Origin of the sequence: Fusibacter paucivorans (assembly GCF_018390735.1) — a bacterium.
Taxonomy (GTDB): domain Bacteria; phylum Bacillota; class Clostridia; order Peptostreptococcales; family Acidaminobacteraceae; genus Fusibacter; species Fusibacter paucivorans.
The window spans coordinates 1-57,671 of the sequence record NZ_JAHBCL010000018.1; the positions used below are offsets into that span (position 1 = coordinate 1).

Genomic DNA, 57,671 nt, shown 5'->3' on the forward strand with positions numbered 1-57,671 from the left:
CGTACCGGGCATTGGTGCCGATACGCCTTCTTCGCCTGCTGACGGCGCTGCTGCTGGTGCCGCTTTTGGTGCTGGCGCTGCTTTTGCTGCCGGTGCCGCTTTTGGCGCTGGTGCTGCTTTTGCTGCCGGCGCCGCCGCTCTTGGCGCGCTTTGTACTGATCCCATTTCCTCTACTTCTACTTCATAGCTTACGCCATTGACCGTTATATTATACTTTTTCATGTGATTCTTTCCTCCATTATTCCCTTATAAACGTGAATTCATAATGTCACTGCGTCCCTTTTGTCCCCAAACCGGTGTACCGTCACCCGTTCTGCGAATACTCGTTACCACAATGTTGTGCATTGACGTCTGCATGCTCGCCGCAATCGCCGCACTGATGACGGCGATGAGTTCACCCGGATCTTCTTCGGCTGTTTCAACAACTGCCGGCGCAGGAGTTGAAGCGGCTGCTTTTGGTGCAGGCATGACGGCTGGCTGTGACTTTTTCTCAATGCTTTGAACAACCTTTGAGAGTAGGGCTGTCATCGCCCAGATGAGCACAAGGGCTGTAAAGGTTATACCCATCCCAAGGAGAATGACGTACATGGTCGCAGCTAGGCGCTCGCCGAGTGTCATCTGAACAAAGGTGTCCGCATGCTTAAAGTTTTCCAGTAATTGCATTTCTTCACCTCAATTTCTTTTACAGCGGTATGTTGCCGTGTTTCTTCGCTGGTCTCGCTTCCCTTTTCGATGCTAACATGTCAAAGGCGTCCGCCAGTCTCGGTCTCGTTGCCGCAGGTTCGATGACATCGTCTACGAAGCCGCGTTCTGCCGCTTTGTATGGTGTTGCAAATTCATCTGTGTATGCTTTAATGACGCGCTCACGCGTCGCTTTTGGATCATCGGATTCTTTGATTTCATTTCTAAAGATAATATTTGCTGCGCCCTGCGGTCCCATAACGGCGATTTCTGCCGTCGGCCACGCGAGAACGAGATCTGCACCAAGGTCTTTTGAACACATCGCAAGGTATGATCCACCATAAGCCTTACGAACGATCAATGACACTTTAGGAACAGTCGCCTCAGAATATGCATAGAGCATTTTCGCACCATGACGAATAATCCCGCCGTACTCTTGCTGGGTACCAGGTAGGAAGCCAGGGACGTCGATAATATTTAATAATGGAATATTGAAAGCATCACAAGTTCTGATAAAACGTGCTGACTTATCGGATGCGTTAACATCTAAACAGCCTGCCAATACTTTTGGCTGATTGGCGATAATACCAACTGTTTGACCATCAATACGCGCAAATGCCGTGATAATATTCTTTGCAAAATACGGCTGATATTCCATATAATCGCCATTGTCTACAATGGTTTTGATAATGTCAAACATATCATATGGTTTGTTTGCATTGTCTGGCATAATGTCATTCAATGCTTCTGCCAGTTCATTAACATCATGATCACAGTCATAAACCGGTGCTGTTTCCATGTTGTTTGACGGCAGGAAACTCAAAAGTCTTCTGATTTCAGCAATACATGCCTCATCATTGTTCCCAATAAACTGTGCTACGCCGCTTACCGTATTGTGGGTCATAGCGCCACCAAGTGCTTCTGCCGATACTTCTTCGCCGGTTACGGTTTTAATGACTTGTGGACCTGTAATAAACATTTGTGATGTTTGATCCACCATGAAGATAAAATCTGTCAGTGCTGGTGAATACACCGCACCACCGGCACATGGTCCCATAATTGCAGTAATTTGAGGGATTACACCCGATGCTAATGTATTTTTATAAAATATCTTTCCATAGCCTGAAAGTGCATCCACGGCTTCTTGAATTCTAGCACCGCCTGAATCGTTTAATCCAACGACAGGTGCGCCAACCTTGAGGGCATTATCCAGTACCTTGCATATTTTCGCTGCATGCATTTCGCCAAGCGATCCACCGACGACTGTAAAGTCCTGCGAGTAGGCATAGACGATACGACCGTCCACTTTACCATAACCTGTTACAACACCCTCTGCCGGCGCATCAACTTTTTCCATGCCGAAATTTGTACATCTGTGCTTTACATAGGCATCCAGTTCGACAAAGGTTCCCTCATCAAACAATAAATCCAATCTCTCGCGCGCTGTGAGTTTCCCGTTTGCGTGTTGTTTTGCAATTCGTTTTTCTCCGCCGCCTGAGATGATGGTAGCTCTGCGTTCTTTTAAGTCTTCCAACTTATTAACAGCCATTCTCAAACCTCCAAAATCTACCAGTTATTTTCTTTCACTTAATTCGACCAAAACTCTGTGGGAGCTCTTAGGATGTACAAATGCAATTGATGCACCGCCCGCACCATATCTTGGCTTTTCATCAATCATCGCCATGCCTTTTGATTTCATGTAGGCAATTGCTTCTTCAATATTCTCTACTCTAAATGCGATGTGTTGGACGCCTTCACCATTTTTTTCGATGAATTTTGCGATTGGTCCATCTTCAGCCGTTGACTCAAGCAGTTCAACTTCTGTGTCGCCTACAGGCAAAAAAGCTACTTTTACTTTTTGCTCTTCAACGACTTCAGAGCCTTGACATTCAAGGCCCAGTACATCCTGATAAAATTTGATGGTCTCATCAAGGTTTTTCACAGCGATCCCAATATGATCTACTTTTAATGCTTTCATGTTTGCCTCCACATTACAATAATTTTAACAATTGAAATCCGTATCGTAAACACAAGAAACCAATTGTTTTTGTGGGTTTGCTTATTATAATAAGGAGAATTTGTGGGGTAGTTAAATTATTTAAGCAATTTAACTTTTTCGGATTATAATATGTCATCTGCCGCAGTCACATGCATACCGTTCTCCACTATTATCATAAACAAAAATCCCATTGATTAAAATACTTACCTTTTGTATACTGAGTTACTTTGTATTCATACGCAACTTCTGTACATTTTTACAAGTTCATTTTTCCGACTACATCGTCGACAACTGAGAATGGGTCAATCTCTCTCTTTGCAATACGCTCAGCAGCATGTTCGAGCCGTTCCTCACGCTTTGACTGATCGAGTATTGTCCGTTCAATCCTCTCTTTGATTAATTCGACAACTTCATTTTTAGCATTTTGTGCTCTTCGCTTAATAAAGTTATCACTCGACTTCATAAAATCACGGTGTTCATGCAACGCCTTAATCAGCTCATCTACACCTTGATTTTCAGATGCAACAACCATTTTAACCGGTGGTCGCCATAAGGCATCTTTATTATAATCAAGCATCATATCGATTTCTCTCGCTGTCCGTTTGGCACCATCGCGATCTGATTTATTGACGGCAAAAACATCGCCGATTTCCATGACGCCAGCCTTAATCGCCTGAATATCATCGCCAAGCCCTGGCACCATAACCATTAATGTCGTATCACAGTTCTTAACGATATCAACTTCTGATTGACCAACACCAACAGTCTCAACAAAGATGTAATCGAGGCCATAGATATCGAGTACCTTGATTGCTGATGCAGTTGCTTCCGAAATACCGCCAAGATGTCCCCTAGCACCCATACTTCGTATAAAAACACCGGGATCCGTACTGAGTTCGTTCATTCTTACGCGGTCACCTAAGATTGCCCCTCCAGTAAAAGGAGATGTCGGGTCAACGGCAATAATGCCTACCGTCTTGCCCTCTTTTCTAAGTGCTTTCGTCAGCTTATCCGTCAAAGTACTTTTCCCCGCGCCCGGAGGGCCGGTAATACCTATGACATAGGCATTACCACTTTTGGGGTACAGTCTTTTGAGAATAGCCAAAGCTTCCTGATCTTTATTTTCAAGTAGGCTGATAAGTCTAGCCGCAGCGCGTTTATCGCCAGCCAACAGCCTTTTTTCGATATCCATAGCTTCTCCTATTTTTAACGCGTTGTATGTTCAACATCTATTTCTATCTGTTAACAAGTTATTGTGCCACATTCGCCTTGATAAAATCAATTGTCGTTTGCGTTGGCGTTCCCGGTGTAAAGATTTCTTTAACACCTTTTTCTTTTAAGAACGGAATATCATCTGTCGGAATAACACCGCCGCCAATCACGAGAATATCACTTGCGTTTTCTGCTTCAAGCAGTTCAACAACTTTAGGAAGCAGTGTATTATGTGCACCTGATAAAATACTGAGCGCAACACAGTCAACGTCTTCTTGAATTGCCGCGCTGACAATTTGTTCAGGTGTTTGTCTTAAACCAGTATAAATAACTTCCATGCCTGCATCTCTAAGTGCTCTTGCGATTACTTTCGCACCTCTATCATGGCCATCCAAGCCAGGTTTTGCTACCAATACTCTAATGAGCTTATCCATTGTCATCCTCCTAAAACACGTTTATCTTATAAATTTACTGATTGTTGGTATTCACCAAATACTTCTCTCATCACACCACAAATTTCGCCTAATGTCGCATAGGTTCTAACGGCTTCCAAAATAAGCGGCATAACATTTTCAGTGCCTTCACATGCTGCTTTGAGTTTTGTAAGTGCCGCATCAACCGCAACATTGTCACGCTCTGCACGCAATTTTGCCAGTTTGGCTTTTTGCATTTCACCGACTGAAGGGTCAACTCTTAATAAGCCTTTTGGCGCTTCTTCTTCGATTTGGTATTTGTTCATACCGACGACAATGATTTCACTGCTTTCAACTTTCTTTTGATAGTTGTAAGAAGCATCCATTATTTCTTGTTGGATATAGCCCATATCAATGGCTTTAGGTGCGCCGCCGATTTCATCAATTTTCTTGATGTATGCCATTGCTTCTGCTTCAATTTCAGATGTCTTCGCCTCAATATAGAAAGATCCCGCCAGTGGATCAACCACTTCTGTGACACCACTTTCATTTGCGACGATTTGTTGCGTTCTCAACGCTATTCTAACAGAGTCTTCTGTTGGCAACGCCAATGCTTCATCTTTTGAATTTGTATGCAAGCTTTGTGTTCCGCCAAGAACTGCTGCTAACGTTTGAATAGCAACTCTGACGATATTGTTGTCCGGTTGCTGAGCCGTCAGCGTTGAACCGCCTGTTTGCGTATGGAACTTAAGTGCCATTGATTTAGGGTTTTTCGCGCCGAAACGCTCTTTCATGATTTTAGCCCATAATCTTCTGGCAGCTCTATATTTTGCAACTTCTTCAAGCAAATCATTATGCGCATTGAAGAAGAAGGAAAGTCTCGGTGCAAAAGTATCAACGTCGAGGCCTGCTTTAATGGCAGCTTCAACATAAGCAATACCGTCTGCAATGGTAAACCCAACTTCTTGTGCCGCTGTTGAACCAGCTTCACGAATATGATAACCGGAGATCGAAATAGTATTCCAAAGCGGTACATCTTTTGAACAGTATTCAAAAATATCTGTAATCAGTCTCATGGAAGGTTCCGTTGGGAATATATAAGTACCACGAGCAATGTACTCTTTCAAAATATCATTTTGAATGGTTCCGCGTAATTTTTCTGATGAAACGCCTTGTTTTTCTGCGACGGCAATATACATTGCCAATAAGACAGACGCTGGCGCATTAATGGTCATTGACGTGCTGACTTTATCCAGTGGAATACCGTCAAAGAGTAATTCCATATCAGCCAATGAGTCAATCGCAACACCAACTTTACCGACTTCACCTTCTGAAAGCGAGTGGTCAGAGTCATAACCGATTTGCGTCGGTAAGTCAAATGCAACTGATAAACCGCTTGATCCCTGTTCTACAAGATATTTGTAGCGTTTATTCGATTCTTCCGCAGTTGCAAATCCTGCATACATTCTCATCGTCCAGAACTTGCCTCTGTACATGGTGTTTTGAACACCTCTGGTGTACGGATATTGACCAGGCAAACCTAAATCTTCCATGTAATCCATGTCTTCAATGTCGACAGGCGTATAGTAACGTTTTACAGGTGCCCCTGAACCTGTTGTGAATTCTGCCTTTCTCTCAGGTCTTTTTTGCAACATTTCTTGCGTTTTAGCATTTTCTTTATCTACTGCTTCTTTTAAAATCGAAATTTGCTCTTTGCTAAACATCTTTTAAAATCCTCCTTTTTCATGACCGTATATGGATTCGACCAATCTTAGAATACCATAAATCATGTCAAATGCCATAGTTTATACTAAAGTATAATTGTATACTTTTGTAACGTTATGCTTGTTTTTCTACCTTCGGCTTCATCGTTCCCGTTGCAAGAAATCTTGCATGCCATGATAATGCTTCGTCGAGCAAATGAGGTTCATGCTTGAACGGTGTTTGCTCTGCACGCTCTAAATAATCTAAGAGCATCGGTCGATAATCAGGATGTGCACAGTTTTCGATAATCGCTCTAGCACGTTCCCTCGGCGACAGCCCTCTCAAATCTGCCAGTCCGATTTCAGAAACGACTACTTGAACGTCGTGTTCCGTGTGATCACAGTGTGAAACCTTTGGTACAATCGAAGAAATATCACCATTTTTTGCCGTTGAAACTGTTGTAAATATTGAAATATAGGCATTTCTAGTAAAATCCCCAGATCCGCCAAGGCCGTTCATCATCCTTGAACCCATGATGTTGGTTGAATTAACATGACCGTAGATATCAATTTCAATGGCTGTATTAAGCGCCAACACGCCGAGCCTTCTCGCCACTTCAGGATGATTGCTGATTTCCATCGGCCTCAAGACACAGTGCTTAACATACTTTTCCATATTTTCGTTAAGGCGAACCAAGCCCTCTTCCGAAGGTGTAAACGATGTCCCAGAGGCAACGGTTACTTTTCCGGCATCAATTAAATCAAACATAGAATCTTGAATAACTTCAGTATAGCATGTCAGATCCTCAAATTTTGAATCGACAAGGCCTGCGAGTACGGCATTGGCAACAGAGCCAACGCCGGATTGCAGCGGCAGCAGATTTTCTGGCAGCCTTCCCGCTTCAACTTCAGCCTCGAAAAACTTTATAATGTGCTCTGATATTTTTTTTGAATCTTCATCGACAGCACCTAACGGCCTTACTTTATCGGTAATATCCGTTTCGACAATCGCAACAATTTTGTCTGAACCGCACACGATATATGGCGTTCCAATGCGATCACCTGAATGCACAATTGGGATAGGCTCCCTAAACGGCGGTTTCTTTGTCATATAAATGTCGTGAACGCCTTCGAGGGCAAGAGACTGTGAAGTATTGATTTCAACGATCACTTTCTCGGCATTTGCAACGGCCTGAGGCGATACGCCCACAGAAGTTGATGGAATAATATGCCCCTCTTCTGTGATGGCAATCGCTTCAATAATTGCAACGTCTATTTTGCCAAAAAAACCATAATCAATAAACTGTGGTACATGGCTTAAATGCATGTCGGCATATTGTATGTCACCTTTATTAATCGCCTTGCGCATACTGTTGTTTGTTTGGTACGGAAATCTTCTTTTGACGATCCCGGTTTCGGCTAATATGCCGTCGAGTTCAGACCCAACAGAAGCACCTGTAATCAGTGTGATTTCAATCTTTTCACCATTTTTTACGCGCTCCGCTAAAGCTAACGGCACCGCTTTTGGATAGCCAGATGGTGTAAAGCCACTCGTTGCTACCGTATCACCATCTTTGATAAATAGTGCCGCCTCTTCAGCTGTTGCAATTTTCGCCTCAAGCGCCGGACAGCGCAAGCGTTCTTTTTCCATGTTTATTGCCTCCTATTTATATCAGTAAACAAAAAAAGCCAAATAACAATCTTTTAATTAAAAGATTGGCTATTTGGCTGTGCGTTTTATCATGGAATGGCACAGAGGACTTCTGTACCGTTAATAAAACAAAGTTAAATACCCTCTAACTTTTTGATTAGGTTGTTAATGCATTTATAAAATGCAATCATTCTTCAGTGTACTCGTCACCATTTTCGCAGATCTGTTTATACTTTTCGGCACACGTTTTTACGGCAGAAATAATTGCCTTTCTCGCACTCCCAAAGTAATACTTTCTAAATTTCTTTTCGATATAGTCGATATCACCCAATGAGCAGCCGATAAGAATAGATCTCACAAAATCCTTAGCAATTTGGGTCGCTAATGAGCAATCGGAATCGATAATAACGCCGGAATTCTTTTCGACAATTACCCCAACGGCAATAACTGAGTATAATTCTTTCGCAGTGATACCTTGTGGTAATTTCGCATAGCCGGTGATGAGTATTTCATTTGATTCCATTGTAACCCTCCTGTAATTCGTACCTTCTGTCATATTATACCACAGTGGACACTAATTACATAGGGAGTGAGTGCAGGATAATCGTAAATATTACCATGCCTAATAGTGCAAACGGATAAGTTGCACCATAGCCCGCCGCCGGATCGTCTGAACCGACCGCTTCAACGGCTGCACCTAGTCCAGGTGTCGAAGTCATGCCGCCACAAATCGCGCCTGAAAGCATAATCCAATTGATCTTGAAAACATACCTGCCAATCATATAACCAACCATCATCGCCACAACGCCGACAACCAACGCAACAAGTCCTAAGAATGCCCCTGGACCCGCCAACGCATCAACTACGGCAAAGCCATAACGAAGACCGACAATGGCAAGGAAAAACGCAAGCGAGACTTCGCGAATAACACCTAATATCTTGCTGTTCATTCTAAAGCTGATAAAGCCAATTTTGCCAATATAGCCCATAACGAGCGATCCAATGAGCGCACCACCTGTTGCACCCAAACTGAAGTTGCCAAGGCCAATAAAACTTAAGTCAATGGTTATGAGACCAATTGTATAACCGAAGAAGCATGCAAAGACAAATCCGATCATATCAAAACTGACTTCAGGAATTTCCTTCGCTGTTTTACCTGCTTTGGCATCAGCCATTTCTCGTTTGAAGTCTGCTTTTTCTTTTTCGATATCAATTCTGAATATTTTAGGAAAGAAATTCATGGCGATAATGACGATGAGAACGCCGAAAGGATAGCCAATTGCGTGACCAACCCCTATACCAGCTTCTGCATTTTTTATAAACTGTGCTTTTTGATCATCTGTCAGCGAAGTTGTCGCAGCAGGATCTAAATCTTCTCCAAGAATGGCAAAAAACTTTGTCTTTTCTTCTACTGTCATTGTGTCAAACTTGGAAATTTCATTGGTTGCATGTTTACGAGCCGTTTCAATTGCCGCCGCTAGCCCTGGCGAACTTGTAAGCGCTCCCGTATAAACACCTGAAATTTCATAAGGATTTGAATCTTTCGAGAAAAAAGTCATACCATAGGTTGCAGAAGCACCCATCAATGTTACGACAAATCCCATAATAATGAACTTAGCACCATATTTTTTTAATACGACATCAATATCTTTTGCTGCGAGCAACCCTACTGCAACGACAAACAGTACCAAGAACAGTGTAAAAAAGCCTTTGTCTACAACGCCCGCTTTTACGAGACTCGAAGCATACTTATACGCTTTGTCGTCTTCTCCGATTCCCTTGGCGAGATTCATCATGAACCAACCAATTGGCAAACCTGTAAAAAGAGCGCCCGAAGTTCCAAAATTAAATTTACCAAATTTAATTTTTCCAAACATTAGACCCGATGCAACTGTGATGAACATTAGAATAAACGGATCCATCAACCACTTCATGTAGTCAAAACTCATAATTTTACCCCTCTCAACTTCTGATTTTTAAGCTAACTTCATCCTTTTCCCTACACAAAAAAACAAGGGGTATGCAGAGGGCAGACAAAATAACATTTAGACAATAAAAAAAGGCATAGCGAATAATGGCTATGCCGTCCTTTCAATACGTGTCGATGATGGAAGTCACCGAATATTGTCATGGCTAGTTTGTTAACTTAATAACATTATATCACGATGCCAATAATTTTAAAGTCATTTTTTATTTTTTTAGGATGATATTAATCCATTTTTTTCCTTGGTGATCTTTACGTGCATCTTCCGTCAGCCACATTTTTTCGAGTTTTAATGCAGTCTGGCTATTCGCTTGCTCATTGAGCAGAGAAAGTATTTTAGCCTCAGTAAAGTCATTAAAGAAACGCCCTTTGCGCATAACACCAGTTTCACCATATTTAAACGATAGATACACATAGCCTTCACTCTTAAGTGCACGATGGCAGATCGCCAATGCTTTTAGAATATCATCATCTGTAAAATGCAAAAATACGGCACTCGCCCAGATTGCGTCAAATTCGTCTTTGTACTGAACTTCCTGAAAATCAACCAGCAAAACTTCATTGTTTAAAAAACTTTCACCGCGCGCTACAATTTCCTCTGCATAGTCAATGGATACGACTTCATAGCCCCTTTTATAAAAATGTAGGCTATCTCTGCCGGAACCAAATCCAACATCGAGGAGTTTAATCCCCGGTTTAAGGTATGATTCAAACACCTCGTAAATGGGTTTGAGGTCTACCTGCAGCGTCTTTTCAATAAATTCATGCGCGTGCTCGTTGTAATATTGTTTGTTCAACATTATAAGCACCTCCATTTATTTAGTCGCGTACTGCTCTCTTTCTGTTTCATATAGGTTTTTGCCTTCGCTGTCAATGACAACGATAACGGGAAAATCAATTACTTCAAGTTTTCGAACCGCTTCCGGTCCGAGTTCTTCATAGGCGACGATTTCACTCGATTTTACTGAATTTGCAATCAATGCACCTGCACCGCCTATGGCCGCAAAGTAAATGGCGCCAAATTTTTTCATGCCGTCAATAACCGTCTGATTTCGCTCACCTTTGCCAATCATTCCCCTTAGCCCTTTTTTGAGGAGCGGTACTGTTAAATCATCCATGCGATAACTCGTTGTCGGTCCACAGGAGCCAATGACTTCACCCGGCTTTGCCGGTGTTGGCCCCACATAATAAATCACCTGGCCTTCAACGTCAAATGGCAGCGCTTCATCATTTTCGAGTGCTTTGATCATCCGCAAATGCGCAGCATCTCTTCCAGTGTAAACCGTTCCCGAAATCAGCACCTGATCACCGGCTTTCAATGCTTTAACCGTTTCCTGTGTCATTGGCGTATTAATCCTTTTTTTCTGCATGCGCCTACCTCCTAAAGAATGACTTCCATGTGCCTTGACGCATGACAGTTGATGTTAACCGCTACTGGCAGTCCAGCAATATGCGTCGGAAATACTTCAACATTTACGCCTAACGCCGTGGTTTTGCCACCTAATCCTTGAGGACCAATACCAAGCTGATTGATTTGTTCTAGAAGTGTTTTTTCCAATGCTTTTATATGCGGCAGCGTGCTCTCGTCGTCAACTGATCTCAGCAGCGCCTGTTTTGCAAGCAATGCTGCTTTTTCAATTGTACCGCCGACACCAACTCCTACAACGATAGGTGGACACGGATTCGGGCCTGCCAGTGATACGGTTTCAAGGACAAACGCTTCAACCCCTTTGATTCCATCAGAAGGCTTCAGCATTTTAGTCTTTGACATATTCTCACTGCCAAATCCTTTTAGAGCGACTTTCAGTTTCACTTGATCGCCGGGAACGATATCAAAATAGACAATCCCAGGTGTGTTGTCTTTTGTGTTCACACGGTTAAGCGGATCTGCGACAACCGATTTTCTTAAATAACCTTCCTCGTAACCTTCGCGTATCCCTTGGTCAATTGCCATTTTAACATCTCCACCGACGAGGTGGACATCTTGTCCAACTTCGGCGAAGACGACAACCATACCGGTATCTTGGCAAATCGGCACTTGCTTTTCACCTGCTATGCGAGCATTTTCAAGTAAATCGACTAAGATCGATTTACCAATTGGAGACGTTTCTGTTTCAAGGCTCTTATGAAAAGCCGCTTGAATATCTGCACCAATATTGTAATTTGCATCTATACACATGTGTTTGATGCTTTCTTTTATCACCGACACGTCTATGGTTCGCATGTTGCCTCCTAAGCCTTTTGTTTTTGATTCACTTTTTCCAAGAATTTTTGAGACTCAATAATATACCGACCATGCGTACCCTCGCCGATAACACCTGTTTCATCATATGCCGATACGTTGAATAGCAGTTTTTTGCCATCTATTTCAATGAGTTCAGCTTTTGCCGTAACTTTCATGCCAATTGGCGTCGCTGCCATATGTTTTACATTGACAAAAGTACCCACGGTTCCAAATGCTTCTTCCAGCCCATTCTGTGCACAATTTAACGCTGCATTTTCCATGAGTCCTATCATCATTGGCGTTGAAAAAACCTCAATGGCACCACTGCCGAATGCCGCTGCCGAATGCTCATAGGCAACAATTAGTTCAGATTCATAAATGTCTCCGACTTTCAGTGTCATTATCATACCTATCACCTCCTTATTATTACCATGATACCATTAGAAACACATAAAGTGAATGTAAAACATTGATTTCAAAATCAGAAAGAGCTGATCCATAAACGACAGCGTCCCTGCCGTTGGTGCACACTTATTTCAGCCCTTATCTTCATACCCTCTGAAAAAGTAGTGAAAGCTGTAATTTCTTCCCTTTTTAAAAATTTGTAAAAAAATAGCAGGCTTCTGCCTGCTATTTGATTGCGCCCATTTTATATTACGTTATTTTTTCAAATCTTCAGAATCAGATGTGCTTTTAGCTTCTGTTTCGTTTTGGTCTTCTGTTTTTGTTGCAGCTTCGGCCGAACGCTGAGCATTCATCGTTTCCTCTTCAGCAGGAATAGTTGCATCGAAACGATTTTCTTTTTCCGCTGGCGCTGTACCGTCTTCATGTTTTTCGTTATACTTTTCAAACGCCGCACGTTCAATTTCTTCAAGCTCTTTTGCACGTTTGCGCTCTTCTTCAATCTTTTGATTTTCAGAAGAAATTTTTGTTTCAAGTGCTTCCAAGCCATCACTAAACGCCAGTTTGAACTCTTCACCGCTAATGGTTTCATATTTGAGCAACGCCTGTGCAATGACATGAAGTTTTTCAACATTTTCTTCCAGCAACGAGTAGGCATTGTCGTATGCTTTATCAACAATGTTTCTAACTTCTCTGTCGATTTCAGCCGCAACGTGCTCTGAGTAGTTTTTCATGGATGTAAAGTCACGACCCAAGAAAACTTCATCTTCTGTATCATAACTCATGGATCCTAAGTTTTCACTCATAGCATATTTGGTCACCATGGCACGCGCAACTTTTGTAACCCTGCTGAGGTCATTTTGAGCACCTGTACTAATATCACCCAAAATGAGGCTTTCAGCCACACGGCCACCGAGCAGAATAATGAGTTCTCGCTCCATGCCCTTTTTCGTTGCATAGCTTCTGTCTTCCTCGGGCAGCTGCATCGTGAAACCGCCTGTGCGCCCTCTTGGAATAATGGTCACTTGATGCACGGGATCGGCTTCCGGTAAAACCTGTGCCAAAATCGCATGACCGGCTTCATGATAAGCTGTAAGCTTGCGTTCTTTTTCACTAACCATTCGGCTTTTCTTTTCGACACCGGCAATAACTTTCGTAATCGCTTCTTTAATCGTGTTCATTCGAATAATCTTATCGCTAATTCTAGCGGATAGCAGTGCCGCTTCATTCATCACATTTTCAAGATCCGCCGGTGTGAAACCAGGCGTGCTTTGCGCCAGAACCGGAAAATTAACGTCCTCGGCAAGCGGCTTGTTGCGCGCATGCACTTTTAGTATTTCTTCACGTTCGCGAACATCCGGTACCCCAACCATTACCTGCCTGTCAAAACGGCCAGGTCTCAATAATGCAGGGTCTAATATGTCCGGTCGATTGGTTGCAGCAATAATGATAATCCCTTGATTATCGCCAAAACCATCCATTTCCACGAGCAATTGGTTCAGCGTTTGTTCACGTTCATCATGACCACCGCCTAATCCGGCTCCACGCTTACGACCAACTGCATCAATTTCGTCTATAAAGACGATACATGGCGAATTTTTCTTTGCTTCTTCAAACAAATCCCTGACACGAGATGCACCAACACCGACGAACATTTCAACGAAGTCAGAACCTGAAATCGTGTAGAACGGTACACCCGCTTCTCCGGCACACGCTCTCGAAAGATAGGTTTTACCAGTCCCTGGAGGGCCCACCATCAAGATTCCTTTAGGAATACGCGCACCCAGCGACAAATATTTTCTTGGGTGCTTTAGGAAATCAACGATTTCCTGCATTTCTTCCTTTTCCTCTTTTAAGCCTGCGACGTCAGCAAACGTAATTTTCTTTCCACTGTCTTTGACCATTTTCGCACGGCTCTTCCCAAAGGACATAACCCTTGAACCGCCGCCCTGCGAATTTTGCATAAAGACAAACCAAAAGACGACAATGAGCAATACCATAATAATGGTCGGTAAGATTTCGATCAGGAACGGCGTATTAGCAGGTGCAATCCCTACGACGCTGAGTTCCGGATGTGCTTCTTTATAATCGATCAGCATCTCACCGGTTTTGGATGCCAACATGCTCGGAATATAGGTTTCAAAGACGGAACTGTCCGCCAGCGTCCCCGATATCTTATTGCCGTCTATACGAATTTGTTGAATTTCTTCATTATCGAGCTTAAGCGTGAATTCGTCATAAGAGAGTTCAACAACTTTTTGCGTATTAATCCCCGACATCATTACAATGATCAATATTCCAACGAAAATTGCAATATATACCGAGGCGCCTTTTAACCCTTTCTTCATAGCATCCTCCTTATACATCATATTATTTTAGCATAATTAAGGGTATCTAACAATATATTCAAATTCTAATAATCATGAGTTTCTCGGTGTTTTTCGTCACTTTAACACGATCACTCATTCGATATTCCGGAATCCAAATAATCTTTTCCGCGTCACAGACGAGCCACAATTTATCTCGCCTGTATTGTGGGACTTTAAGATCAATCAGAAAATCCTTTAATTTTTTCGTTCCGCTCATGCCTAGCGGTGAAAAACGATCGCCGGGTTTTCGATGTCTTACTTCTAAGTTACCCACAATGCAGTCTGCATCAACGATAATTTCGCAATCTTTTCGATTATACTGCGCATCGGCAGTCATCGTTAAAAGCTCCGTTTCAATGCACGGCACGATTTCATCTTTGTTGGCATCAAACATTGAACGCATTAAAATCTCAATAGTTTCAGCATTTCGAATCATCAGCCACTGATCGTCGATATCAATGCGTTTGCCTGCTTCTTTTAATTCAATCATTGCATCAATGCGCATTGCCGGCAAATTTCTGACATCCCCTCTGACATCTGCAATCATCTGTCTGAGCAAATGTCGCTTTTCAGCTGTTTCAAGCGCTTCAAAATGTGTGAGCGCAATCCCAATGCCACCATTGAATTTTTTGACATATCGCTCACTCAATTGCCGTGTGTGATTTTGCCAAAATCTTTTTTCTTCTTTAAATAACTGCGTTGTTCGATAGATCTTTTGCTCGATGTTCGGATCAAATGTCGTTTTGATATAGGGAATCAACTTTTGCCGAACACCGTTGCGATAATAAATATCCTGCTGATTGGTTTCGTCATATCGAGGATCTATACCATTGGCGGCACAATACGCCTCAATATTTTGTCTGGAAACATCAAGGAGCGGCCTGATAATATACGGCTCACGCCGATAAGCAATCGCTGCAAGTCCATCAATACCTGCCCCTCTGAACAAATTAATAAAAAAAGTTTCAACAACGTCATTCATATGATGTGCCACGGCAATGCTATCAGCGCCGACCGCCGACCGCACGGCTTCAAGATGATGATAACGCACATTGCGTCCCGCCTCTTCAATGGATGTACCGCTCTGCTCAGCAATGCGCCTGATATCTTCTTTGAAAAAATGGCAAGGCACATCATACGCTTCACAAAAACGCTTTACATAGGCCAAATCACCATCGGCGGCATCTCCTCTTAGACCATGGTGGACATGAAGCGCTTCAATTGACAAATGCCATGTCGATCGCAGCCGAAGTAGGAGATGTAGGAGCGCCATTGAATCCGGCCCGCCGGATACGCCAATGACAATGTGATCGCCCGGCTTAATGAGCTGATGTTTTTCAATCGTGGTTTTTACCTGCTCAATCAAACATATGCTCCAATCTATATCCCTGAAATAGTGAGGCCGCTAATTCGAACTGATGGCGAACCCGTGTAACCGCTTCCAAGAATGGTGAATGCCAAGTCATCACCAACAGCATCCATGCCGTTAAGCAATTCAAAAAAATTGCCTGAGACCGTAATTTGGCTCGTTGGCTTGCCAATGCGTCCTGTTTCAATTACATAGCCGTAACATTGAAGTGAAAAATCACCCGAAATCGTGTTAATCCCAGCATGAAGCCCCTGAAGACTCACGATATAAATGCCCTTCTCAATAGGCTGCAAAAGCTCATTAAAAGATTGGCTGCCAGGTTCGATATAAACGTTAAATGGTGCAATTCCAATGGTTCCCTTGTATGATCCCTTGGCTGCATTCCCCGTTGTCACAACATCATCCTTATTGGCACTCTTTAAATTATGCAAAAATGTCCTCAAGGTTCCCTGCTCAATTAATGCCTTTTTATACGTCGCAACGCCTTCTGCATCAAATGCGGTTGACCCAAGTCCCTTTGGCAAATGCGGGTCATCATATACCGTTACCGTTTCTGATGCAATCTTTGTTTCAAGTTTACCTTTGAGTTTTGAGAGGTTCTTTTGTACGCGATCTGCGCTGAACAAATCCGTAAATGCACTGAAAAACTGTGCAAAGACATCATTTTTAACAACCACGGGACACTGCATCGATTTAATCGGTTTTGCGCCAAGCATGGTTAGCGCTTCTTCTACTGCCATTTTGATAATTTTTTCTGCCGACAGCTTTTCAAAGTCGTCTGCAATGTCGTATCCCATGCCGGTTCGCGTATCGCCATCTGCTTCAACGACAACCATGGCATAGGCTAGACAATAATTAGATTTTTCATTTATATCTAATCCCTTTGAGTTAACAATGGCACGCGAAGCAATCACATCACTCAAATTATTGCTCGAGAGCCGTTTAACCCTTGGATCATAAGCAAGTATTGCTTTTTCAAGATCCAGCATAAACTGAATTTTATCTCTTACATCACGCTTTTCAGCTTCCGGATTATACGTATCAATCGTTTCATAGTGTTCGCTTCCCTTGAAAATAAAAACCTCATCATCAGCTTCAATAATCTCAGCATTGCCAATGGCTTCTAAAACCATTGCATCGGCTTCGATATCACTTGCGTTTTCTGTATACGTATAGCCCATTTTACCGTCGATAATCGCTCTGTAGGAGAGTCCGCCTTCTTCTGAAAGACTATATTTTTCAATCTCACCGTTAAAAACCGAAATACTGACGTTTCTTGCGGTTTGGTAGTAAACTTCCTGGTCGGTAACACCATGCCGCTCACCGGCATTAAATATGTCGGTTATCTTTTCATGATTGAACATCATGCATCCTCCCTTCCACCGATGGTGATATCCGCAACTTTAATGGCTGGCTGACCGAGGCCGGCGGGGATTGATCCACTGACAGAACCGCACATGCCTTCACTGGCACCGAAATTCGTTCCAACTTGTTCGATCTTTTGTAGAATTTCAAGCCCAGTGCCAATAAGCGTCGCGCCTTTTACAGGTTTCGTAATGCGACCATCTTCTATGAGATAGCCTTCTTGTACTGAAAAATTGAATTCTCCGGTTGCGGGATTAACAGAACCGCCACCTAAATTTTTCGCATATAAACCGTAAGGCACTGAAGCAATCATATCTTCAAACCGATCAGTTCCGTTTAAAATATACGTGTTGGTCATCCTAGAGGTTGGGGCATATTGGTAAGATTGTCGCCTGGAAGAACCCGTTATCGGCATGTTCATTCGACGTGCATTCAGTTTATCAATCATATAACCTTTAAGCACACCATTTTCGATCAAGAGATTGCGTTTTGTCGGTGTGCCTTCATCGTCAAAGCTCGCCGAACCCCATTCACCTATAATGGTGCCGTCATCCACTGCACTCACACATGATGAAGCGATCGTTTCACCCAACTTGCCGGCAAAGACACTATTTCCCTTTGCAACCGCAGTCGCTTCAAGGCCGTGTCCGCAAGCTTCATGAAAAATAACACCGCCAAACCGATTGTCAATAACGACGGGAAAGCGCCCGCTTGGTGCACCAGATGCATCCAGCATGACGAGTGCCATTCTAGAAGCTTCTTTCCCAAGACCTTCCACGTCCACTTCGTCATAAAGTTCAAACCCTTTGCCGGCGCCTTTGCCTGCCCTGCCTGATTCGAGCTTGTTCTCCGTTTCGGCAACCGCACTGACAACGTAACGCGTCTTTGTACGGTCGTCTTCCGCCCAAACACCTTCTGTATTGGCAATCAAAACGCGTTGACGATAATCCATATAGTTGACAACCACCTGTTTAATCAACTCACTCTGACGCTGAGCTGCTAAAGAACCTCTACGCATAAGTGCTACTTTGTCACTTTTTGAAACATTCTCAGGTCTGATCAGAACAGGGTGTACCACTTCCGGCTTTCGCATAACGAGGTCAAAGCGCATGCCGGTCGGCACCTCATTGAGCGCAGCCGCTGCATCTCTTGCCGCTTTAACAAGCACATCTCGTGATGCATTATTCGTATAAGTGTAAACACTGTTTAAACCTTTAAAAATTCGAATACCAATGCCGAAATCTCTGCCCGAAAGCGCCTTTTCAACTTTGTTTTGTATCATTTCAATGGATGTATTCATGCGATCTTCAACAAATAATTCCGCAAAGTCGCCGCCAGTTGACAGCGCAGCATAAAGTACATCACTTACAATTCTTTTATCTATCATTGCTACCTCCTGTGGGTAGTAACCCCAAGTCGAGTTTAACGAAAATATGTCGCTTAATTAAGACGATTATGTGAACATTTCATTAACGTCGCATTACTTCTATTCTAACGAATCTACACCAAATGCTCAAGCATTCAAAAATAAAAATACATGGAATCGGGCGATTGTTAATCCCGCCAAATAATAAAGAGCACAGTCCCTACCAATACTGTACTCTTTTCATTGCTAATTTCTGCATTTGCAGAAGCATTCTTCCCAGCTTTTCGGTTAGCTTTGGGATTATCTTCAATAGCGTTTACTGTGGCGTCTCGGATGAGCACTGCTGAAAACTGACAAATTTATCCGCCAGATTAGCGATTTCATCCTTCGACAAGCCTAAATTTTGCTGGTAATTCATGCGATAGAGACTGTTGATCCCATTGGAAATACCATGACCCATCACTTTTAAATCTGATGCTGCCATCTGCGTAATACGCATGAGTTCCGGCATAAAGGCGTCGAACACCCGCGCCTGTGCTTCTTCAATCAAATGTCGATGTTTAGCGGAGCCGAGCACCTTCATTTGAAGTTCATAGTTAACACCCAGCGCTTCATTCATCACTTTGCAAATCTCCCCAACTTCAAAAGATGTAATTTTTTCAGGTGCCTCGCGGAGTGCTGTTAAAATATTTTCTGCTATTTCATACTCCAATTCTGTGATCATATCATCCAAAGTATGATAGTGAAGGTAAAATGTTTTGCGATTGATTTTTGCCAGTTCACATAATGCTTTAACCGTAATTTTATCATAATCTTTTTTCGCCATTAACGTTCGAAATGCCGCTCGTATGGCACTATGTGTTTTTTGAAATCTCAAATCATTTTTCATGTCAACCTCAGTGACGTCCTCTCATTCATGATACAATTCTTATCGGCATCACGCCTTAGAGACACCACAGATTTGCAATTGTGTCCCGTTATGCCTCACTAAAGACCATCTGGTAATTGAACCGTTACCCAAATTATACTATATTCAGCTTATTAAACAATACACGTATTTGATAATGATGATGTCTACACCGTTATGAAGGAGGCTGTAAAAATGACAACAGTAAAAACACAGTACGGCACCGTTCAAGGATTTCAAGAAGATGGACTTGTCAAATGGTTTGGGATTCCTTTTGCAAAACCTCCCATTGATGAACTTCGTTTTCGTAGAGCACAGCCATGTGAAAAATGGCAAGATACCAAGTTATGCCATAAGTTTGGTAATAAACCCTTTCAGTTTTATCCTTTTGAAGTTGGTGAAATTCCCGAAGCTTATAGGATTATTCCCGAAAGTGAAGATTGTTTAACCCTTAATATATGGCGCCCCGATCATGAACAAAAAAAGCTTCCCGTGATCGTATGGATCTATGGAGGCGCCTTCACTGTTGGCGAAAGCAGCGATGCGACTTATGACGGCAGTTCTTTCGCTGCCAATGACGTCATGTATGTCTCATTCAACTACCGCCTAGGACCACTTGGCTTTTATGACTTTTCACAATACGATGCTGAAAATTTTGATTCCAACTGCGGCCTATCTGATCAGATCATGGCGCTCAAGTGGATAAAGGCAAATATTGAAGCGTTTGGCGGCGATCCTGATAACATCACCATTTTTGGATCCAGCGCTGGTGGTGCCAGTGTTTGCCATCTTGTCGCAGCACCTGAGACTAAAGGCCTTTTCCAAAAAGCAATTGCGCAAAGCGCTGTCCCTGACTTCGGTCTCTCCAAAACTTCGCGTAAGCATAATGCGGACTTATTGCTGGAACAGTTAGAGCTCACGCCAGACACGATTGGCAATCTGCTTGATATGGACCTTACAGCAATTATCAAAGCCAATACCTTTGTTCACATCAATGGTTTTAGAAAATATCCCGGTATGTATCAACCTGGACCCGTTTTAGATGATTTGCTGCCAGAAGCGCCAGCAGATATTATCGCAAAAGGCAAGGCAAGCGATATAAAACTCATCATCGGCACCAATCGTGATGAAGGTAATTTATTTGTTTCACAAAAAAGTGTTTTCCCATACACTTGGGAAATGGTAGAAGCAATGTTCAAAGCCACTCACCGCGAAGCAGATCTTCCAAGACTTGTTGATCTCTATGCAAAAACAGAAAGTCCTGAAGAAAGACTTAACCAGTTTAACCGAGACCGTGCTTTTTCGATTCCATCGATCAAAATCGCCGACGCGCAAAGTCAATTCAACGACGTCTGGATGTATCGGTTTGATTATGCTCCGGCTGCATTAGCAAAATCAGGGCTAAATGCAACACATGGCTGTGAAGGTCCCATCGCACTCAATACCCTGAAATCTGTCGGCACATTGAGTATGATGTGGCATGGCACTCCAGAGGATGAAACACAGCAACTAATTCAGGAAATGCATACCGCATGGATCAACTTTGCGAAATACGGCGATCCAAACGGCAGTCTTCCAATAAAATGGGAAAAATACAATCAAGACAATCGCAAGACGCTTATTTTTGATTCAGAAACACATCTTGAAGCCGATCCAGAAAAAGAACATTTTGAGGTATGGTGCAATATCAAACTATACGACTAATCATCATTTCGTCAGACGTTTTCATCCAGTCGATCAATAGCTTCGATTATAACTGCATGCTTCACTTTATTTAAGACAACATTCTTAAAACCTTCATGTAATAGACGGGGATGTCTCGCACACTGCGAGGCATTCTTGTTTTTCAATGCCTTTGCTTGGACTTATTGTTACGCCCTGATCGTCATGACTGACGCCGAATGCACCTTACAAACCCTTAAATCAGTCATTAAACCTTAGATCTATACAAATCACTTAATCCAATGGGCACCCTCAGTCTTTTATCCCTGTTTTATACGTTAATGTTGACAATATGAGCAGATGCAATGTCAATGATCTCTATATGTATAAAAGACATGCCCTCCACATGGGAAGCATGTCTTTTTCTGGAGCCGGTAATGGGACTCGAACCCGCGACCTACTGATTACGATTCAGTTGCTCTACCAATTGAGCTATACCGGCACATACCGTGCATTAATACTATAGCAAGCACACTATCAAATGTCAAGAACCTTATGATAAAGGTATCCTTCTAAATTATCAAAATCACTTGAAGTCATGCCATCATAACTAAAATGGCTGAGAATTGACTGTAAAATAATCCCCCCGGCAATGATAATGTCTGCGCGATTCGGATCAAGTCCCGGGATCTTTCGACGTGTATCTAAATCAACTGTTTGCAGTTTCCGATTCATCATTTCTATCTGTGCTATACCGACCTTAAAGCCATGAATTCGCTCACGGTCATAAGTTTTAAGGGCAAGTGCCATTGCAGCAAACGTGGAGGCCGTCCCGCCAATGCCAACAGCAATCCGACTCTTCCGATGCTCGAAGGTCGACTTAAGCGGTATTAATTGTTTCGTCATATACGCTTCAAGGCCTTCTTTATCGGGTGTATCGCCTGCAAAGAACATATCCGTCATCCGTACCGCGCCGATATTTAAACTGATTTTTTCGGCGATTCCCTGCGCATTGCCAAGAATGAATTCGGTCGAACCGCCGCCAATATCAATGACGAGCAGTTCATCAATTTCACGTGTCACACCTTTCAAAACACCTAGATAACCAATTTCTGCCTCAACTTCACCTGAAAGCACTTCGATATCAATCGCAGTTGCTGCTTTTACCCGCTCGAGAAATAACGCTCGGTTACTTGCATCTCTAACAGCACTGGTCGCCATCGCAATCATTTGATTGACGCCCTGTGATTCAGCAACGGCTTTAAATGAAGCAATTGCTTCAATTGATGCCGCCATACGATCTTCAGCCAAAGCACCAGACGCATTGACGCCTTTGCCTAGGCGCGTTGTCTTTAATTGCTTCTCAGCATGGACAATTTGCCCTGTTATCACTTCACAGATTAACATTCGTATAGAATTCGATCCAATATCCAAAACAGCGTATTTCATCATGCCTCACTCATCCAAACCGTTAATAATATATATAATCTCATTGGCCTTAACCATTTTAAGCTTTTCCCTTGCAAGCTTTTCAATCGCTTCAGGCGTTTGAGCATACTCAAGCTCTAAGTTGAGCTTTTTCATATCCTTTTCAAGCGATTCTATTTCAGCGCGAAGTTCTGCCTGTGTCGCTTCATATGTCTGAAGCTTAATTTCCGACGTATATAAATTGTACACAAAATACCCCGAAAAAATGCACATCATCATTAAAATCAATATATTTCTTCGTATGAATGAACCTTTCTTGCGTTTCATATGCCTTCCGCTCCGTACCTAAGTTATTCAGCTTCTAAACGCTCTTCGGAAATGATCTTAAAGAGCATTTTGGCCATCTCCTTTGTGACATGTTCCTCTAATGCCAAAACTTCTATGGTCGTCTTGCGATTGCCAAATGTCATTTCTATTATATCACCGATTTTAACTTCTGTTCCTGGTTTTGCGATTTTTTTATTGACGGCAATGCGCCCTTGATCACACGCCTCTTTAGCAATGGTTCGCCTTTTAATAAGGCGCGCATTTTTAAGATATTTATCGATACGCATACTGGAACCCTCCATCTAACACTTTCTACTGATAATAAAACGGCGATCCGATTTACATCAGTCGCCCTAATCCTTTTTCAATGACTCTAAGCAGTTGCTCACTCATTCAGGTGCAACTTTTTATCCTTAAAATTAAGAAAAAGCAGCGTCGCTGCCTTTTCTTTATGATTACTTATTGACCATTTCCTTTAATGCTTTACCAGCTTTGAAAACTGGCGCTTTTGAAGCCGGAATGTCGATTGTTTCTTTAGGATTTCTAGGGTTTCTACCAGTTCTCGCTTTTCTTTCTCTAACATCAAAAGTACCGAAACCGACTAATTGAACTTTGCCGCTCTTTGCAAGTTCGTCTTCAACACTTTTCATGAAAGCATTTAAAGCTAATTCCGCATCTTTTTTGGTTAATCCTGATTTCTCAGCCATGCTTGCCACTAATTCAGCTTTATTCACGATAAAACCTCCTCTGAATATTATATAGTTGTTTTAACTATTACTAGTATACGTTGAAATTTCAACTTTTACAAGAGTTTTTCCCAAATAATTCACGAATTTTCCCATTTTTTTGCTTCCTGCCAAAATTGCTCCATCAATTCTAAATTATCATAAGAAAGTGGCTGATTTTCAACCTTCATGGCATCTTCAACAAAATTGAAGCGACGGATAAACTTTTCGTTGGCTTCATTTAGTGCAAGTTCAGTATCGATCTTCAATAATCTTCCAACATTGGCAACAATCATCATAAGATCTCCAATTTCTTCCATTTGATGACGGTGGTCACCCTCCAATATTGCATTTTCGAGTTCAGCAACCTCTTCTTTCACTTTTTCAAATGCTTTCATGGCGTCCTGCCAATCAAATCCTACAGCCGATGCCAACTTTTGTATTTTTTGCGACCGCATTAGTGACGGCATACTGAATGATACATTCGACATGGCATGTGTTTGCGTTGTCGCTTGCTTTTCCTTATTCTTAATAGCCTGCCAGTTCACCAAAACAGCTTCAGAAGTTTCGGCCGTCTCATTGCCAAAGACGTGCGGATGACGCCTGATCATCTTATCGCAAACAGCCTTCACAACATCTTCAAAACGATAATAGCCTTCCTCTTCCGCAATCGTCGTATGGAAGACGATTTGAAGCAAGACATCGCCTAGTTCATCCACAACCGCTTGATCATCCTCGTGTTCAACAGCGTGTTTCACTTCATAGGCTTCTTCAATGAGATACTTTGTCAGACTTTCGTGCGTCTGCTCGCGATCCCACGGACAGCCGTCTTCACTGCGCAATTCACGCATAACGCGAATCAGCCTTGCAATGTGATTGACCTCTCCGATGACTCCCGGTATGTACAAGCTCGTCAAGTGCGTATAGAGCGAATCGTCCCGATCCATTGCGTAAAGCGGCATTCGCTCAATTCGTTCTTGTCCCGGGACGCCGGCTGCACAGACAACGACAATTTCATGTTCATCCTCGTAGTAGTCTGCGAGTTTAATCTTTACTTCCGATGCTACTTTCTGGTCAAAGATTTGCAGTACAATCAAGTCTTGCCCAATGTAGAGCGTTTCCGGTGCAAATGTCAAAGCATCTTGAATTTGAAGTCCTTTCACCGGGTCGAGTTCAAGTGCCGTTATCATTGCATCAAGAAAGCTTGTACCGTGAATCACTTCGTAAACAATTGATTGTCGGCAGCAATAATCAATGAGCATTGAGACCGTTTTTTCTGCAACGTGAGCATTGCCCGGCACAGCGTATGTTATGGACTCCGTCTTCAGTTTTTCCGCTATTATCTTTACAATTTTCTCATATGTTTCTTCAAAGGTTGCCGCCGTTTCATAACAGTCATCAAAGCTTTCGAAAACCATTCCCTGTGATTGTAAATATGGTACCGTTGGATGTTCTGATGTTCTTAAATATACTTTCTCGCCCGTTGTCAAAGCCGCAATCGCAGCCATTGTTAAATGTGTTTCACCACCCGGCCCCATGCCTACAATTGTCAATTTGCCCATTTTCATCACCTTCCAATTATCTGTCGGCTGCACATCGCTGCAACCGTAAGTATTTATATTAAATATGATCACACTCTACTATACCATACTTGCCACCGCATAAAACACGCGTCTTTTAATAAAATAATCGCAACCTATCATAATCGCAAAATTCATCTGCACAATCTTTCTTAATATGAGGCACTTGAATCATTACGTCATATATTAAAAAGAGGTCAACACAAGGTTGACCTCCACTGTTATTGCAGCATTATTTTGAACTACTGTCAGTTGAAGCATCATCTGAAGCATCTTCATCCGGTGTCGTTTCATCAGAAGCACCCTCCGCTGGGGTTTCCGTTTCTGATTTAACTTTATCCATAAACGTTTCAATGGTTGCAGATGCTTTTAACTCATCCATTTTATTGGCATAATAATCATCAAATAGATCTGATTTGATCTGATCTTTATAGGTGTTGACAACATCTTCACCCTCACCATCAGCGATCATGCTGTTAACAGTCTTAATATCGTCAACTTTGATAATATGATAACCATAGTCAGATTGAACCGGATCGCTCACTTCACCAATCGGCAGGTTAAATGCAACATCTTCAAATTCCGGCACCATGACGCCGCGTGCAAAATAACCCAAGCTGCCGCCCTCGCTTGCAGAACCGGGATCTGTGGAATATTCCTTCGCCAAGTCGCCAAACTCTTCACCAGTTTTAAGTTTTTCTTCAACGAGCTGTGCCGTTAAATCGTCATCAACGAGGATATGGCTTGCAGAAACCTGTACGGCATAATTTTCATACATCGCATCTAAATTATCGGAATCAGCATCAATGCTTTCGTTAATTAGCCTGGAGAATTCTGCTCTGACAAGGCCGCCCTCCACTTGATCTTTTAAGAATGTATCATCGACGCCAATCGATTCATAAAGCGCCTTTGTATCAGCATCTTCTGACAGCGACGCATTGAGGTCTTCAAGATTTTTTGTCACTTCCTCCTGATCAACGGTAAAACCGGTTGATAGGACATAAGCTTTCAACAGCGAATCTTGAACCAGCATCTCAACAATATCTTCTTTTAAAATATCGCCAAATTTTACACCGTCAAATTCGCGGTCAAGGACATCATCACCATAATTTTGTTTATAGGCATTTTCATACATTTTATAGAAAATGTTATACGTGTCAAGCGTGATCACGGTGTCATTGACAACAGCCACCGCATTCTCAGTATCAATTGCCGGACTGTCGTTATCCGTGGAACCACTGGAACATCCTGCCAAAAGCATCGCTACAACCAGCATTACTACTAATAATCTCTTCATCATTGCCATGTTATTATCTCCTTAATTAAATTAATACCCAGAATGCAAACGGCGTTAAACGCCTTCTCTTATCCGCATCGTTGACGCGTATGCCGCACCATCTCACAATTGCTCTGGTACAACACTCTTTCTCTATGATACACATACTAACTTAAATAGTCACTATAAAAACTATATATGCTTTCAATAAATTTTTCAAGCATTGTTAATTGTTCTTCTTTATTTCTTAATCTGTTTGTAATTTTGATTTTGATGCTAAGGGGTACGCCGGCAAAGACACTGGCGACGTCTCCCTTTTCAGCCATGACCTTCGCGAGAAACAATGGACTCACCACGGCATCTTTATGATATTTCAAGACAAAGTGTCGTTCTGCTTCTGAAACTTCATCAATTTGCATCTCTTCACACAAATACTTGATAAAGGCAATACGCATCAAATTCACAATTGATGTCGGCACCGTTCCAAATCGGTCTTCGATCTCTTCGTACAAGCCATCACATGCCTGGCGCGAATCCAGTGCGGCAATTTTCTTATAGATTTCAATTTTAACCTGATGATTACTGATATAGGCTTCAGGAATGTAGGCATTGGCTGCAATATCCACTTTTGCTTCACGGCGTTCCGAAACGATTTCGCCTTTTTTACGCAACATGCTCTCTTCCAGCAATTTCACATACAAATCGTAGCCGATTGCTTCCATATGACCGTGCTGCTGTGTACCAAGTACATTCCCAGACCCCCTGATTTCCAAATCTCTCATGGCAATTTTAAACCCGGCACCCAATTCTGTAAATTCTTTAATGGCCCTTAATCGTTTTTCTGCAATTTCGCTAAGCACCTTATTGGCCTGATAAAAAATATAGCAGTATGCCAGACGATTGCTTCGTCCAACGCGCCCTCTAAGCTGGTAGAGCTGGGAGAGTCCATATTTATCACCGTCATTAATGATAATCGTATTGACGTTTGCAATGTCAAGACCGGTTTCAATAATGGTCGTTGATACCAACACATTGAATTCATTGTTCATAAAATCCAGCATAATGCGTTCAAGCCGATGTTCATTCATCTGACCGTGTGCAAATTGAACTTTCGCATCTGGGACCAGTTCTGATATCTGTGCCGCCACCTGATCAATATCTGCAATGCGGTTATGGACAAAATACACTTGTCCACCGCGTTCGAGCTCCCGAATAATCGCTTCTCGCATCAAATAAGCATCATATTCGACGACATAGGTCTGAATCGGGTAACGATCCTCCGGCGGATCTTCGATGACACTCATGTCGCGAATGCCGATCATAGACATATGAAGCGTACGGGGAATTGGTGTCGCCGAGAGTGACAGCACATCTATCTGTTCTTTCAGCATCTTGATTTTCTCCTTGTGCTTCACGCCAAACCGCTGCTCTTCATCAATAATCAAGAGCCCCAAATCTTTAAAGATGACGTCACTAGACAGTAGTCGATGCGTCCCGATAATGACATCAACCACACCGGAGCGAATATCCTCAATAATCTTATCCTGCTCTTTTTTTGATCGGAAGCGCGAAAGCATCTCAATTTTAGCGGGGTATTTTGAAAAACGCTCCACTGTATTGTTGTAATGCTGCTGCGCCAAGATTGTCGTCGGTACGAGAATGGCAACCTGTTTTGAATTTAAAACGCCCTTAAAAGCAGCGCGAAGCGCAACCTCCGTCTTGCCGTAGCCGACATCGCCGCAGAGCAAGCGCTCCATCGGATTTCCCTTCTCCATGTCGCTTTTAATCTCTTCAATACATTTAAGTTGATCTCGCGTCTCCTGATAAGGGAACATGCTTTCGAATTCGCGCTGCCACTCGTTATCTGGATCAAAGGCATATCCTTTGCGGCTCTTTCTCGCCGCATAGAGCTCAATCAGTTCATCCGTCATGTCTTCAATGGCTTTTTTGGCGCGGTTCTTTGTTTTTTTCCACTCATTGCCGCCAAGTCGATTGAGTTTTAGTTTCTCGCGGTCCGTCCCCATATATTTTTGGACGAGACCAGCACTTTCAACCGGTATATAGAGAAAGTCATCCCCAGCATATTTGATTTTCAGAAAATCTTTTTTCGATTGATCAATCTTTAATTGTTCAACACCTAAATATTGACCAATCCCATGACTTTCATGCACAATGTAATCGCCGACAGAGAGTTCGGAAAAAGCTTTGATCACCTTGGCATTCGATAGTTTCTTGCGTTTGATACGCTTGCCTTCACCAAAAATTTCATGCTCTGTCATTAGTATGGCTTTAAAAGTATCGATCATAAAGCCCTGTCCTGCAACGCCTACCATTGCAATAGCCTGACCGCTCATAATATTGGCCTGTGATGTATCTGTATCGACGATCACGTCAAAATCACGCATTTGATCGACAAAACGCCTCAGGCGCTCATCGTCATTAAAGACAATGCCTATATGGTAACCCTTTAATTTCCAATTTCTGAGGTCCATTGCGAGCTGATCAAATTTTCCAAAGTACTTGGTTAGTTCTCTGGACGACAGTTTAATAATTTGTTCCGGTGCAAAATATTCCAACGTCTTAATTAGGTGCTCGGAAATGAGCAGTTGCTCACGCTTTAAACGGATCATTATTTCTGCGTACTCATAAACGCGGCCATACTGTTCCGCTACAACTTCGCCGCGTTCAAGATAATCGCTGAACTGACGGCTGTAAGCGTCAATGTATTGTTTAAGTCTCAGCAGGTTTTGATTATTCCCGACGAGAATCACAATCGGTGTATTCAGATAGTCCAGCAAGCTGTCCGATTTTTCATAAAATAAAGAATAATAGCGGTCAATCCCCTCGACATAGGTGCGCTCTTGGATTTGTTCCAGCATCGCCTCGAGCTTTTCACGCCGATTGCGCTTTTGATTTTTCATCAGTGCACGCAATGTAAGAATGGCACGCTCAATACGCATGTCGTCTAAAATCAGTTCCGTACACGGATATATTCGAATCGCTTTAAACTTCTCAACAGAAGTTTGCGTTTCAATGTCAAAAGTCCGAATCGAATCCACTTCATCACCAAAGAGTTCAATGCGGTACGGCAACTCGGCCAATGTCGAATAAATATCGACAATCCCGCCTCTAATGCTGTACTGTCCCTTGCTTTCAACAATCTCAACTCTCTCATACCCATAGGCAAAGAGCTTGGCGCGAAGCGCTTCCAACGGCAGCGGATTATCCATATCAATATCAATATGCTGACGTTTGAGCACTTCTTTTGGCGGATATTTGTACGCGAGGTTGTTGACAGAAGCACAAACAACTTTCGGCGCCTCGTCAATCATGCCAAGCAGCGTTTCAATGCGTTCATGCGCAATATCATGAGAATGAGCCAATGTATCAAACCACACCATTTCACGCGTCATCAGCAAACGTGAATCGGCAATGTGTTCCTGAGCAGCACGCGCCTTTTGTTCATCTTCAAAAAGCAGCAGTACATCTCTTTCAAGATTCTTTGAAAGGCGCTGTGCAATCCACTGCATCACAAAAATATCCGTTCCATGCACGAGGATCGGATTTATTTTTTCGTCTATACTCTTTTCAATTTCAATATACTCTCTGGAATGTTCAAAGAGATTGATCAGCTGCTGCATAATTGCCTTCCTTATATTATCCGTTAAACTGATTCATGGCTCCGTCGACATTGCCGTCAACGATCAGTGCGATGGCTTTGCCTGCACGCTCGAGTGTCAATGCCATTTCAGCCCGCTCGTCCTTACTAAAACGATTGAGTACGAAATCTCTTAAATCGCCTCTTTCGGGACTGCCAATACCAATACGTATTCTCGGGAATCCATCGGTTTGCAATAGATATATAATATTGCGCATACCATTATGCGTGCCGGCACTGCCTTTTTTACGAATTCTTAGTTTGCCGAATGCCGTATCGATATCATCATAAAGAACAATGAGCTTTGTTTCATCCACTTTATAAAAATGCATCACCTCACGCACCGATTCACCGCTGAGATTCATAAAGGTCTGCGGTTTAACCAAAACAACCTTCTCGCTGCCAATAAAACCTTCGCCGATAAGCGCTTTGAATTTTATTTTATCTACTTTTATACCGTGTGCTTCCGCTAGCTGATCTAATAGTTCAAACCCGACGTTATGTCTGGTGCCTGCGTACTTTTTCCCCGGATTTCCTAAACCAACAATAATGTACATGCATTTCTCCTTTTTAAGCAACATTCATTATATCATAAAAAAAGTGTTTTCTCATTAAAAAGCAAAACAGCACGTTTTAAGCCTCACCTCAAAACGTACTGTTCATCATTTTTACATGACGGTCTAATCAAAGAGTTTGCTGACAGAATCATTATTGAAGATTCTTCGAATCGATTCTGCAAATATTGGCGCTACAGACAAGGTTGTAATATTATCCAGCGATCGCATCTCATCAGAGAGATCAATGGTGTCAAGTACCACGAGTTCTTTGATGATCGATTCCTTAATGCGCGTCAATGCCGGTCCCGAAAAGACACCATGCGTACAACATGCGTACACATCTTTTGCACCAAGTTCTCTCAGCGCTTTCGCCGCATTGACAATCGTACCTGCCGTATCAATCATATCGTCAATAAGAATAACATTCTTACCGTTAATATCACCAATAATATTCATGATTTCAGAGACATTGGCCATGGGTCTGCGCTTATCTACGATCGCAATAGGCGCACCCAGTTTGTAGGAAAAATCTCTTGTACGCGTCACACTGCCAAGATCTGGCGACACGACGACGAGATCTTCAATATTAAGGCTCTTAAAATATTCTGCCAGAATCGGAACCCCAATCAGGTGATCAAGGGGAATATCAAAGTAACCTTGGATTTGTGAGGCGTGTAGATCCATTGTCAATACACGGTCGGCGCCAGCAGCTGTAATAAGATTGGCAACCAGTTTCGCCGATATTGGATCTCTTGCCTTTGCCTTTCTGTCTTGACGCGCATAGCCATAGTACGGCACGACTGCCGTAATGCGTCCAGCGGATGCACGTTTCAACGCATCGATGGTGATCAAGAGCTCCATTAGGTAGTCATTGACATGTGGTATTGAAAAAGACTGAACGACAAAGACGTCGACACCTCTCACGGTTTCATTGATGTTGACGGAAATTTCGCCGTCGCTAAAAGTCTTAACCACGCTGTCTCCCAAAGGAATGCCCAGCTCACCGCATATCGCTTTCGCGAGATCATGGTTCGCATTGCCCGAAAAGACCTTTATCCTTTTCCCCTTTGTATGCATTACTGCCTCCTACATTATTTTTGATATTTCGAAGACCAATTGGCCTTGTTTTCCTGTCTCGCACGCGCAATTGCCAAATTCTTCGGCGGCACGTCTTTTGTAATCGTCGATCCTGCTGCAATATAGGCGCCATCGCCAATGGTTACAGGCGAAATCAAATTACTATTACACCCAATAAACGAATCATCACCTACAGTAGAGATATGTTTTTTGCTACCATCATAATTGACAAAGACAACGCCGCATCCGATATTGACGCGTTTGCCCACAACGCTGTCTCCCACATAAGTCAGATGAGATATTTTCGTATCATCACCGATGGTACTGTTTTTGACTTCAACAAAATCACCAATTTTAACAGCTTTGCCAACGACAGACTTCGGTCTCAAGTAAGCGTATGGCCCAATATTAGAAGCATCACCAACTGATGATTCAATCAGCGTCGAATGTTTGACGGAGACCCCATCGCCAATCTTCGTATCAGCAATATCCGCATCAGGCCCAATAATACAGTCTTCGCCGATTGTCGTTTTACCTTTTAGTATCGTTCCCGGATAGATGGTTGTATCCATGCCGATGGTAACGGACTTACCAATCGTTGTCGCCTCAGGGTTAATAATCGTAACACCATTCATTTGATGCTTTTTGATAATCACACGCTGCAAATAGCCTTCGGCCTGTGCCAGCTGCATGCGATCATTTACACCCATCAGCGAATCCGGCTGATCAGAAACATAGGCACCAATCGCCATGCCTTTTCCAGAAAGGTATTCAAAAACATCGGTCAAATAGTATTCACCTTGTGCATTTTCATTTCTGAGCGCCTCAAGGCCTTCACTTAGCGCCGATGCTTTAAACAGGCAAATGCCTGAATTTATTTCAGTTATCAGCAATTCCGATGCATTTGCCTCTTTTTGTTCAACAATGCGATAGAAATCACCTGCGTTATTGCGAACGATACGGCCATATCCAGTAGGATTAGGCAGTACAGTAGAAATCAAGGAAGCGGCAAAATGATTGGCGCTGTGATAAGCGACAAAAGCATTGAGCGTTTCAATATCAATCAGCGGTGTATCACCATAGAGTACGAGAACATCACCACTGCCAAAATAGGATGCGGCCATTTTAACAGCATGACCTGTACCCAATTGTTCTGCCTGAACAACTTGCTTCACGTGCTTCTGATCAAGCAGCGGCATTAGCTGTTCACGTTCATGTCCAATGATGCAAACTGTCTCTTTGCTATTGAGTTGTTGTGCCAAATCAATGACGTGCTCAAGCATTGGCGTTCCACATACGGTGTGCAGCACTTTATGCTTTTTTGACTTCATGCGCTTGCCATGGCCTGCCGCCAAGATGAGCGTTACCAATTCATTCATCCGCTTCTCCTTATCATTTGTTTTACCACCGACGATTATATCACTTTTCACAAAAAAAACAAACCAAATTTGATGTTTTTGACTGGTATATTGTATAAAATATTCATTGCAAAACAATTATTCGTGATCTCATTATCATTTGCTGATCATCTCATTTGCGTTGCATTTCATTCATTGAAAAAGGCTGTTCTCAAAAAGAGATCAGCCCCAGGATTAATTACCCTTGATACCATTGTTTCACGCCTTATCGTCAACGGCAGAAACTGCGTTCACTTAACCTTCGAAGTATTCGTCTTCATCAACACCGGACGCCTTTGCCTTTTCGTACTCAGCAAAGATAATATCCTGAATCATCGTTCTCGTCTCTTGATTAATTGGATGTGCGATGTCCCGATAGTCTGATTCCCCAACCTTCCGACTCGGCATGGCGACAAATAATCCGTTTTGACCTTCGATTACCTTTATATCGTGTACCACAAAGGCATCATCAAACGTCAAAGAAACAACGGCTTTCATTTTCCCCTCTTCCCTCAGCTTGCGAATTCTTACATCCGTAATATTCATCATGATTTCCCCCCTACTTATGCTGTGTATTATTTAATATTCGCTGTTTCTATTAAAAATCCTTCTTTTTTCCCAAATTATTTTAAGAATTTTCAGCTTATTACAGATTTTCGTAATTAGGATGGACAATGATCTCCCCTTGATCGTCAATGTCCTCATATTTTATCAACGACAGATACGCGTCCACAAGCTTTTTCGACGGCGTTACCGTCTCCAGCAGTACGCAGACGCCGGCAACGCGGCAATCAAGTTCCTTGACGAGCTGCATCATCCCCTTGGCTGTACCCCCAGCCTTCATGAAGTCGTCAACAATCAGTACGTTGGAATCCTTTTTAATCGCGTTTTTAGAAATATACATTGTCGATAAATTGCCTGTGGAACCTGAAATATAGTTAATGCTTATTTTGGATCCCTCTGTGACTTTGTTCTCGTGTCTAACGATAACAAGCGGCACATTCAGTCCTCTCGCCGTCATCATGGCAATGGGAATCCCCTTCGTCTCTACCGTCAAGACATAATCGATGTAATTATGGTCATCGGAAAACTTTTCTGCAAAAATATCGCCGATGCCTTTTGTATAAGCAGGATTATACAATATATCCGCCATGTACAGATAATTTCCCGGCATAATGCGTTCAGGCTTTTTTATGTCATTGCATATCTGCTCAATTAAATTGATTTTGTCCTCTTTTCCCATCATTGGGACAAACTTGGCGCCCCCTGCAGCGCCTGCAATCGTAACAACCTTCCCTAGAGAAAGTTCCTCCATAATTTTCTTCACAATAACAAGGTCTTCACTAATAGTCGATTTTGCTGAATTGAACATATTCGTGAAGTAGTTTAATGTAAAGACCTTGTTTGGTGAATCACATAGAATTTTGACGATTGCCCCAATTCGTTCGTTCCGTTTTAATTTGCTCACGTTATCACTCTCCGAATATTTATTGTGTATAATTATAATTTTATTCGTTTTTAGCCAATTCTTCAATACCTTTTCATTTTTTTATTTCATGTTTTTTAAAATATGGTATAATCATTATGACTTTTAGAGAACCGAGGTAATCCTATGATTGATATAAACGCCATCACAAATGTGCACTTTATTGGCATTGGTGGTGTCAGCAACAGTGCCATTGCTGAGATTTTAAATCACAATGGCTACCATGTCAGCGGGTCTGATCTCAATACTTCAACATTAACGAAAAGACTTGCTGACAAAGGCATCGTCATTTATCGCGGACATGCCGAAGAAAATGTGCAGGGCGCAGAGCTCGTCGTCTATACAGCCGCTGTAAGCGATGACAATCCGGAACTTCAATATGCAATGACCAATAATATTCCATGTCTTAGCCGCGCCGAAATGCTCGGTCAGCTCATGCTTGGCTATGAAAAAACCATTGCCATCTCAGGAACCCATGGCAAGACGACGACGACTTCCATGCTTACACGCATTTTTAACGATCCCACTTATGATCCGACATCTTTGATTGGCGGTGACTTCGCCGACATTGGCAGTAATGTTCGAATCGGAAAAGGTGAGATTTTTATCACAGAAGCTTGTGAATATAAGGAAAGCTTTTTATCATTTTACCCCTCTATTGGTATTGTTCTAAATGTCGATGAAGATCATTTAGATTATTACCGAGATCTCGACCATATCGCAAGTGCCTTTGTGAAATTCGCAGGTAATATCCGCGAAGACGGGCTTTTAGTCATTAACGGTGACGACTTCAATGCACGAAAGGTACGGGCGGCTTATACAGGCAAATGTCTTACCTACGGCATCACTTTGGCATGTGATTTCACGGCAAAGAATATCATTTACAATAACTATGGCTATCCAACTTTTGACATTTACAATGGGGATACTTTTATCACCAAGATAAGTCTATCCATTCCGGGACAACACAATATCTATAATGCACTGGCGGCTTTTACTGCCGCCACACAGCTAACATCAGATATTGAAGCCATCGTCACAAGACTCGCTTCTTTCCGAAACGCCAATCGCCGGTTTGAACACATTGGTGAAGCGGAAGGCGTTTTGCTGGTAGATGATTATGCGCACCATCCAATGGAGATTAAAGCAACCCTTGATGCCGCCGCCAGAATGGCTAGTGTCAAACGCATTCGCGTTGCCTTTCAGCCACATACGTATTCACGAACCAAAGAATTGCTGCACGCCTTTTCTGGCGCCTTCACAAATGCCGACGAAGTCATCGTGACAGATATCTACGCTGCACGTGAGAAAGATCCCGGTGATATTCATGCAAGAGATCTTGTGAAAGCACTTCAGGCAGAGGGTGTTAACGCACTTTACCTCGAAACTTTCGAAGCCATTGAAGCTCATTTTTTAAAAACTGCTGTAGCCGGCGATCTTATTATGTCCGTTGGCGCCGGTGATATTTATAAGGTCACACACACTTTAGCGCATCAATGGGGCGCTTCATAAGCAGGCAAGTCTTTAACAACAGCACACACAAGCACACCTAACAACAAAAGCTTATGTTTCATGGGTTAACACCCATCAAACATAAGCTTTTTATATGACTGTGATCAATTGTTTTCGCTTTTTTCTGCTATTGCAGGCGCGGATTACTGCGGTGTCTGTTCTGAACTGTTCCCCGCCGTATCAGTTCCTTCGCCATTATTCGCATCTACGCCGTACAGACCGTACATCAGCGTTTCAAGTTCAGCCGGATCATGAATCCAATAACTCAGACCATTCATCATCTTATCCGTCCCCGCGACAGTGTGGAATATAATATCGTCACCTTCCATGCTCGCAGCCTGAATCGCATACCCAAGCGCCGTTTCCAGCGTCATATCGGTTTTAATGTATTTCATCGCCGTATTGATGACCGTTGGCAGTTTTGAAGACAGCGCCTTCTTCAGCATCGACTTAACAAATGTTTGCTGTCTTGAAACGCGCTGAATGTCCCCTTCTGAATGTGAGCCATCGTTATTTTTCCGCCAGCGCAAATATTTGACTGTTTCTGCACCGCTCAAGTGATGACTGCCCTTTGCAAAATGAATATGCAACGGCGGATTATCCCATTCGTCATCATAGTCCATATCAAAAGGAACATTGACATCATAGCCGCCGAGCACATCGACAATTGCCGCAACCGCTTTAAAGTCTATGCGTACATAATAATCAACCGGGACGCCGAAAAACGCTGCCAGGTAGTTCTTCATCCCTGTACTGCCGCCAACTTCTTTCATCCCATATACGGCATTAATCTTTTTCTGTGTTGGATCATTAAAGCCTTCAATTGGATAATAGGTATCTCTCGGAACTGAAATAACATCCATTGCTGCTGTATCAGGATCAAAACTGATGAGCATCATGGTATCCGCTAACCCGTCGTTGAGACCAAATGCGATGATGTTAATTCTATTTGAAGCATCTGCTAATTTTTCGAGTTCCGTGCGATTATCCACTTCGACAGGTTCCTCCGGCTCTGTTGACACAGGCACTTCCGTTGATACCGGCTTGTCAATAGATGCCGTTTGAATAAGCTCATTTTCATAATATTTGTCCAGTGCAAAATATGCACCTGTAAACATTGCCGTGAACGCGACAAATGCCAAAATAAAAATTCTCAGGTATACTCTCAAAGGTATTTCTCCTCTTCGTTTCAATAATTGCCTACATTCTATCACAAATTCTTTACAAGAAATTATTCGTTTTGGTTACAATTCTATTACAGGATACCATCTGTAGCCACTGTTCAATGTAATAGACTTTCTAAAAAAAAGCCGAATGCCATCAACCAGACAGCAATGCCAATCGGACCAATTGCATCGCTGAGAGAATCTTTGGCATCGTCCTCACGATAACGTCTCTGTGTAAAAAAATCAAACCGCTTTCCAGGTGAGCCAACCATATAGTAAATGGCAACCAACATCATCATGACTGCTGCAATCAGCGTTAACACATACGCTCCTGATAAAAATCCCCATCCAAAGATGAGGCCAATCACACCGCCAAGCGCTAAAGCACCTGCTGTTAATGCAGCCGTTATCTTCAACCATCTCAACATCGATTCTTTCATCACGCCTCCTAAAGATTATAATCTAAAAACAGCGTTGCAATGGCGAGCAGGATAACGCCACTGACAATGGCAACATCTGCTACATTAAAAATCGGAAAGTTTATAAATTTAAATTCGAAAAAATCAACCACATAATTAAAGCGTACGCGATCAATGAAATTACCAATGGCGCCTGCCATAATCAAGCTATAAGAAAGCTGTACAATAAAGTGCTCGTGATTCTTAACCGCTCTGATAAACAGCCCAAAAATGGCCCCTAAAATAATAAAGGTAATTAGAATGAGCACCAACTGTTTGCCGCTTAATATGCTGAAAGCAGCCCCTGTATTCTCAATGTATCTCAGTCCCAGTATACCGGGTATCAATGTTCTAATCGGCTGTCCCATTAGATTGTCAATCGCCCACGCTTTCATCCATTGATCTAGGACAATCAATACGCAGGTTAATGCAAAATATAACAAGCTACCTCCTATTGCAGCGGCGAAACAAGTCTCCCCAATGCCTCTAAAAATCGTTCTCTAAACGGACGCTTTTCAAAAGATTCGAGGATGAATTCACGACAATCCTCTAAATCTCGGATAAAATCTTCTTCCAAGCGTATAATGACCTCTTCATCGTAGATAAAAGCGTTGATTTCAAAATTAATCTCCATTGAACGTATGTCAAGATTAGCCGTCCCAACCGTTGCGGACAATCGATCGACAATCATAATTTTCGAATGAATAAAACCATTATTGTATCGGTAAATTTTCACGCCGGCCTTGAGCAGCGGTTCAATATTCGCACGAGAAGCCCAATAGACAAAAAAATGATCCGGCTGAGACGGAATGATTATTCGGACGTCTACACCACTGAGCGCCGCCGTCTTAAGTCCCATCATCAAACTGTCTTCAGGTACGAGATAAGGCGTCGTAATCCAAATCTTGTCGTTGGCACTGGCAATCATTTTGTAATAGGCCTGCAAAATCGACTGCCATTCTGAGTCAGGACCAGAAGCCGCAATTTGGAGCATCGAAATGCGCTGTACATGATGCTGCGGATAATAAGTCGCCCCCGTCAGCATTTGATTGGAAACAAAGTTCCAGTCATTTAAAAAAATCGTTTGTATCGCATAAACACCTTCCCCCTTGATTTCAAGATGCGTGTCACGCCAGAATTTAAATTTATCAGACATCCCTAAATATTCATCGCCAATGTTTAACCCGCCAACAAACCCGACTTTCCCGTCAATAACGGCAATCTTACGGTGATTGCGATAATTAAGATCTCTTGAAAGCAGTGGGAATGCCACCGGAAAAAACGCGAACACTTCAACGCCGGCGCGTTTAAGGCTGTCCAAATAATACGGCGTCAGCTTCCATGATCCGACGGCATCATAAATCAGCCTGACCTTAACACCCTCGTTGGATTTGGCTATGAGCAAACGTCTAATCTCATTGCCAATTTGATCGTTTTTAATGATAAAGTACTCTATATGAATATGATGCTCGGCCCGTTCGATCGCTTCAATCAGTTGGTTGAACTTCGCAATACCGTTGGTCAGCACCTTTACTTCATTACGTATCGCAAACGGCGCATGGGCATTTTGCAACAGCAAATGCACCAGTCGTTTATTATATGGATTGGTTGCATGCGGCAATTCAATAATATCCAGCAAGCTTCTCTGAATTTCAGCTGCTTTCAACATTTGTTCCGAATCTCTTAAGTGCTTTGCTTCTGAACGATATTTTTTACGGTAGCTCCTACCGAACAAAACGTAAAGGACAAATCCCAGCAGCGGCAAAAGCGTAAGCACCAGCAACCATGCCACTGTTCTGGACGGATTGCTGTTTTCTAGGAAGATCACCAGTCCAATCCAGACAATATTGATGCGAAAAAGCGTATCCAATACCTTAGGAACCCATTCGAGCCATGGATAAAATTGGACATAATAAAGCAACGCCTCGTAGCTCACAAACACGAGCCCCGCAGCAATTAAAACCAACAGTATCAGTGCTATGGCGCGCTTAATCTGTCTTTCCACGGAACACCTCTATTATTAAAGTCTAAATTGTGCTTCGACGCGATAAATCGGCATCCCCATTTCAGAAAACTTTTGTTCATATTCCGTCATAACATTCCACGGAATGGGGTTGCTGTGCAAATCTAGCGAAATCGCACGCATCTTCATATCACAATCTGCAAATTCATTAAGTGAAAATTCAAAGAGCAGCTGATTATCTGTCTTAAGATAAATCCAGCCATCGGGTTTTAGTACCTCATGGTATTTCATCAAGAAGTCCCGATAAGTCAGCCGCCTTTTATAGTGCCTCTTTTTAGGCCACGGATCACTGAAATTCAAATAAATGCGCGTCAGCTCATCAGGTGCAAACACTTGGTCTAAAAACGCCAAATCCAGCTTAATTAACCTCAAGTTCGGTACATTTGCTTTTGCTGCTTTCTCTGCCGCCTTCAACATGACTTCTGTAATGACATCCACCATGATGAAATTAACGTCTGGATGGCGCTTAGCCATCTCAATGATAAAACTTCCCTTGCCGCCACCAAATTCCGCATAGATCGGCGCATCATTGCCAAATACTTGCTGCCATGCACCACGATGCATCATTGGCGCATCAATATAAACTGTATCAAACGCCAGTAAGGCCTCCATAGCCCCCGGCTTCTTACGAACACGCAATTTTTCACCTCTTGCTTAAAACTTCATTACTCATTATAACAAATCTTGCCCTTTTGAGCACACTTTCTATTCTCGTCGTATCAATCCGTAAAAATTCTAGGATTTTCACTCCATTTCATCAAAACATCAAGTTGTGCTTTTGGCACAATTTCCCTTTCGACGGCAATCGGCAACAGCGTCTTATAATCTGAAAGTGTTTCAAATGGGATTGCTTTTGCCGCAAAAGCATCTGTCACTGCTGCAAAATTGTAGCTGAAAATCGCCAATACACCGAGTACGACGGCACCTTCATCCGTTAGCGCATTGCAGGCGGCAATTGAACTGCCTCCTGTAGATAGCAAATCCTCAATAAGAACCACTTTTTGACCTTTTTTAAAATCACCTTCAATTTGCTTGCCCTTGCCGTGGCCTTTTGCACCGCTTCTGACATAAACCATTGGCAGATCCAGAATATCAGCAACCCATGCGGCATGGGGAATACCAGCTGTCGCCGTTCCCGCAATCACTTCTGCATCAGGGTAATTCGCTTTGATGCGATCAGCAAAACCCATTGCGATCATGTTCCGTACGGCAGGATGACTAATCGTCATTCGATTATCACAGTACACAGGCGACTTAATCCCAGATACCCATGTGAATAAATTTGTTTCATCTACAATCGATACTGCTTTAATATCCAGCAGTGCCCCTGCAATTTTTTCTGCTAGCATACATGCCTCCTACAATTGTTTTATTATACCATCAATATGCCCTCAAACATATGGAAAAGTCTTCAAGATCATACTCAGAATTATCTTCACAGTCTTGCCGACACGATCTTTTTCACACAATCATTCTCACTCATCTTTCACTGCTGTTTCCGAGTAACGATTGCCAGCATTCCAAAGCATAAATTCGTCTATGCCGTTATCTGATAGTGCCTGAATCTGCGCTTCGACTTCTGCTGCACCATAACGAATATGTCCTTTTACCCATGTTGCGGTAAAATCCTGTATCCACGGTCTAATCTGTGCCGGTGTTTCTAGATTCTCATTCCGTTTTAGAGCATCTTTAATAGAGGCATCCACCGTTGCATACGGCTGCGCATCAGGCACAGACAGTCCAAAATTATTGGTACCGTAATGACTTGGATACATCATTGGACAAATATAGTCGACAACATTGGCAATTGCTTCCCAATGCTGACCAATGCCAACATCGTTAATTGCTGTTGCAGCCCATCCGAAGACATCGGCAGACACATAGACATGCATCGGACTTAATTCGCCGTAAGCATATTTTAAATAATTTTGAATCGCCGCAACTTGTGTTGCGCCTGTTTCATTTCGAAAATCAATCCTATCCTTATTGGAGATTGCGGGAAACCGAACATAGTCAAACTGGATTTCATCAAAGCCCTTTGCCGCCGCTTCTTTTGCAACCCCTACATTATAAGCCCATAAATCTTCATTGTATGCCGATGCCCAAATAAGGCCGTCTGCATCACTGTATAATCCGCCGCCTTTATAGACAATAGCTTTATCTGTATTCGCTTTAGCATAAACTGGCGATTTGAAGGTTACAATTCGAGCGATTAGGTAAATTTCATGTGCTTTCAGTTTTTGAACAAAGGAATCAATGTCTTTTATATAAACGCTGTCATTGGCGCTAGGATTGTATTGGCCAGCCGCATCTGTATAAAATAAAAGCTTCCCGCTGTCATCTTTAACATCAATGACCATTGTATTTAAGGATGTCTGATCAATCAAATCAATCAGCTCATCAATTCTTGCTGTGGAAGCCGACGGCCCGGTTACGTATATGCCTTTTACCACTTGAGGCGGATTGTCTTCATATGAACCGCCTTTTTCAAATGCAGTGTAATCCGCATCTTCATATGGCTTTGTAATAAAGTCTGCACGCGATCTTACGAGATCTGAATATGCAACAAACCCTATTGGCTTTAACGCATCATATGAACTCTTAATTTCAACCCACTTCGGATTGCCTTCATTATCTTCAATGTAATCTGATGCATAAATCTCCGTGCGCTTTGACAGCGTCGCAATTGGCACTTCTGCGGCTGCTGTCGTTTCGCCCTCGACGGTTGGGTCGTCTCCACTTGCATCTTCCGATACAGAAGCATAGACTGCTGCATCATTTTTCGCAATGTACCACGTATTTTCTGCGATGTCTTTCTCAATTTTTTCCAGTCGTTCTGCCTCGAGCCTTTCTTTTTCAATGCGTTCCGCTTCAAGGCGCTCTGCCTCGAGGCGCTCTGCTTCAAGTCTCGCTTGTTTTTCGCTTTCGGTCTCATCATTTGATGGCATGGCAGTCACTTCATCTGCCGCCGTTTCATTTCCAGAACGCGCAAAAAGATTGTACTGGCGCCCGATAATCACAAAGGCCACCAATACAATCGCAATACCCATTATGGCGAGAAGCTTTTTAGATTGCTTCATTCAATTCTCCTATTCAGATATAATAATAATACTTTGATCCAATACAATCCAGTTGTACATGAATTCAGCATGAGAAGTTGGGTTTCGAACACATTTATGCGAAAGCGGAATCGTTCCAAGTGTATATGAATACTCAATGTGTCCCGGATCTATTGGACCACCAATGCGAATGTCTTCGTACTCAGCTTCTTTAATCAAAAGATTATTTTCATCATATTCCGCTTCACTAACCAGTTTTTGCTCTGTAACCCATTGATATGTCACAGGAAATCCGTGCAGATACGCACCACCGTTAAAGCGAATAGCAAACGGTGCATAGCCATCTAATTCTTTTGTCACATCGTCGAGATAGATAAACTGATCTTTTTTCTGAATAGCGGCATAATATCCCGGAACTGTCTTTTCTTTAAACTCCGCTTCTTTGCCGGATGTCGCATAAGACAGTGAGCGAACCACCCATTGGTCTTCAACAAGATCTAGCGTAGAGATATTTTGATTGTGCAGGTCCATAAAAACAACTTGATTGATCGCTTTGACAGAATTTGAAGTAGAAACAAACTTTTTCGGTACATAGCCTTCTGCATCAATGTCCGGAACATATACATAATACAGATCGCCGCTGTCATCCAAGATATCAAAAATTTGCCCATCCAGCAAATATCTAAAAGCACTGTCGGTACTGTTCGTCTCATACAACGGTGCTGACTGATCGCGCTTATTGCCAAAGGCATCTGTGTCACTGCCGTTATTGAGTGGTGCTCTGCCGCTGTAATTCTTATAATTATTTATTTTGCCCATTTTTCTCGCACCATCGAAAAAAGTTTCAAGGTGTTCGATTTTATCGAGCGCCACATCAAATCGAAATTGTCTAAACGATACGATTTTCGAGTAAATATAGCCTGTCTTGATTTCTTCGTTTTCATACCAGTACACGCGGTACCACTCATCGCCATCTGACTTTACGAAATACTGCCCTTTAACTTTTTCGAAGACATTCATCTTGCCGTAAAGTCCCAAGCTCTTAATAACGGGACTAGCCGTCGTCGGCTGCTGACGGATGTTGACGGCATTATTGACCGCAACAATATAATAGTAGCCAACATGGTATTTATTATACGCAATTTCATCTAAATTAATGCGTTCAGGCGGATTCAGCGAATAGGATTCCACCAATGTAAAACCTTCATTGTTCTGTTTGACGACCTCTATCGCATCGCCAGTCGTCGTACCACCTGTTTCAGATACTGCCGGTTTTTCGACACCAATTGCAGCACCTGTATCTTGAGGCATTTCAGGCACTTCTTTTGATTCTGCAAAATTCATATTGGCAATCCCAAAAATTAAGGCCATCAGTACAATTGTTTTCTTTGTGAGTTTCAGCATATACGCCCCTTTTAGTCTCTCTCTTCTGCTTATTTTAAATATGAGTTCTTTTCTATTGTACCAAAAACCTATGGCCCCTGCTTTACAGGATTGTTAATTTTTAGTTACAACCTTATTCGTTAAATCCCCGATTCCTTCAATACGGCATGTAACGATATCACCGTCTTTTAAATATTTTGGCGGATCGAAGCCCATGCCGACCCCCGACGGTGTTCCCGTTAAAATAATATCCCCCGGAATCAATGTCATCCCCTGTGAAAGTGTCGCAATCAATTTGCTGATGCTAAAAATTAAATTATCGGTATAACTGGACTGTCGCACTTCACCATTCACCAAACATTCAACCTTCAATTTGGGCGGGTAATCAAACTGATCTTTCGTCACCACGACTGGACCAAGCGGTGTAAAGGTATCCAGCGATTTTCCCTTATGCCATTGAATGTGCTGCACTTGAAGATTACGAGCACTCACGTCATTGCTGACAGTATAGCCAAATATGGCCGCTTCGGCATCAGCCTCAGTAATATTTTTAATGCGCTTGCCAATGATCACTGCCAACTCAGCCTCATAATCCACTTCATTGGTAACGGATGTCTCATAGATAATATGGTCTTCAGGCCCAATGGTTTCAAATGCCATTTTTGAGAAAAAAATGGGCTCTGTTGGAATGCCTGCCAGCGTTGCAGTTTTGCCCTGAAGTTCTCTTGCATGTTCAAGATAATTCTTACCGACGCAGATAATATTACGCTTTGGCGTCTTGACCGGTGTTTCAAACTTCACTTCCGAAAGCGGTATCGGCATCAGTTCACTGCCTTTGCGCTCAAGTTCCGGCCACATATCCTCCCAGTTTTCAACCAGTTCATATAAGCCATCCACTTGAATGCCCAAAATTTGAGATAGTGGTTTTACCCCTTCTTCGGTGACTAGGCAAAGCCCCAATGCCCTACCGGATTTCGTGCAAACTGCAAATTTCATCGTCATCCTCCTCATGTCGTCCTATATTGATACCATTATCTTATTTCGGCGGCTTTATGACAACAGTTTTTTCGCAAGAAACAGAAAAAATAGGGTACAATAGAACAAAGAGAGAACAAAGAATGAATTTCATGATTAGGATGTGAGCTCAATGACAATCACTTTTATCGGTGCAACAGGGCGCGTTACCGGCTCTATGTACTATCTGGAACATAATAATCTCAAAGGTTTAGTCGACTGCGGACAGTTTCAGGGAAATTTTGAGGAAGAAAATCTCAATTACAACACGTTGCCTTTTAATCCGGCACACCTCGATTTTATTATTTTAACACATGCACATGTGGATCACAGTGGCAGGTTACCGCTTCTCGTCAAACACGGCTTCAACGGCAAAGTCTTTTGTACTTATCCGACGATGGCGCTCACCAATGTTCTTTTACGGGATTCAGGCAAAATTCACGAAGCCGAAAACGCTTTTGACAACAAGAAACGCGAACGTGCCGGACTGCCAAAGGTACCTCCGCTGTATACAGAGGATGACGCCGTTATCGCGCTGCAATATCTCTATCCGCTTACTTATGAACATGAAATGACCATCGAAGGCGACCTTTCATTTAAATTCGTCGATGCAGGTCATTTGCTCGGCAGCGCCAGCGTTATTTTAACCTTTAAAGGTGAAGAAGGTCTAAAGAAGCTCGTTTTTTCCGGCGATCTCGGCAACGGCAGCAACCCCGTTCAAAACAAGCCTGTCACTATATCGGATGCTGATTATCTCATTGTCGAATCAACCTATGGTGATCGCAATCACGTTGGCGTCGAACAGCGCATGCAGGCGTTTGCAGATATTATTCGTACTGCCGTGCGTGAAAACGGAACCGTTATCGTACCTTCTTTTGCCGTCGGGCGCACTCAGGAACTCATTTATCAGCTCAATACCTTTATTGATAACACAGACGAAGCAACACGTCAGCTGCTGGAACACATTCCGTTTTATGTCGATTCGCCATTGGCACTTGAAGCCTTTAAAGTCTATGGCGACAATAAAGACTATATGAATGAAGGCGTTCAAAGTTATGATCGCAATCCATTCAATATGCCGAACTTACACCTCGTTGAAAGCATCGAGATGTCCATTGCACTCAATCGTGACAAGTCGCCAAAAGTAATCATCGCCGCCAGCGGCATGTGTGATGCCGGTCGAATCAAGCATCATCTCAAACACTATTTATGGCGTCAAAACACGCATGTCGTCTTTATTGGCTTTCAAGCTGAAGAAACATTGGGCAGAGCCATCCAAGAAGGTGAGAGTCCTGTCTCTATACTTGATGAAACCATTGCCGTCAAGGCAAAGCTTCATACGATTACTGGCTTTTCAGGTCATGCCGACCAGCGGCATCTCCTCGCTTGGACCAAAGCGATGCAATCGCTGGAAAGACTCTTTATTATTCATGGTGAACCCGCCGCGATGGACGTCTTTGCAGAAAAATTATCAGAGCAAATGCCGCCTGAAACCGAAATTGTCATTCCGGGTGCCGGTGAAGTGTTTCATTTACTCTAGTAACCTGATCCCAAATCACTTAGAATTATTGATGTGATTTAAATAGGGTTAAAGGCATTATTTGATGACGCAATTACCTCATTAAAAAGCCGGTGTTTCAAACGAACTGAAACATCGGCTTTTTATAAGTTTTATTCATAATGCCGTCGGCCTTGATGCCAATGCATTACATGATTTCGATTTGGCTTGTTTTGCTATTTTAAAAAACGATTTACAGACTTCCCCTTAACTGGCTTAAACTCAAATCTGTATCCAAGATAACCCAGTCTTTATTGTAATGTGCTCTCAACTGTTCCATCAATTGATTAGCATTTCTTTGCCACACTTTCCCAACTTCATCAGACAGCGCTTCACCATCAAGTGATGCAACGACAAGATGCACTTCCGTACAGTATTCAGTCTTGGATGTACACTTCATCATGTTAAATGTTAATCGCAGCCCCTCATCCGGCAATACCCACTCAACACGTTCGTTTGGCACCTCTAAATCAATCGACATCTTAAACTCGATTTCGCCGATGCGTACGATCGCTTCTGATTTGCCCGCCCATGCTGTCATTCTAGAATCTTTTGTAAGGCCTCTAAATGCTTCATAGACATCACAAAACAGTCTCGTACTCACGCGTAAAAAATTCATTTAATCCTCCTGTAGACTTTGCCTTGTTATTTCCATACCCATCCGATGGATAATATCAACACGTTGCTACAAAATAATACCGTATTCTCCTTTGAAAATCCATAGCTATTCTATTACAATTCCATTTCATTCACAATAAGTGAACCCCTCTGACAATGCCATCCGACAGAAGGGTTCTCATATAAATTTTATTCAATTGATATTTTCAGTCCTGCCCGTCCGTTAAACCGGGAACAGCCCTGGAAGAAAATATAATCCCAATGTTACGACAATAAACCAGAATATTAATAGAAAGAACATTAATCCCCAGACATCTTTCAGCTTCATCTCTACGATTGCCAAAGCCGGCATTGCCCAAAGCGGATTAAAGAGATTTGTCATTTCATCACCATTCAGGAATGCATTCAGAACATATGGTATATGTGCACCTAGCGTTTGAGCAGCCTCTGTCAAAATCGGCCCCTGAATAATCCATTGACCACCCTGCGAAGGAATAAAAATATTTACCAGTGCCGCTGACCAGAATGAAAAAACATAAAATGTATCTGCCGAAGAAATGTTGACTAGCCACATTGCTATTGCACTCGCTAAACCCGAGGACTGCATCATGCCCATGATCCCGCCATAAAATGGGAATTGAAGCAAAATTTCTGCAGAAGCACTTGCACTTTGTTTCATTGCCAGATAATAGCGGCGCGGTGTATTATAGAGAAACATATTCAAAACCATGAAGATGAATATAATACCGTTAAAGTTCAAAGACCCCAGAACGCCCTTAGTCATCACAGAATGAATAATTGCTGCAACACCGAATATACCAAACAACAACATAATCAATTTGCTTTTATTCATGCTGTTTGCCAATGAGCGTTCCTCATCGTCTGCCTCGTCTTCGACATCCTCGCCCTGAACCTTTTCCAAATATTTTGCATCAAGCTCAACGATTTCATCCTTCGGCGGCCGCGTGAAAATGACGACGCTGCATAAGACGATTGTCGTAATGGCAAAGAGAAGCAAATTCATTGGATTAAACGCCGTTAAATTCTGAGGGATGACACCAATGGCATCCTCGAGGAAATGCCCCGGTGTTGCCACCAGCGCATAAGCACTGATACTTGGTGTGATTACCTGAGATTGAACCATGACCATATATCCGCCGACGATCATCATTGGAAAATGCAGTCCCTTAACCTTGCTAGCCAGATAGGTTGCCAGAATGGCGGTAAGGATTGTGCCAAATGCCCAATTGATAAAGCTGGCGATATAAATCGTAACTAGAAAAATGACCATTGCCGATAACGGTGATTTTGGAATTTCAGATATTCTGATGAGCAGTTTCTTAACCTGCGTTGATTTCGCCGAGGCGCTGCATACGACAACCATGAGGATAACTTGAAATGCGAAGCTGTTCATGGACCATATACCATCACGCCAGCCAGAGATAACCAGTGAAAAATTAAAATTTGATACAATAAGACTCCCCAACATACATACAAATGTCAAGAGAATGCAAAATACAAATGTGTCCGGAATGATTTTTTCTGCCGCAAAATTAAATTTCTTTGAAATACGCCATAACATTATAACCCCTCCCAATCATATCTCATTTTTACAGTGCGCTTTATTTGGCACTTTTTTATCATTAATGCGATTGAACAGTGAGAAGCTTTGTACCCTTTTCCATGGCGCTTCTCACTGTCTTAACTGCATTAAGGTTCTTTAATAACGCTTTCTATGCTATTTGAGCGGTAATCCAATCAATTTTCTGTAATCATTCGGACTTGCGACTTCTCTCCCCAGCAGTGCACATAACTGTTTATAATCCAAGAATGTCTTAGCATTGTTCTCGATCTTATCATCCTTGTGCGGCCACTTCCACACCGTATCTTCCATCCCCACTCTAATATGACATCCCATCAACACGGCAAGCGTTGCCAAATAACTTGATGCACGTCCGGATGCACACACCATAATGACTGCATCCTTGTCAATTTCCTTGATGCGGTTGTGTAAGTGCATAAAAGTTTCCACCATGCCGCTTTTTGTTGGCATTGGGCTACCACCCGGCAAGTCTGCTAAGATGAGCCAATGCGATGGCTGTCCCGTTGCACCGGTTTCAACCAGCCCTGTTTTAAACAGCCAGCGATCCGCATTGTCAATGTCACCATCCGAATAAACTGCGATTTGTGGAATAATGCCATGCTCCTGAACAAGGCGCGCTTTTTGAATGATAATATGCGGTGCTTTCGTCAGCAGCATATCTCCGCAGTAAGTTGCCGTCGTATTAATTGGTGTTACGTCGATGAGCTTCGAATCGAGCATTTCCAGCATACGCTCCCAGTCGCCTTCATATCTTGGCACAAGGCAGCAGTCAAACATGACATCTGGAAATTCTTTTTTTAATGAACCGATGACCTGATTAAATAGTTTTGGATCTAAACGGTTATAGCCATCTTCATTTCTTACGTGAATGTGAATAATTGGCGCCCCAGCCAAAATCGCTTCTCTCGCCGAATTATAAATTTCATCTGGTGTTATTGGCTGGTTCGGATTGCCGTTCTTGCTGTAAAATGAACCAACAACTGCAGTTGAAATAACAACCTTGTCCGAGATGTCCCATTTTGGCTGTACAATCACGTCATCCGTCGCTACAGCTGTGTGCACCGGATCTGTCACTTCAGGCAATCCATAGAAAAAAGTCTTTGAGAGCATGCCGTGCTCTTTTGAGAGCTGCTCAATAACATCCCACCTAATTTTATTCGTTTGCAATTTCATACACTCCTTTCATATTGAGAAAAATAAACTGCATGTGTTTTTTGCACTTCTTATTCTCTTTTGATTAAACATCGCATCCATAAAACTTTTAAATTATACTTAATATTTAAGTGATAATTAAATGTTAAATCATCTTTCCGCAAATGTCAATGCAAATTTAGTTCAAAAATCACCTTTCGCAGCATTTTTCTTTATCCGCAAAAAACACAAAAGCCGACACTGCACTCAGGGTTGTTAGCGCAGCATCGACTTTTGCTCATTGCTAGGGGTAATCTATGTTCTACATGTGGTTGTGGACAAAAATATAATTAATATAAAGGTTTGCAGGACAAATACCCGCCATCGACATAGAGCGTGATGCCCGTGACAAAATTTGAAGCATCTGTTGCCAAAAACACCGCGGCGCCTATCAGTTCATGCGGCGCCATCATCCTGCCGAAGGGAACCCCTTTCCGAATGCCTTCATATATTGCTGTTTCTCTATTTTCCATCATCGGCGTGTGGACCCATGATGGTGCAATTGCATTGACATTAATGCCATATTCGGATAGTTCCCCGGCAAAGCTTCGCGTCAATTGATGCACAGCCGCTTTGCTGATCGAATAGGGCATTGTGCAAGTGGTATGATTAAGGACGCCGCCAATAGACCCGATATTGATTATTTTTCCATATCGCTGAGCAATCATCACTTTGCCTATGCTTTGGTTCAAAAATACAGATCCCTTTAAATTGATATCCAAAATTCTATCAATTGCCTTTTCATTAAAATCAACTGCGCTGTCCGTTGCACTCACGCCCACGGCATTTACCAGCACGTCGATTTTCCCAAATTGCTGCAAAACTGTTTCGACGACCTTTACAACATTTTCCTTCAGTGTCACATCAATCGTATAGGTATGGGCGTTACCACCCTCCGCTTGGATATTTGCGCATATCTGCATCGCTTCATGCGCATTGATATCGGCGATGATGACCTCGGCGCCTTTTTGAGCAAACGCCTTTGCTATCGTCGCACCAATACCACCTGCGCCAACGATAAAGCAGGTTCTTCCATGTAAGTCGAAAAGCTTGTCTGCGTTGCCATAGGGAATGATCTGTTTCAATTTAATCCACCCCTTTCACGTTATTGATTGGCTAGCTTCTGAAAATGTTCGATTTATGCCAATGCCTTGAGGTACTTACATGGCGAATATCTGTAGCAATTGCATACATCAGTAATGATGAACCATAACAATCTAACCCCTCCTATTCAATTATCTGTTCATAACACGCCAGCCCTTTTATTCTATTTGTTCCGCCTGTGTCAATGATGAGCAACACCTTATACTGCCCTCACAATATAGTGTTTTTTTAACTTCCTGCAATGGTTCTGCCACCATCGACATCCAGATGAACGCCCGTAATATAATTGGCCAAATCCGAACATAAAAACAGTACGCCCCCAACGATGTCTTCTGGATTTGCAATTCTTTTTAGCGGACTTTTTTGAGCAATGCTTTCAACCGTCTTTTCGTCAAAAAAGGCGATGAGATCTGTTGCTACAAAAAATGGATTTACCGCATTCACGTGAATATTATATTTCGCCCACTCTGCCGCAAGCGCCTTTGTCATTTGCAGTGTAGATGCTTTGCTGACACCGTATGCAACCGCTTCAGGTACGCCAAAATGTGCTGCGGTTGATGACATAAATATAATTCTGCCCCTGCCTGCCGGAATCATAAAATGTTTGGCAATTTTAGTCGACATAAAAAAATGTGATCTGACATTAATTGCCGATGTCCTATCCCAGTTTTCATAACTGTATTCAACAGAGGGACCTGTGCGGTAGATGCCTGCATTATTAATGAGAATATCCACACGTCCATACTGATGTTTAATATCACTCAACATTTTATCAACGCTGGCATCATTGGTAATATCGCAGCAAAATAGTTCAGCGCACCCTCCCACATCATCAGCCGTGTTGACAATCTCCACCATTCGACGCTCATTTTGCTCCAAATCAACCAACAGCACTGTGGCACCTAGTGAAGCGAAACCGATCGAAATGCTCTTGCCAATGCCTTGCGCAGCACCTGTGACCAATACAATCTTGTTGTGAAAATCAAGTCCATACTTCATTGCATTGCCTCCTTTTCTATTGAGAACATTTAAAAATTTTGATACAATCAAAATCCGCGTATACTTAAATATATTGTATTACTTAATATTTAAGTATTGGTTAAATATTAACTCTATTTATTTTCTTTGTCAACCCCTTTTGATTCGTCAAATAGGCATATCATTAAAAAATTCAATGAAATCAGGCAAGTAATTTTCCATTTTTTTGCGTTTGCCAATAACGATTATGGTATAATTGATTTAAAATTTAAATATATTTGAATGGTTTAGAATTTTTCGAAACATTTTAGGATTTTTCACATGATTATACAATTAATGCTTGCCTTGCGTGTGATTATTCACACGACTTATATACGATATACATTGGACGTTAGACATTAGATGATCATGACATAAGAAAGGAAATAGGAAATAGAAAATGGATAATTGGTTATTGGGATTCAAATTAAAACAAATGAGAGAAAAGAGCGGTTTAAAGCTTAAGGATGTTTCCGAAAAGGTTGGGATCTCATCTGCCTTTTTGAGTTTGGTAGAGAATGGCCGATCAGGTATTAGCATTGGTAAGCTACAGAGTATTCTAGATGTGTACGGCAAAAAACTTTCAGATTTATATGAGGATGCTTCCGAGAGCAATAAGGTATTGCCATTAGAACAGTGTCAAAAGTTGGGCTATGACATCGAAGGCATTTCATCCTACATTCTTCTAACCGACCCGGGCAAAGCACCTATTTTCCCAGTACACTTCCGATTGGAGCCCGGCGCATCAATTGGTCCTATCACGCATAAGGGCGATGAAATTTGCTTTATCATCGAAGGCGAATTTGAATTTATTTTTGAAAATCTCGAAACCGGCGTCATTGAAACATATGTTGCGAAAAAATGGGATACCGTGCGATATGCGGGTGATCTGCTGCACACAGTGACCAACGTCTCATCAAATCCTTCTGTATTATATTCAGTAATCTATTACACGGATGTGGCAGACAACCCGCATCTCGTGCCACAAGAAAATCATTTTCACGTTTAACCATCTTAATTAAATGCAAAATTTTAAATCTTTTTAATTTTAAACATATAAAAAGGGATTAGGCAATTGCCTAATCCCTTTTTATGCTTAATGTTCTGTAATGCTTAATATTCCATCTTTGACATTCTTACATAGCCTTCATAGCGATCTTTCGCCTGTGCTTCAGCAAGGGTAAATAATTCTTCTGCCACTTCAGGGAATTGTGTTTTAAGGCTTGTATATCTTGTTTCACCAAGCAGGAATTCTCTAAAGCTATCAGAAGGTTCTTTTGAATCTAACACAAATGGGTTTTTACCTTCTGCTTTTAAGCGTGGGTCAAAACGCCATAAATGCCAGTATCCAGATGCAACGGCTTCTTTCATTCTTCTTTGTGCTGTTCCCATACCACCTTTGATACCGTGGTTGATACATGGTGAGTAGCAAATGATGAGTGATGGTCCATCATAACTTTCAGCCTCTTGTAAAACTTTGAGGAAGTGCGCTTGATTAGAACCCATTGAAACTTGTGCTGTGTAGATATAGCCATAAGTGGTTGCGATCATACCAAGGTCTTTTTTCTTCACGCGCATCCCCGATGCTGCGAATTTTGCAACCGCAGAAACCGGTGTTGACTTAGAAGCTTGACCACCTGTATTTGAGTAAACTTCTGTATCAAATACGAGGATGTTGACATTTTCACCACTTGCGAGTACATGGTCAAGACCACCGTAACCAATATCATATGCCCAACCGTCACCACCGACGATCCATAAAGAACGTTTTCCGAGGTAGTCGGCATTGTCAATTGTATATTTGAGAACGGCTTCAAGTTCTGCATTATCCGATCCCGCTTCTGCAATGGCGAGCACTTTCGCACCAGCTGCTTTAGAAGCATCCGGATCTTCCATGCCTTCAATCCAAGCTGCAAATGCTGCTTTTACATCGTCTGCAACAGCCATTTCAGCTACTGTTGCAAATTTTTCTTTCATTGCGGCGCGAATTGCTTTAACGGCAACCGCCATACCATAGCCATACTCAGCGTTGTCTTCAAACAGTGAGTTCGCCCACGCTGGACCTTTACCTGCTGCATTTTTTGTATAAGGTGTTGCTGGTGCAGAACCACCCCAGATCGAAGAACAGCCCGTTGCATTGGCAATCATCATTCTGTCGCCAAAGAGCTGTGTTACTGCTTTCATGTAAGGTGTTTCACCACAGCCTGCACATGCACCTGAGAATTCGAAGAGCGGCTGTGCAAATTGTGAACCTTTTACAGTTGAAAGCGGCATTTTATCATCTTTAACCGGTAAATCAATGACATAGTTCCAATTTGGCGATTCTTGTTCGACTTGCGTTTCAATCGGTTTCATGATAAGTGCTTTTTGTTTTGCTGGACAGACGTCGGCACAGTTGCCGCAGCCAGTACAGTCATAAGGTGAAACTTGGATTTTATATGCCAAGCCTTCAAGCCCTTTGCCAATTGCTTTTTTCGTTGCAAGACCTGCCGGTGCCGCAGCCACTTCTTCTTCAGTCAGTAAGAAAGGTCTGATGGCAGCATGTGGACACACATACGAACATTGATTACATTGGATACAGTTGTCAATTTGCCATTCAGGTACATTTACCGCGATACCGCGTTTTTCATAAGCCGCCGAACCTGCTTCAAATGTACCATCTGCTGTTTCTTTGAAAATGCTAACAGGCAGATCATCACCTTTTTGAGCCGTAATCGGTCTTAAAATATCTTTGATAAATGAAGGTTCACCTGTCGCTTCTGGTGCAACATCGCTGTCTTTTGCATCTGCCCAAGCAGCAGGCACATCTACTTTTACGAGACGTTCAATACCGTATTCAACAGCTTTATTGTTTTTCTCAACAATAGATTGGCCTTTTTTGCCGTATGATTTTTCAATGGCTTCTTTTAAATATGCAATCGCTTTATCAATCTCAATAACGTTTGCGAGTTTAAAGAATGCCGCTTGCATAATCATGTTAATGCGATTGCCAAGACCAATTTCTTCCGCTACGCTCGTCGCGTCAATCGTATAGAATTTGATATCATTTTTCGCAATATAACGCTTCATTGATGCCGGAAGCAATGCTTCGAGTTCTTCTGCATTCCATTTGCAGTTGAGAACAAAGCTGCCGCCTTTTTTAAGACCTTTGAGCAGATCATACTGATAAACATATGACTGATTATGGCATGCGACATAGTCCGCTTCAACAATTAAGTAAGTGGAACGAATCGGCTTGTCGCCAAATCTTAAGTGGGATACTGTAATACCGCCTGATTTTTTAGAGTCATATGCAAAATAACCTTGTGCATATTTATCTGTTTTATCACCGATAATTTTGATGGCGCTTTTGTTGGCACCAACTGTACCGTCGGAGCCAAGACCCCAGAATTTGCATCGAATAGTTCCCGGCGTTTCGATGACGACACTGTCATTTTCAGTTAACGAAAGATTCGTAACATCATCATTGATACCAATGGTAAAACCATTTGCCGGTACATCTGCTTTTAAGTTGTCATAAACAGCTTTAATTTGCGTAGGCGTTGTATCTTTAGAACCTAAACCATAACGGCCGCCCACGACAATCGGTGCATCAGCTTTGCCAAAGAACATTGCGCGAACATCTTTGTAAAGTGGTTCACCGTCTGAACCAGGCTCTTTTGTACGATCGAGTACCGCGATTTTCTTAACCGTTGAAGGCAGGACATCAAAGAAGTATTTGTCTGTCCATGGTCGATACAGTCTGACTTTAATCATGCCGTATTTTTCGCCTTTGGCATTCAGGTAATCGATGGTTTCTTCAATGGCTTCAACAACAGACCCCATTGCAACGATGATGTTCTCTGCATCAGGTGCACCATAGTAGTTAAAAGGTTTGTAATCTCTGCCAGTAATTTTATTGATTTCATTCATGTAATCGACAACGACTTCTGGGATCGCATCGTAATAGCTGTTAGATGCTTCTCTCGCTTGGAAGAAAATATCAGGATTCTGAGCCGTACCTCTGGTAACAGGGTGCTCTGGGCTGAGTGCTTTCTTTCTAAAAGCGACGATGGCATCATGATCAACCAGACGATCAAAATCATCGTAGTCAATGGTTTCAATTTTTTGGATTTCATGAGACGTTCTAAAACCGTCGAAGAAGTGTAAGAATGGTACGCTTGTTTTAATTGCCGCTAAGTGCGCGACACCGCCAAGGTCCATAACTTCTTGTACAGAACCCGATGCAAGCATTGCAAAACCTGTTTGGCGTGTCGCCATAACGTCAGAATGATCCCCAAAGATAGAAAGTGCATGTGAAGCAACCGCTCTAGCGCTGACGTGGAACACACCCGGCAATAGCTCACCGGCAATCTTGTACATGTTTGGTATCATGAGTAATAACCCTTGAGACGCTGTAAAAGTTGTCGTCAATGCACCTGCTTGAAGCGACCCATGAACAGCCCCTGCTGCACCAGCTTCAGATTGCATTTCAGATACGATTACGGGACGACCAAAGATGTTCTTTTTGCCATGTGCTGCCCAATCATCTACAGACTCTGCCATGTTTGAAGATGGGGTAATTGGGTAGATTGCAGCAACATCCGTGAATGCATAGGCAACGTATGCAGCAGCGGTGTTACCATCCATGGTTTTCATTACTTTTTTACCCATTTTTAAATAGCCTCCTTTAATCAATATAGATCTCAAACAGTACTGTATTATCATACAATCCTGTCACTTGACGAACGAAGTCGACGCGTTGGTCTAATTCACTCGCTACATGATAAGCACTTGCATCAAATACTAGGTTAATAGCGCTTAAATGCGTAAATATAATTAATTGCTTAACTATTAGTTTATCAAAATATTACAAAAATTAAAACAAATAATACACGCCCTGCCACAAATTTATTCATGTTTCACGCTTGCTATACGACCTTGAGTATATTCAACCTAACATTCTCCGCGTTATTTTTATTATAACACCGTTGTATTTTGTATACAATTATTTTTTTCAAGTCTTTTTGACTGTTTTAATCTTTAATTAAAGTGATCTTAACAACGACTTTAGAAATCCCTTACTTCTATGGCTCCGATATCTATCGCTTCCTGTCTCGTTAATCCGATTTTACCTTTCAGACGATAGAAACTTTGTATACAATTTG

Annotated in this window: 49 protein-coding genes, 1 tRNA gene and 1 pseudogene; 4 read left to right on the forward strand and 47 right to left on the reverse strand. The window is 42.4% G+C overall.

Annotated features, from left to right (window positions below):
- From KHM83_RS11100 to KHM83_RS11190, 19 genes and pseudogenes are all read right to left on the reverse strand, one after another.
- A pseudogene (locus tag KHM83_RS11100) lies at window positions 1-222 on the reverse strand (acetyl-CoA carboxylase biotin carboxyl carrier protein subunit); the annotation flags it as partial.
- Window positions 223-246: 24 nt separating this feature from the next.
- The gene (locus tag KHM83_RS11105) at window positions 247-663 is read right to left on the reverse strand and encodes an OadG family protein (protein WP_213237091.1); all 417 of its coding nucleotides are present in this window, start codon (window positions 661-663) and stop codon (window positions 247-249) included.
- A gap of 19 nt (window positions 664-682) precedes the next feature.
- Entirely contained in the window at window positions 683-2,230 is a 1,548-nt protein-coding gene (gene mmdA / locus KHM83_RS11110) for a methylmalonyl-CoA decarboxylase subunit alpha (RefSeq protein WP_213237092.1), read from the reverse strand.
- 24 nt (window positions 2,231-2,254) lie between these two features.
- The gene (gene mce / locus KHM83_RS11115; protein WP_213237093.1) at window positions 2,255-2,659 is read right to left on the reverse strand and encodes a methylmalonyl-CoA epimerase; all 405 of its coding nucleotides are present in this window, start codon (window positions 2,657-2,659) and stop codon (window positions 2,255-2,257) included.
- A gap of 277 nt (window positions 2,660-2,936) precedes the next feature.
- Entirely contained in the window at window positions 2,937-3,872 is a 936-nt protein-coding gene (meaB, locus tag KHM83_RS11120; protein WP_213237094.1) for a methylmalonyl Co-A mutase-associated GTPase MeaB, read from the reverse strand.
- Window positions 3,873-3,930: 58 nt separating this feature from the next.
- Entirely contained in the window at window positions 3,931-4,326 is a 396-nt protein-coding gene (locus KHM83_RS11125; protein WP_213237095.1) for a cobalamin B12-binding domain-containing protein, read from the reverse strand.
- A gap of 26 nt (window positions 4,327-4,352) precedes the next feature.
- Window positions 4,353-6,029 carry an acyl-CoA mutase large subunit family protein gene (locus tag KHM83_RS11130; protein ID WP_213237096.1) on the reverse strand — a complete coding sequence of 559 codons (1,677 nt, stop codon included), beginning with the start codon at window positions 6,027-6,029 and terminating at the stop codon, window positions 4,353-4,355.
- A gap of 115 nt (window positions 6,030-6,144) precedes the next feature.
- Window positions 6,145-7,659, reverse strand: coding sequence for an acetyl-CoA hydrolase/transferase family protein (locus tag KHM83_RS11135; RefSeq protein WP_213237097.1), 1,515 nt, complete (start codon window positions 7,657-7,659; stop codon window positions 6,145-6,147).
- 187 nt (window positions 7,660-7,846) lie between these two features.
- Entirely contained in the window at window positions 7,847-8,182 is a 336-nt protein-coding gene (locus KHM83_RS11140) for a DUF3870 domain-containing protein (RefSeq protein ID WP_213237098.1), read from the reverse strand.
- Between the two features lie 55 nt (window positions 8,183-8,237).
- Window positions 8,238-9,608, reverse strand: a complete 1,371-nt coding sequence (locus KHM83_RS11145) for an aspartate-alanine antiporter-like transporter (RefSeq protein WP_213237099.1) — start codon at window positions 9,606-9,608, stop codon at window positions 8,238-8,240.
- A 241-nt stretch (window positions 9,609-9,849) separates the two neighbouring features.
- Window positions 9,850-10,443, reverse strand: coding sequence for a class I SAM-dependent methyltransferase (locus KHM83_RS11150; RefSeq protein ID WP_213237100.1), 594 nt, complete (start codon window positions 10,441-10,443; stop codon window positions 9,850-9,852).
- Window positions 10,444-10,458: 15 nt separating this feature from the next.
- A complete protein-coding gene (locus KHM83_RS11155; protein WP_213237101.1) occupies window positions 10,459-11,013 on the reverse strand; it encodes a Fe-S-containing hydro-lyase in 555 nt (184 codons plus the stop codon).
- A gap of 11 nt (window positions 11,014-11,024) precedes the next feature.
- Entirely contained in the window at window positions 11,025-11,867 is an 843-nt protein-coding gene (locus tag KHM83_RS11160; RefSeq protein ID WP_213237102.1) for a fumarate hydratase, read from the reverse strand.
- An 8-nt stretch (window positions 11,868-11,875) separates the two neighbouring features.
- Window positions 11,876-12,274 carry a thioesterase family protein gene (locus KHM83_RS11165; RefSeq protein WP_343213146.1) on the reverse strand — a complete coding sequence of 133 codons (399 nt, stop codon included), beginning with the start codon at window positions 12,272-12,274 and terminating at the stop codon, window positions 11,876-11,878.
- A 252-nt stretch (window positions 12,275-12,526) separates the two neighbouring features.
- The gene (ftsH, locus tag KHM83_RS11170; protein WP_213237103.1) at window positions 12,527-14,617 is read right to left on the reverse strand and encodes an ATP-dependent zinc metalloprotease FtsH; all 2,091 of its coding nucleotides are present in this window, start codon (window positions 14,615-14,617) and stop codon (window positions 12,527-12,529) included.
- A 58-nt stretch (window positions 14,618-14,675) separates the two neighbouring features.
- On the reverse strand, window positions 14,676-16,004 hold the full coding sequence (tilS, locus tag KHM83_RS11175) for a tRNA lysidine(34) synthetase TilS (protein ID WP_213237104.1): 1,329 nt from the start codon (window positions 16,002-16,004) through the stop codon (window positions 14,676-14,678).
- A gap of 14 nt (window positions 16,005-16,018) precedes the next feature.
- Window positions 16,019-17,374 carry a TldD/PmbA family protein gene (locus KHM83_RS11180; protein ID WP_213237105.1) on the reverse strand — a complete coding sequence of 452 codons (1,356 nt, stop codon included), beginning with the start codon at window positions 17,372-17,374 and terminating at the stop codon, window positions 16,019-16,021.
- Entirely contained in the window at window positions 17,371-18,759 is a 1,389-nt protein-coding gene (locus KHM83_RS11185) for a TldD/PmbA family protein (RefSeq protein WP_213237106.1), read from the reverse strand. The genes KHM83_RS11180 and KHM83_RS11185 overlap by 4 nt, the downstream gene beginning before the upstream one ends.
- Before the next feature lie 295 nt (window positions 18,760-19,054).
- On the reverse strand, window positions 19,055-19,627 hold the full coding sequence (locus KHM83_RS11190) for a TetR family transcriptional regulator (RefSeq protein WP_213237107.1): 573 nt from the start codon (window positions 19,625-19,627) through the stop codon (window positions 19,055-19,057).
- Between the two features lie 213 nt (window positions 19,628-19,840).
- Between KHM83_RS11190 and KHM83_RS11195 the strand changes: the two genes are divergently transcribed.
- Window positions 19,841-21,349, forward strand: a complete 1,509-nt coding sequence (locus KHM83_RS11195; RefSeq protein WP_213237108.1) for a carboxylesterase/lipase family protein — start codon at window positions 19,841-19,843, stop codon at window positions 21,347-21,349.
- 384 nt (window positions 21,350-21,733) lie between these two features.
- On the opposite strand, the gene KHM83_RS11200 is transcribed toward KHM83_RS11195, so the two are convergent.
- From KHM83_RS11200 to purR, 13 genes are all read right to left on the reverse strand, one after another.
- A tRNA-Thr gene (locus KHM83_RS11200) sits at window positions 21,734-21,809 on the reverse strand.
- 35 nt (window positions 21,810-21,844) lie between these two features.
- On the reverse strand, window positions 21,845-22,759 hold the full coding sequence (locus KHM83_RS11205; RefSeq protein ID WP_213237109.1) for a Ppx/GppA phosphatase family protein: 915 nt from the start codon (window positions 22,757-22,759) through the stop codon (window positions 21,845-21,847).
- A 3-nt stretch (window positions 22,760-22,762) separates the two neighbouring features.
- Window positions 22,763-23,062 (reverse strand): FtsB family cell division protein, encoded by a 300-nt coding sequence (locus KHM83_RS11210; protein ID WP_213237110.1) that lies wholly within the window; start codon window positions 23,060-23,062, stop codon window positions 22,763-22,765.
- Window positions 23,063-23,085: 23 nt separating this feature from the next.
- Window positions 23,086-23,349 (reverse strand): RNA-binding S4 domain-containing protein, encoded by a 264-nt coding sequence (locus tag KHM83_RS11215; protein WP_213237111.1) that lies wholly within the window; start codon window positions 23,347-23,349, stop codon window positions 23,086-23,088.
- 168 nt (window positions 23,350-23,517) lie between these two features.
- A complete protein-coding gene (locus tag KHM83_RS11220) occupies window positions 23,518-23,796 on the reverse strand; it encodes an HU family DNA-binding protein (protein ID WP_213237112.1) in 279 nt (92 codons plus the stop codon).
- 92 nt (window positions 23,797-23,888) lie between these two features.
- On the reverse strand, window positions 23,889-25,349 hold the full coding sequence (gene yabN, locus KHM83_RS11225) for a bifunctional methyltransferase/pyrophosphohydrolase YabN (protein WP_213237113.1): 1,461 nt from the start codon (window positions 25,347-25,349) through the stop codon (window positions 23,889-23,891).
- A 250-nt stretch (window positions 25,350-25,599) separates the two neighbouring features.
- On the reverse strand, window positions 25,600-26,673 hold the full coding sequence (locus KHM83_RS19870) for a peptidylprolyl isomerase (RefSeq protein ID WP_281415052.1): 1,074 nt from the start codon (window positions 26,671-26,673) through the stop codon (window positions 25,600-25,602).
- A gap of 137 nt (window positions 26,674-26,810) precedes the next feature.
- Entirely contained in the window at window positions 26,811-30,284 is a 3,474-nt protein-coding gene (mfd, locus tag KHM83_RS11235) for a transcription-repair coupling factor (protein WP_213237114.1), read from the reverse strand.
- 16 nt (window positions 30,285-30,300) lie between these two features.
- A complete protein-coding gene (gene pth / locus KHM83_RS11240; RefSeq protein ID WP_213237115.1) occupies window positions 30,301-30,858 on the reverse strand; it encodes an aminoacyl-tRNA hydrolase in 558 nt (185 codons plus the stop codon).
- Between the two features lie 123 nt (window positions 30,859-30,981).
- On the reverse strand, window positions 30,982-31,935 hold the full coding sequence (locus KHM83_RS11245; protein WP_213237116.1) for a ribose-phosphate pyrophosphokinase: 954 nt from the start codon (window positions 31,933-31,935) through the stop codon (window positions 30,982-30,984).
- Between the two features lie 14 nt (window positions 31,936-31,949).
- On the reverse strand, window positions 31,950-33,314 hold the full coding sequence (gene glmU / locus KHM83_RS11250) for a bifunctional UDP-N-acetylglucosamine diphosphorylase/glucosamine-1-phosphate N-acetyltransferase GlmU (RefSeq protein ID WP_213237117.1): 1,365 nt from the start codon (window positions 33,312-33,314) through the stop codon (window positions 31,950-31,952).
- 273 nt (window positions 33,315-33,587) lie between these two features.
- Window positions 33,588-33,878, reverse strand: coding sequence for a septation regulator SpoVG (spoVG, locus tag KHM83_RS11255; protein ID WP_213237171.1), 291 nt, complete (start codon window positions 33,876-33,878; stop codon window positions 33,588-33,590).
- Between the two features lie 100 nt (window positions 33,879-33,978).
- Complete coding sequence (gene purR / locus KHM83_RS11260; protein ID WP_213237118.1) at window positions 33,979-34,800, reverse strand: pur operon repressor; 822 nt, start codon at window positions 34,798-34,800, stop codon at window positions 33,979-33,981.
- Between the two features lie 144 nt (window positions 34,801-34,944).
- Here purR and murC point away from each other — a divergent pair, with 144 nt between their 5' ends.
- A complete protein-coding gene (gene murC / locus KHM83_RS11265; RefSeq protein WP_213237119.1) occupies window positions 34,945-36,330 on the forward strand; it encodes a UDP-N-acetylmuramate--L-alanine ligase in 1,386 nt (461 codons plus the stop codon).
- 143 nt (window positions 36,331-36,473) lie between these two features.
- On the opposite strand, the gene KHM83_RS11270 is transcribed toward murC, so the two are convergent.
- The 9 genes from KHM83_RS11270 to KHM83_RS11310 form a co-directional block, all read right to left on the reverse strand.
- A complete protein-coding gene (locus KHM83_RS11270; protein ID WP_213237120.1) occupies window positions 36,474-37,499 on the reverse strand; it encodes an LCP family protein in 1,026 nt (341 codons plus the stop codon).
- A 113-nt stretch (window positions 37,500-37,612) separates the two neighbouring features.
- Window positions 37,613-37,936, reverse strand: a complete 324-nt coding sequence (locus KHM83_RS11275) for a hypothetical protein (RefSeq protein ID WP_213237121.1) — start codon at window positions 37,934-37,936, stop codon at window positions 37,613-37,615.
- An 8-nt stretch (window positions 37,937-37,944) separates the two neighbouring features.
- On the reverse strand, window positions 37,945-38,397 hold the full coding sequence (gene lspA / locus KHM83_RS11280) for a signal peptidase II (RefSeq protein WP_213237122.1): 453 nt from the start codon (window positions 38,395-38,397) through the stop codon (window positions 37,945-37,947).
- An 8-nt stretch (window positions 38,398-38,405) separates the two neighbouring features.
- On the reverse strand, window positions 38,406-39,959 hold the full coding sequence (gene cls, locus KHM83_RS11285) for a cardiolipin synthase (protein ID WP_213237123.1): 1,554 nt from the start codon (window positions 39,957-39,959) through the stop codon (window positions 38,406-38,408).
- A 15-nt stretch (window positions 39,960-39,974) separates the two neighbouring features.
- Window positions 39,975-40,616, reverse strand: a complete 642-nt coding sequence (trmB, locus tag KHM83_RS11290) for a tRNA (guanosine(46)-N7)-methyltransferase TrmB (RefSeq protein WP_213237124.1) — start codon at window positions 40,614-40,616, stop codon at window positions 39,975-39,977.
- 80 nt (window positions 40,617-40,696) lie between these two features.
- Entirely contained in the window at window positions 40,697-41,326 is a 630-nt protein-coding gene (gene pyrE / locus KHM83_RS11295) for an orotate phosphoribosyltransferase (protein WP_213237125.1), read from the reverse strand.
- 126 nt (window positions 41,327-41,452) lie between these two features.
- Window positions 41,453-43,057 (reverse strand): putative glycoside hydrolase, encoded by a 1,605-nt coding sequence (locus KHM83_RS11300; RefSeq protein ID WP_213237126.1) that lies wholly within the window; start codon window positions 43,055-43,057, stop codon window positions 41,453-41,455.
- Between the two features lie 9 nt (window positions 43,058-43,066).
- Complete coding sequence (locus tag KHM83_RS11305) at window positions 43,067-44,440, reverse strand: SH3 domain-containing protein (RefSeq protein ID WP_213237127.1); 1,374 nt, start codon at window positions 44,438-44,440, stop codon at window positions 43,067-43,069.
- Between the two features lie 93 nt (window positions 44,441-44,533).
- A complete protein-coding gene (locus KHM83_RS11310; RefSeq protein ID WP_213237128.1) occupies window positions 44,534-45,415 on the reverse strand; it encodes a fumarylacetoacetate hydrolase family protein in 882 nt (293 codons plus the stop codon).
- Between the two features lie 151 nt (window positions 45,416-45,566).
- On the opposite strand from KHM83_RS11310, the gene KHM83_RS11315 reads away from it, so the two are divergent.
- A complete protein-coding gene (locus KHM83_RS11315; protein ID WP_213237129.1) occupies window positions 45,567-46,973 on the forward strand; it encodes an MBL fold metallo-hydrolase RNA specificity domain-containing protein in 1,407 nt (468 codons plus the stop codon).
- Window positions 46,974-47,184: 211 nt separating this feature from the next.
- On the opposite strand, the gene KHM83_RS11320 is transcribed toward KHM83_RS11315, so the two are convergent.
- The 5 genes from KHM83_RS11320 to KHM83_RS11340 form a co-directional block, all read right to left on the reverse strand.
- On the reverse strand, window positions 47,185-47,610 hold the full coding sequence (locus KHM83_RS11320; protein WP_213237130.1) for a hypothetical protein: 426 nt from the start codon (window positions 47,608-47,610) through the stop codon (window positions 47,185-47,187).
- A 222-nt stretch (window positions 47,611-47,832) separates the two neighbouring features.
- A complete protein-coding gene (locus KHM83_RS11325; protein ID WP_213237131.1) occupies window positions 47,833-49,191 on the reverse strand; it encodes a short-chain fatty acid transporter in 1,359 nt (452 codons plus the stop codon).
- A gap of 156 nt (window positions 49,192-49,347) precedes the next feature.
- Window positions 49,348-50,379, reverse strand: a complete 1,032-nt coding sequence (locus KHM83_RS11330) for a beta-keto acid cleavage family enzyme (RefSeq protein WP_213237132.1) — start codon at window positions 50,377-50,379, stop codon at window positions 49,348-49,350.
- Window positions 50,380-50,693: 314 nt separating this feature from the next.
- Window positions 50,694-51,488, reverse strand: a complete 795-nt coding sequence (locus tag KHM83_RS11335; RefSeq protein ID WP_213237133.1) for an SDR family NAD(P)-dependent oxidoreductase — start codon at window positions 51,486-51,488, stop codon at window positions 50,694-50,696.
- A 247-nt stretch (window positions 51,489-51,735) separates the two neighbouring features.
- Entirely contained in the window at window positions 51,736-52,506 is a 771-nt protein-coding gene (locus KHM83_RS11340) for an SDR family NAD(P)-dependent oxidoreductase (RefSeq protein ID WP_213237134.1), read from the reverse strand.
- Between the two features lie 418 nt (window positions 52,507-52,924).
- On the opposite strand from KHM83_RS11340, the gene KHM83_RS11345 reads away from it, so the two are divergent.
- Window positions 52,925-53,533, forward strand: coding sequence for a helix-turn-helix domain-containing protein (locus KHM83_RS11345; RefSeq protein WP_213237135.1), 609 nt, complete (start codon window positions 52,925-52,927; stop codon window positions 53,531-53,533).
- A gap of 104 nt (window positions 53,534-53,637) precedes the next feature.
- On the opposite strand, the gene nifJ is transcribed toward KHM83_RS11345, so the two are convergent.
- Window positions 53,638-57,177, reverse strand: coding sequence for a pyruvate:ferredoxin (flavodoxin) oxidoreductase (nifJ, locus tag KHM83_RS11350; RefSeq protein ID WP_213237136.1), 3,540 nt, complete (start codon window positions 57,175-57,177; stop codon window positions 53,638-53,640).
- Window positions 57,178-57,671 lie beyond the last annotated feature (494 nt).

Coding starts and splice junctions, on each gene's coding strand:
- KHM83_RS11340 (WP_213237134.1), bottom strand. CDS start 52,506: ATGAAGTATGGACTTGATTTTCACAACAAGATTGTATTGGTCACAGGT.
- pyrE (WP_213237125.1), bottom strand. CDS start 41,326: ATGCTAGCAGAAAAAATTGCAGGGGCACTGCTGGATATTAAAGCAGTA.
- murC (WP_213237119.1), top strand. CDS start 34,945: ATGATTGATATAAACGCCATCACAAATGTGCACTTTATTGGCATTGGT.
- KHM83_RS11185 (WP_213237106.1), bottom strand. CDS start 18,759: ATGATAGATAAAAGAATTGTAAGTGATGTACTTTATGCTGCGCTGTCA.
- KHM83_RS11125 (WP_213237095.1), bottom strand. CDS start 4,326: ATGGATAAGCTCATTAGAGTATTGGTAGCAAAACCTGGCTTGGATGGC.
- KHM83_RS11275 (WP_213237121.1), bottom strand. CDS start 37,936: ATGAAAGAATCGATGTTGAGATGGTTGAAGATAACGGCTGCATTAACA.
- KHM83_RS11345 (WP_213237135.1), top strand. CDS start 52,925: ATGGATAATTGGTTATTGGGATTCAAATTAAAACAAATGAGAGAAAAG.
- KHM83_RS11145 (WP_213237099.1), bottom strand. CDS start 9,608: ATGAGTTTTGACTACATGAAGTGGTTGATGGATCCGTTTATTCTAATG.
- meaB (WP_213237094.1), bottom strand. CDS start 3,872: ATGGATATCGAAAAAAGGCTGTTGGCTGGCGATAAACGCGCTGCGGCT.
- KHM83_RS11180 (WP_213237105.1), bottom strand. CDS start 17,374: ATGATGTTCAATCATGAAAAGATAACCGACATATTTAATGCCGGTGAG.
- KHM83_RS11205 (WP_213237109.1), bottom strand. CDS start 22,759: ATGATGAAATACGCTGTTTTGGATATTGGATCGAATTCTATACGAATG.
- KHM83_RS11245 (WP_213237116.1), bottom strand. CDS start 31,935: ATGCATACAAAGGGGAAAAGGATAAAGGTCTTTTCGGGCAATGCGAAC.
- KHM83_RS11315 (WP_213237129.1), top strand. CDS start 45,567: ATGACAATCACTTTTATCGGTGCAACAGGGCGCGTTACCGGCTCTATG.
- KHM83_RS19870 (WP_281415052.1), bottom strand. CDS start 26,673: ATGGCAATGATGAAGAGATTATTAGTAGTAATGCTGGTTGTAGCGATG.
- nifJ (WP_213237136.1), bottom strand. CDS start 57,177: ATGGGTAAAAAAGTAATGAAAACCATGGATGGTAACACCGCTGCTGCA.
- KHM83_RS11135 (WP_213237097.1), bottom strand. CDS start 7,659: ATGGAAAAAGAACGCTTGCGCTGTCCGGCGCTTGAGGCGAAAATTGCA.
- KHM83_RS11320 (WP_213237130.1), bottom strand. CDS start 47,610: ATGAATTTTTTACGCGTGAGTACGAGACTGTTTTGTGATGTCTATGAA.
- KHM83_RS11310 (WP_213237128.1), bottom strand. CDS start 45,415: ATGAAATTTGCAGTTTGCACGAAATCCGGTAGGGCATTGGGGCTTTGC.
- KHM83_RS11130 (WP_213237096.1), bottom strand. CDS start 6,029: ATGTTTAGCAAAGAGCAAATTTCGATTTTAAAAGAAGCAGTAGATAAA.
- mce (WP_213237093.1), bottom strand. CDS start 2,659: ATGAAAGCATTAAAAGTAGATCATATTGGGATCGCTGTGAAAAACCTT.
- KHM83_RS11325 (WP_213237131.1), bottom strand. CDS start 49,191: ATGTTATGGCGTATTTCAAAGAAATTTAATTTTGCGGCAGAAAAAATC.
- KHM83_RS11305 (WP_213237127.1), bottom strand. CDS start 44,440: ATGCTGAAACTCACAAAGAAAACAATTGTACTGATGGCCTTAATTTTT.
- mfd (WP_213237114.1), bottom strand. CDS start 30,284: ATGCAGCAGCTGATCAATCTCTTTGAACATTCCAGAGAGTATATTGAA.
- KHM83_RS11140 (WP_213237098.1), bottom strand. CDS start 8,182: ATGGAATCAAATGAAATACTCATCACCGGCTATGCGAAATTACCACAA.
- KHM83_RS11105 (WP_213237091.1), bottom strand. CDS start 663: ATGCAATTACTGGAAAACTTTAAGCATGCGGACACCTTTGTTCAGATG.
- KHM83_RS11150 (WP_213237100.1), bottom strand. CDS start 10,443: ATGTTGAACAAACAATATTACAACGAGCACGCGCATGAATTTATTGAA.
- ftsH (WP_213237103.1), bottom strand. CDS start 14,617: ATGAAGAAAGGGTTAAAAGGCGCCTCGGTATATATTGCAATTTTCGTT.
- mmdA (WP_213237092.1), bottom strand. CDS start 2,230: ATGGCTGTTAATAAGTTGGAAGACTTAAAAGAACGCAGAGCTACCATC.
- KHM83_RS11215 (WP_213237111.1), bottom strand. CDS start 23,349: ATGCGTATCGATAAATATCTTAAAAATGCGCGCCTTATTAAAAGGCGA.
- KHM83_RS11155 (WP_213237101.1), bottom strand. CDS start 11,013: ATGCAGAAAAAAAGGATTAATACGCCAATGACACAGGAAACGGTTAAA.
- KHM83_RS11165 (WP_343213146.1), bottom strand. CDS start 12,274: ATGATAATGACACTGAAAGTCGGAGACATTTATGAATCTGAACTAATT.
- KHM83_RS11190 (WP_213237107.1), bottom strand. CDS start 19,627: ATGAAAAATGATTTGAGATTTCAAAAAACACATAGTGCCATACGAGCG.
- spoVG (WP_213237171.1), bottom strand. CDS start 33,878: ATGAATATTACGGATGTAAGAATTCGCAAGCTGAGGGAAGAGGGGAAA.
- KHM83_RS11160 (WP_213237102.1), bottom strand. CDS start 11,867: ATGCGAACCATAGACGTGTCGGTGATAAAAGAAAGCATCAAACACATG.
- pth (WP_213237115.1), bottom strand. CDS start 30,858: ATGTACATTATTGTTGGTTTAGGAAATCCGGGGAAAAAGTACGCAGGC.
- KHM83_RS11300 (WP_213237126.1), bottom strand. CDS start 43,057: ATGAAGCAATCTAAAAAGCTTCTCGCCATAATGGGTATTGCGATTGTA.
- glmU (WP_213237117.1), bottom strand. CDS start 33,314: ATGAATGAATTGGTAACGCTCATCTTGGCGGCAGGCCATGGCAAGCGC.
- KHM83_RS11195 (WP_213237108.1), top strand. CDS start 19,841: ATGACAACAGTAAAAACACAGTACGGCACCGTTCAAGGATTTCAAGAA.
- KHM83_RS11210 (WP_213237110.1), bottom strand. CDS start 23,062: ATGAAACGCAAGAAAGGTTCATTCATACGAAGAAATATATTGATTTTA.
- yabN (WP_213237113.1), bottom strand. CDS start 25,349: ATGGGCAAATTGACAATTGTAGGCATGGGGCCGGGTGGTGAAACACAT.